Source organism: Acinetobacter calcoaceticus (assembly GCF_051947995.1).
Classification (GTDB): Bacteria; Pseudomonadota; Gammaproteobacteria; order Pseudomonadales; family Moraxellaceae; genus Acinetobacter.
In genome coordinates, this window is record NZ_JBLVVH010000002.1 from 537099 (window position 1) to 578950 (window position 41852).

General features: G+C 41.7%; 34 protein-coding genes and 1 pseudogene. 21 read left to right on the forward strand and 14 right to left on the reverse strand.

What is annotated here, in order from left to right; genetic code table 11:
• The 7 genes and pseudogenes from ACNQO6_RS05685 to rpoD form a co-directional block, all read right to left on the reverse strand.
• A pseudogene (locus ACNQO6_RS05685) lies at positions 1–250 on the reverse strand (PT dipeptide repeat lipoprotein); the annotation flags it as partial.
• Between the two features lie 268 nt (positions 251–518).
• Complete coding sequence (locus ACNQO6_RS05690) at positions 519–1916, reverse strand: APC family permease (protein WP_324621564.1); 1398 nt, start codon at positions 1914–1916, stop codon at positions 519–521.
• Positions 1917–2173: 257 nt separating this feature from the next.
• Positions 2174–3358 carry an iron-containing alcohol dehydrogenase gene (locus tag ACNQO6_RS05695; RefSeq protein WP_396514644.1) on the reverse strand — a complete coding sequence of 395 codons (1185 nt, stop codon included), beginning with the start codon at positions 3356–3358 and terminating at the stop codon, positions 2174–2176.
• A 1-nt stretch (position 3359) separates the two neighbouring features.
• The gene (locus ACNQO6_RS05700; RefSeq protein WP_343581769.1) at positions 3360–3893 is read right to left on the reverse strand and encodes a hypothetical protein; all 534 of its coding nucleotides are present in this window, start codon (positions 3891–3893) and stop codon (positions 3360–3362) included.
• Positions 3894–3973: 80 nt separating this feature from the next.
• On the reverse strand, positions 3974–4627 hold the full coding sequence (gene lipB / locus ACNQO6_RS05705; RefSeq protein ID WP_396514645.1) for a lipoyl(octanoyl) transferase LipB: 654 nt from the start codon (positions 4625–4627) through the stop codon (positions 3974–3976).
• Positions 4628–4776: 149 nt separating this feature from the next.
• The gene (locus ACNQO6_RS05710; RefSeq protein WP_004775193.1) at positions 4777–5064 is read right to left on the reverse strand and encodes a YbeD family protein; all 288 of its coding nucleotides are present in this window, start codon (positions 5062–5064) and stop codon (positions 4777–4779) included.
• 129 nt (positions 5065–5193) lie between these two features.
• Entirely contained in the window at positions 5194–7083 is a 1890-nt protein-coding gene (gene rpoD, locus ACNQO6_RS05715) for an RNA polymerase sigma factor RpoD (RefSeq protein ID WP_396514646.1), read from the reverse strand.
• A gap of 347 nt (positions 7084–7430) precedes the next feature.
• Between rpoD and ACNQO6_RS05720 the strand changes: the two genes are divergently transcribed.
• Positions 7431–7637, forward strand: a complete 207-nt coding sequence (locus ACNQO6_RS05720; protein WP_004775189.1) for a PA3496 family putative envelope integrity protein — start codon at positions 7431–7433, stop codon at positions 7635–7637.
• 76 nt (positions 7638–7713) lie between these two features.
• Entirely contained in the window at positions 7714–8238 is a 525-nt protein-coding gene (locus tag ACNQO6_RS05725; protein ID WP_005227080.1) for a YecA/YgfB family protein, read from the forward strand.
• Positions 8239–8380: 142 nt separating this feature from the next.
• Here the strand turns inward: ACNQO6_RS05725 and ACNQO6_RS05730 are convergent, their stop codons facing one another.
• Positions 8381–8986 carry a LysE family translocator gene (locus tag ACNQO6_RS05730; RefSeq protein ID WP_440208342.1) on the reverse strand — a complete coding sequence of 202 codons (606 nt, stop codon included), beginning with the start codon at positions 8984–8986 and terminating at the stop codon, positions 8381–8383.
• Between the two features lie 102 nt (positions 8987–9088).
• On the opposite strand from ACNQO6_RS05730, the gene ACNQO6_RS05735 reads away from it, so the two are divergent.
• Positions 9089–9991 carry a LysR family transcriptional regulator gene (locus tag ACNQO6_RS05735; RefSeq protein WP_440208343.1) on the forward strand — a complete coding sequence of 301 codons (903 nt, stop codon included), beginning with the start codon at positions 9089–9091 and terminating at the stop codon, positions 9989–9991.
• 1 nt (position 9992) lies between these two features.
• On the opposite strand, the gene ACNQO6_RS05740 is transcribed toward ACNQO6_RS05735, so the two are convergent.
• Both ACNQO6_RS05740 and trhO read right to left on the reverse strand, forming a co-directional pair.
• Positions 9993–10613, reverse strand: coding sequence for a DedA family protein (locus ACNQO6_RS05740; RefSeq protein WP_440208344.1), 621 nt, complete (start codon positions 10611–10613; stop codon positions 9993–9995).
• Between the two features lie 145 nt (positions 10614–10758).
• Complete coding sequence (gene trhO, locus ACNQO6_RS05745) at positions 10759–11691, reverse strand: oxygen-dependent tRNA uridine(34) hydroxylase TrhO (RefSeq protein ID WP_440208345.1); 933 nt, start codon at positions 11689–11691, stop codon at positions 10759–10761.
• A 109-nt stretch (positions 11692–11800) separates the two neighbouring features.
• On the opposite strand from trhO, the gene ACNQO6_RS05750 reads away from it, so the two are divergent.
• Entirely contained in the window at positions 11801–12316 is a 516-nt protein-coding gene (locus ACNQO6_RS05750) for a DUF1289 domain-containing protein (protein WP_440208346.1), read from the forward strand.
• A 256-nt stretch (positions 12317–12572) separates the two neighbouring features.
• On the opposite strand, the gene gltA is transcribed toward ACNQO6_RS05750, so the two are convergent.
• On the reverse strand, positions 12573–13847 hold the full coding sequence (gene gltA, locus ACNQO6_RS05755) for a citrate synthase (RefSeq protein WP_440208347.1): 1275 nt from the start codon (positions 13845–13847) through the stop codon (positions 12573–12575).
• An 899-nt stretch (positions 13848–14746) separates the two neighbouring features.
• Here gltA and sdhC point away from each other — a divergent pair.
• The 13 genes from sdhC (at position 14747) to ACNQO6_RS05820 (ending at position 32147) form a co-directional block, all read left to right on the forward strand.
• Positions 14747–15148, forward strand: a complete 402-nt coding sequence (sdhC, locus tag ACNQO6_RS05760) for a succinate dehydrogenase, cytochrome b556 subunit (protein ID WP_050441709.1) — start codon at positions 14747–14749, stop codon at positions 15146–15148.
• Entirely contained in the window at positions 15148–15513 is a 366-nt protein-coding gene (gene sdhD / locus ACNQO6_RS05765; protein ID WP_004775170.1) for a succinate dehydrogenase, hydrophobic membrane anchor protein, read from the forward strand. Before sdhC ends, sdhD begins: the two co-directional genes overlap by 1 nt.
• A gap of 12 nt (positions 15514–15525) precedes the next feature.
• On the forward strand, positions 15526–17421 hold the full coding sequence (gene sdhA, locus ACNQO6_RS05770) for a succinate dehydrogenase flavoprotein subunit (protein ID WP_440208348.1): 1896 nt from the start codon (positions 15526–15528) through the stop codon (positions 17419–17421).
• A gap of 14 nt (positions 17422–17435) precedes the next feature.
• Positions 17436–18146 (forward strand): succinate dehydrogenase iron-sulfur subunit, encoded by a 711-nt coding sequence (locus tag ACNQO6_RS05775; protein ID WP_004664446.1) that lies wholly within the window; start codon positions 17436–17438, stop codon positions 18144–18146.
• Positions 18147–18888: 742 nt separating this feature from the next.
• Positions 18889–21729, forward strand: a complete 2841-nt coding sequence (locus ACNQO6_RS05780; RefSeq protein WP_440208349.1) for a 2-oxoglutarate dehydrogenase E1 component — start codon at positions 18889–18891, stop codon at positions 21727–21729.
• Positions 21729–22919: a 2-oxoglutarate dehydrogenase complex dihydrolipoyllysine-residue succinyltransferase gene (gene odhB / locus ACNQO6_RS05785; protein WP_440208350.1), complete on the forward strand. Its 1191-nt coding sequence runs from the start codon at positions 21729–21731 to the stop codon at positions 22917–22919. The genes ACNQO6_RS05780 and odhB overlap by 1 nt, the downstream gene beginning before the upstream one ends.
• A gap of 131 nt (positions 22920–23050) precedes the next feature.
• Entirely contained in the window at positions 23051–24484 is a 1434-nt protein-coding gene (gene lpdA, locus ACNQO6_RS05790; protein WP_396514804.1) for a dihydrolipoyl dehydrogenase, read from the forward strand.
• A gap of 135 nt (positions 24485–24619) precedes the next feature.
• Positions 24620–25786: an ADP-forming succinate--CoA ligase subunit beta gene (sucC, locus tag ACNQO6_RS05795; protein WP_005227098.1), complete on the forward strand. Its 1167-nt coding sequence runs from the start codon at positions 24620–24622 to the stop codon at positions 25784–25786.
• Positions 25787–25798: 12 nt separating this feature from the next.
• Positions 25799–26689: a succinate--CoA ligase subunit alpha gene (sucD, locus tag ACNQO6_RS05800; RefSeq protein ID WP_003655479.1), complete on the forward strand. Its 891-nt coding sequence runs from the start codon at positions 25799–25801 to the stop codon at positions 26687–26689.
• Positions 26690–27214: 525 nt separating this feature from the next.
• Entirely contained in the window at positions 27215–27760 is a 546-nt protein-coding gene (locus tag ACNQO6_RS05805) for a fimbrial protein (RefSeq protein WP_005288485.1), read from the forward strand.
• A gap of 41 nt (positions 27761–27801) precedes the next feature.
• Positions 27802–28530 (forward strand): fimbrial biogenesis chaperone, encoded by a 729-nt coding sequence (locus ACNQO6_RS05810; protein ID WP_440208351.1) that lies wholly within the window; start codon positions 27802–27804, stop codon positions 28528–28530.
• Positions 28531–31086: a fimbria/pilus outer membrane usher protein gene (locus tag ACNQO6_RS05815; RefSeq protein WP_440208352.1), complete on the forward strand. Its 2556-nt coding sequence runs from the start codon at positions 28531–28533 to the stop codon at positions 31084–31086. It begins immediately after the preceding gene.
• Positions 31087–31088: 2 nt separating this feature from the next.
• Positions 31089–32147, forward strand: a complete 1059-nt coding sequence (locus ACNQO6_RS05820; protein WP_440208353.1) for a fimbrial protein — start codon at positions 31089–31091, stop codon at positions 32145–32147.
• 54 nt (positions 32148–32201) lie between these two features.
• Here ACNQO6_RS05820 and ACNQO6_RS05825 read toward each other — a convergent pair whose 3' ends face one another.
• The 3 genes from ACNQO6_RS05825 to trpS all read right to left on the reverse strand — a co-directional run bounded on the left by ACNQO6_RS05825 (position 32202) and on the right by trpS (position 36019).
• Positions 32202–33914: a flotillin family protein gene (locus ACNQO6_RS05825; protein WP_440208354.1), complete on the reverse strand. Its 1713-nt coding sequence runs from the start codon at positions 33912–33914 to the stop codon at positions 32202–32204.
• Between the two features lie 30 nt (positions 33915–33944).
• Entirely contained in the window at positions 33945–34589 is a 645-nt protein-coding gene (locus ACNQO6_RS05830) for a YqiJ family protein (protein WP_440208355.1), read from the reverse strand.
• Between the two features lie 416 nt (positions 34590–35005).
• Entirely contained in the window at positions 35006–36019 is a 1014-nt protein-coding gene (trpS, locus tag ACNQO6_RS05835; RefSeq protein WP_004775149.1) for a tryptophan--tRNA ligase, read from the reverse strand.
• 165 nt (positions 36020–36184) lie between these two features.
• On the opposite strand from trpS, the gene ACNQO6_RS05840 reads away from it, so the two are divergent.
• From ACNQO6_RS05840 to ACNQO6_RS05855, 4 genes are all read left to right on the forward strand, one after another.
• Positions 36185–37108 (forward strand): DUF808 domain-containing protein, encoded by a 924-nt coding sequence (locus ACNQO6_RS05840; protein ID WP_440208356.1) that lies wholly within the window; start codon positions 36185–36187, stop codon positions 37106–37108.
• A 37-nt stretch (positions 37109–37145) separates the two neighbouring features.
• The gene (gene ypfJ / locus ACNQO6_RS05845) at positions 37146–38036 is read left to right on the forward strand and encodes a KPN_02809 family neutral zinc metallopeptidase (protein ID WP_005227116.1); all 891 of its coding nucleotides are present in this window, start codon (positions 37146–37148) and stop codon (positions 38034–38036) included.
• A gap of 283 nt (positions 38037–38319) precedes the next feature.
• A complete protein-coding gene (locus ACNQO6_RS05850) occupies positions 38320–39819 on the forward strand; it encodes a cation:proton antiporter (RefSeq protein ID WP_440208357.1) in 1500 nt (499 codons plus the stop codon).
• A gap of 400 nt (positions 39820–40219) precedes the next feature.
• The coding region (locus tag ACNQO6_RS05855; RefSeq protein ID WP_440208358.1) for an Ig-like domain-containing protein at positions 40220–41852 on the forward strand (1633 nt) is incomplete at its 3' end.

The following is a 41852-nucleotide window of genomic DNA, read 5'->3' on the forward strand; positions in this document are numbered from 1 at the left end:
TAGGTGTAGGTGTAGGTGTAGGTGTAGGTGTAGGTGTAGGTGTAGGTGTAGGTGTAGGTGTTGGCGTTGGCGTTGGCGTCGGTGTTGGTGTTGGTGTTGGTGTTGGTGTCGGCGTCGGTGTTGGAGTAGGTGTTGGAGTAGGTGTTGGTTCAGACGAGTTTGAGCCTCCGCCGCTACCAGAGTCAAACCAACAGGCGCTGAGAGCGACTGAAAGAACTGCAATTCCACTGCCTTTGATGATATTTTTCATTGTTTTTGCTTCCCTTTCTTTGTGGCGTGTAAAAAAACATCTGCTTTTAATTTTTCACTGTTATTAAAATTTTTTTAATCATAATCCAGCTATTAAAGGGAAATAAACAAAAGGCCTAATTAGATGATTAAATAGGTTTTAAATGTAGAGAATGGAATGGGTAAAGGCAGCTGGGCAGGCTTAAATTGATGGTCAATAAATGTATAGGAATATAGAGATAATAAAAAAGACGCATTAAGCGCCTTTTTTATTTTTAACTTGATGAAGATTAATGTTTATCATCAAATTCATTATGCTGTGGGGCATTATATTTAAAGCCCTTGGTTTTATAACCCAAGTATAAAATACCAAACATGGCCCACCATAAACCGAACTTCAAGGCCGATTCTTCAATTTCAAGCCACATCGCAAAGATACTGATAAAGCCGAATAAAGGAATAACCACAAAGCTGATAATGTCTTTCAGTGTTTTAGTGCGACCATCTCGTAAGGCATAACGAGAAATCACAGACAGGTTTACAAAGGTAAATGCTGTCAATGCACCAAAGCTAATCATTGAAATCACAATATCCAGATCCATAAAGCCCGCAGTCAGTGCCACTAAACCGACAATGATAATGTTATACGACGGGGTAAAGGTTTTTGGACTGATATGACCGAAAATCTTCTTATTGATTACGCCGTCTCGGCCCATCACGTACATCAGACGAGAAACGCCTGCATGTGCAGAAATCCCGGAAGCCATGACCGTTACAATGGCAAAGGCTAATACATAAGACTGGAATAATGAACCGCCGACCAAAAGCAGAATCTCGGGTTGAGTTTCAGCAATATTGGTGAAATACGACTTAGGATCATTCGGGAAGTAAATCTGCATAAAGTAGGTGCTAATAATGAAAATAACACCTGCAAATAATGCCGTCAGGAAAATCGCTTTCGGTAATGTCTTTTCGGTATCTTTGGTTTCTTCTGCCAAAGAGCTGAGTGAGTCAAAACCTGTGAATGAGAAGCAGAGCAGGGTCGCACCTGTGATTAATGCACCCACTGACGTGAGTTCATTCCAGAACGGTTCCAGACTCCACAACTGATAGCGGGTTTCAGCCGTAATTGCACCATCTGCATTGATTCCCATCTGTAATTTGTCATAGACCAGATAGGTAAATGTACCAATCACAATCAACTGCACCAGTACAATCCAGCTATTGAAGTTGGCGACAAAACGGGCGCCACGCAGGTTGATCCCTGTCATGAATGCTGTAAGCACGACCACCCAGACCCAGTGGTTAACCGTTGGGAACAAGGCTTCCAGATAAATCACCGCCAAAATAATATTGACCATCGGCGAAAGTAAATAATCCAGCCAAGATGACCAACCCACCATGAAACCTACATTGGGATGAATTGATTTTTGTGCATAGGTATAAGCCGATCCTGATGAAGGGTATCGACGGATCATGTGACCATAACTGATTGACGTAAATAAGATTGCAATCAGGGCAACAATATAGGAGGTTGGAACATGGTGATGACTTTCTTCGGAAACCAGTCCGAAAGTGTCAAACAACGTCATGGGTTGGATGTAAGCTAAACCAATAATGATAATGTGCCAAAGACCGAGTGTCTTTTGCAGCTTAGCTACCGATGGAGTCCCAGAGATATTTGTCAACGGCGTTATCCTCATAATCGTTGATCAAGGATCAGCTATGGTTTAAGGATCATTTGAGACGAAATGATCCCCCCTACAGAAAAAACGAAGTGCGCCAATCTATCGTAAAACGCTATAAATTGGCAGTACTTTTACACTTTTTTTAGCAACTTTTTTGCCAAAAAGGTAAACAAAAAGATGAATAAAGATTCACTGAAATAAAATAAAGCCTCGCTGAGGAGGCTTTATTCAGATTAAAAAATATTTAACTCAATGAATTACCATGCTTTTTGTAAGATTGCACGAATATCTTGCAGGTTTGCTTCTTTAGGGTTGTAAATGATAGAACCATCATTCAGTGCCTTTTCAGCCACTTCATCCAGTTGCGCTTCAGTAATTTTACCTGTTTCACGCAAGGTACGTGGAAGCTTGGTTAAGCTAAATAAGCGGTCGCGCATTGCAAGCACAGTGGCAATGGCTTTGTCGGCGCGTAAATTCGCTGGTGTTTGCGCGTAAATATCGGCGCCTGCAAGTGGCAGTAACAGTTCACCAATCTTATCGCCATTAATTTCTTTGTTATATTCAAGCACATATGGCAAGAACAAGTTCATGCATAGGCCATGGGGCAGGTGTGCAACTGCACCCAGCGCATGACCAAGTGAATGGACTAAGCCCACCATTGAGTTAGAGAAAGCGATTCCGGCCATGGTAGATGCCTGGGCAAGCTCGAGACGACCTTGAGCATCGGCTGGATTATCTAAAACTTTGAACAGGTTTTCACTGATCTTTTTAATGCCGGCACTGGCATAGGCATCACTCAGGGGGTTGGCTGCCAGACAGGTATATGCTTCAACACAGTGCGTTAATGCATCCATACCCGTCATGGCAGTTAAATGTGGCGGCAAGGTTTGGGTCATGCGCGGATCGAGAATCGCTGCATGTGGCATCAGGTAGTAAGAGGCAAAAGCCAGTTTTACATTACGTTGCGTATCCGAAACTACCGCAACCATGGTTGCTTCTGAACCGGTACCTGAGGTGGTTGGAATCACGAAGAAAGGTTTCAGTGGTTTAGGCAGGTTGTGTGCACCTGAATATTGCAGCAGGTCATCCCCCCCTTCAGACACCAAGATATTGGTTGCTTTAGAGGTGTCGATGACTGAGCCACCCCCAATCGCAATGATCGCATCACATTTTTGCTTGCGATACAGTTCTGCTGCTAAGCGAACCACTTCCAGGCTTGAATCGGGTGGTACATCATCAAAAATTGCACCAATGACTGCATCTGTGGTGCTGAATGCTGCTTCGATCGGGCTGAGTAAACCATTGGCACGCACGCCTTTGTCGGTAATGATCATGGGGCGTTTTGCGCCTAAAGTCGCAAGTTCAAAAGGAATGTGCTCTAACGCAGCGTTACCAGCAATGACTTTTACAGGACAGAAAAACTCGTAATAAGGCTTAGCCATGTTATGCGCTCCGTTTCAGATATGATTTTGCGACTTTAAGATAGATATTTTTTGCACCTGTGAATTTTTCTTTTAATGTCAATTCAGCAGGGTAGCGTTTTACCGCCAGTGAAGCGATCAGTTTTGGTAGGATCAAGGCTTCCATTTTATTCAGGCAGCGCACCAGACGGATGGCGCTGGAGACATCACCATCAGCAATCATGCGATCATTAGCAAAGGCCTGTGCTGTACTTTCCTGAAATGAAAACACCAGAAAGGCATGGGTCAGATGCTTGAAGGTAATGGTCAAATCAGGCTTGCCTTTGTAATTTGACAACAGCTCTAATTGTTTTTCTTCAGTCACTCGTGCCACAAATGAAGGTCCATTTGGAAAAACATTCATTGAAAGGATAAAACCAACAGGAAACTTGGACACTTCCTCTTGAACTTCACGATCCACTTGGCTTGCCATTACGAGGCCACGACCCACAACGTCCATCATGAGTTTGACATAGGCAAATTGCAAAGTGGGCTTCACTGCTTTGGTTGAAATCACTTGCTCGTCCCTTGTTAAAATTATGCACTGCTAATTTAGAGTATTTACTCTAATTTATTTTAATTGGATTGAAAAGTAAATTATTCAGATATGACTACAAGGTCATTAAAGAAATCCGTATTTTTAAGATAAGTAATGAAGGCATCGCAGAGCTGCTCAAAGCTTGGGTAATCTTGCATTAAGTCTTGCAAGCGCACCATTTCTAGACCTGCGTAGCCGCATGGGTTAATGGTTTGAAAGCCGGTGAGGTCGCAATCAATATTCAGCGCAAGTCCATGATAGCTACGACCACGACGGATCTTAAAGCCCAGTGAACCGATCTTACGTCCATCGACATAGACCCCGGGTGCATCAGGTTTGGCATAAGCTTCAATATTGTATTGCTTGAGCAGATCGATCATGGCTTGCTCGGCAAAGCTGACCAAAGTACGGACATGCCATTTCAAGCGATTCAGGTCCAGAAGAAAATAGGCCACCAGTTGACCTTTGCCATGCCAGGTGACCTGACCGCCACGATCAGTATGAACGACCGGTAGATTGCTTTGCATCAGGATATGTTCTGCCTTACCTGCTTGTCCTTGGGTCAAGACATCCTGATGTTGTAATAACCACACTTCGTCAGGGGTGTTTTCATCACGATGGGTTGTGAAGTCTTTCATGGCTTCAAAACGTGTCGTGTAATCTTGTAGATCTTTGAAACAACGAATGATTAAGGTTGGTTTTACAGCACTCATTACAGCGGAATTTCCTTTGCAGCTTTTAATCGGGGAGCGGTCTAATTATGGAATGATTTTGAGCAGATAAATAGCCGTTTATGCATACTCAGGCTATGAATCTTAACGCAAAAAAAATCCAAAACACTGTCGCATTTTGGATTTCTGTATTAAAGCGCTGTCTTGATTAAAGGACAGGCTGCCAGGTCAGCATAGAGTGCATGAACCTGTTCCAGCTCTTCAAAGCGCAACTGAGCTGTTAAAGAGTGGTATTTACCTGTACGTGAAGGCTGAACTTTTACCGAGTTGCCATCAAATTCAGGGAAGTGCTTCTGCAAAATATCAACAACAGCCACTCGAAGTTCATCCCCGGCATTACCAATCAGTTTGATTGGATAGTCCATTGGGAAAACCCAAAGATGTTCTTGTAATTCACGAGAAGGAGTGCGGTCTAACATGAGCAACCTCTTAATTTGAAACGCCTGCATCAGTGCAGGCGCTTTTGATCTAATACATAGATGGGGATGAAGTGTTGAACTTCAAGTCCTGAGGAAGGGCCTTAACCCTCACTCAAGATGCCCCAAAGATTAGTCGTTTTCCAGGAATGAACGTAAGTGTTCAGAACGAGAAGGGTGGCGCAGCTTACGTAATGCTTTCGCCTCAATCTGACGGATACGTTCACGTGTTACGTCAAACTGTTTACCGACTTCTTCTAAAGTATGGTCGGTTGGCATATCGATACCAAAACGCATTTTCAATACTTTAGCTTCACGTTCAGTCAGGTTTTCAAGCACTTCACGGGTCGCTTCTTTTAAGCCTTCCGAGGTCGCAGCATCCACTGGAGAAGTGATGTTCGAGTCCTCAATGAAGTCACCAAGATGCGAATCTTCATCATCACCGATCGGTGTTTCCATCGAAATCGGTTCTTTCGCGATTTTAAGAACTTTACGAACCTTGACTTCGTCCATTTCCAGACGTTCACCTAACTCTTCTGGCGTTGGTTCACGACCCATTTCCTGAAGAAGCTGACGTGACACACGGTTGATCTTGTTGATTGTCTCAATCATGTGTACTGGAATACGAATGGTACGGGCCTGATCCGCAATCGAACGGGTAATCGCCTGACGAATCCACCAGGTTGCATAGGTCGAGAATTTATAACCACGACGGTATTCAAACTTGTCTACGGCTTTCATCAAACCGATGTTACCTTCCTGAATAAGATCGAGGAATTGTAAGCCACGGTTGGTGTATTTCTTCGCAATCGAAATCACCAGACGTAAGTTTGCTTCTACCATCTCTTTCTTGGCACGGCGTGCTTTGGCTTCGCCAACTGCCATACGCTTAGAAATCTCTTTAATATCTTTAACGTTTAGGCCAAGATCGTTCTCGATATCCGCAATCTTTTGCTGGAAGGCCAATACGTCTGGACGTACTTTTTCCAGATGGGCTTTGGTTTCGGCAGGTGCTTTGGCAATCTGTTCATCTAACCAGGCAGGATTTGATTCTTGCTCAGGGAAGGTGGTACGGAACTGGTTACGGTCCATACGACCACGACGCACTGCGTAACGCATGATTTCACGTTCATTTGAACGGATCTGTTCATGGGTACCACGAATCATTTCTGAAATGATTTCAAATAGACGTGGTGTAAATTTGAACATCATGAATACGGCAGCAAGTGCTTCAAGTGCAGCTTTGGCTTCTTCACTGTTACGACCGTGTTTTGCCACAACCGATTTTGTTTCGTTCCAGGCTGCTTCTAGTTCAGAGAAACGAACTTTAGCAACTTCCGGATCCGGACCTGAATCGCCTTCAGAATCGTCATCGCCTTCAGATTCTTCTTCTTCGTCATCATCATCAAGTTTGACATCTTTGGCTTTAGATGAAGAATCTTTTTCCTCATCTTCTTCTTCAAGCTCTGCTTCTTCCAGAACTTCCGGAATATCTTCGTCAGTTTCCGGGTCTAAATAACCAGAAAGAATATCGGCAAGACGGCGTTCGCCCGTTAAAAAATCATTATATTCTTGTAAAACAACTTCAACAGCATTTGGCCAGTAAGCAATCGAGTGTAAAACGTCACGAATACCTTCTTCGATACGTTTTGCAATGCTAATTTCGCCTTCACGTGTAAGAAGTTCAACTGTTCCCATTTCACGCATATACATACGTACTGGGTCAGTGGTACGACCAGGCTCACTTTCAACCGATGCTAATACGGCAGCAGCTTCTTCTTCGGCAACTTCGTCAGCAGCTTCGGTTGATTCACCAAACATGGTGTCATCAGTTTCTGGTGCACGTTCATGCACGGGAATACCAACGTCTTGAAGCATCTGAATGATGTCTTCAATCTGCTCACTTTCCGTAATTGAGTCTGGTAGATGATCGTTAACCTCAGCGTAAGTTAAATAACCTTGCTCTTTGCCTCGGCTAATCAGAGCCGCTACTTGCGAAGTAGGGGAATTCATATCGCTCATCTTTGCTTACTCTTTTGTTGAATCTGTGGCGGTGAAAAACCGTGCATGATAGCACAATTCACGGTGAATGTTTTGGATTTGATCCGTTTGCTCTAAATAAAAAATAGATTTGATTACACATTTGTTTATTGAATATGGGGTTAAGTCATAATTTTTCAAGCGTAATTCCTGTTTCAAGAACTTTTTTCATTGTTGATATCCTTGGATTATAAATACACAAAAAAACTGCCGAAAAAAAGTACAAAACGCGGTTTTATGGTAAAAAAAACAAATAAAACTTGACAAGGTGGGCCAAGACCGATAAATAGCGGCTAGACCCATTAACATTTTTTCATTAGAGGTACTTAGTGTCTTCTACAGATTTTGAACTAGATGATGATAACTACGGTGAAGATGATGTTGGTTTTGATGAGTCATCAGGTAAAATCAGCGCTAAAGAATCATTAGAAAAGCGCCGTTTGATTGATGACCTTTTAGCTCAACGTCGTTTAGAACGAGAATTAAAAGATTTTGACTATGATTTCGACGATGATGACCTTGACGACGAAGACTAAGCGAAATTGCTAAGACTTCACGCCCGAAAATGTTATGCTGTTGCCGATGTATTTTTAAAATTGGATTAAACAAAGAATGAGCACGTTAGATTTAGACTTATTGAGTAATTATCTTGACGGTGATCAAAACGAATACGGTCTAGATTTTGCAGCGACTCATGGCTTTTTGTGTGCAATTGCCGTTGGTCCACAATTTGATCGTTGGTTGGATGAACTTTTCGAAGGCAACCACAAGAAACTTCCTGCAGAAGTGCTTGAGCAGGTGAAGCTGTGGTTGGAATCGATCCGTCAGGATTTAGCCAATGAAAATGGAATCGAGTTTCCATTTGAAATCGAAGAAGCGGACGTCGAGTCAAGCTTGGGCGATTGGAGTGTGGGTTTTGTCGATGCAATGTTCCTGAATGAAGATGCATGGTTTGCGCCTGAGTTTGAAGAACAGTTGATCGATTTAACTTTACCAATCATGGTCTTTAGCGGGATCGATGAAGAAGATCCACAAATGGAATCTTTCCGTCGTAATGGCCAGTTGATGGATGAGTTGGCAGAAGAAATTCCTGAAAACTTAAATGAACTTTACTTGATGTATCATACGCCAGCGTAATGGTGCATCCAGAGCAGCTTAAAAAATCTGCTCTGGTAAAATAAATATGAAAACGTCCCGAGTGGACGTTTTTTTAATGATGGCTGTTATGATTAAAATCACATAACACTATTTTATGCCGCCATAATCATGATGTGTTTAATTAAAAAGTCGCGATAAATAAGCTGCATCCTAATCCGCTGAGTACAACGCCAATCAGACGATTAATAATAATCTGTTGAGACAGAATTTTATTTCTAATCCTGGGGGTGGCACAGAAAAGCGCGATCAGGCAGAACCATAATAAGTGACTTGCAGACATAAAAAGACCATAGCCAAGAAGCTTAGCATTGCTATTTTCACTGTTCATGAGTTGAGAATAAATACTCATGACGAATAATGTGGTTTTAGGATTCAGGCTGTTGGTGAAAAAGCCATGCTTAAATGCTTGCCAGCGAGTAAGATCAATATGGCTTTCTTTGAATATCACTGCTGCTTGGATAAATATTTTATAGCCAATATAAATCAGGTAGGTCGCTCCAATATATTGGATTACCTGAATTAAACCGGGAATGTGATGCTGTAAAAACTTTAATCCAATCACACTGTATGCGACATGTACCCAGACACCACAGGCTATGCCATAAGCTGTGCTGAGTCCTAAGGGGCGGCCATAGAGATAACTATTTCGGCTGACCAGGGCAAAATCTGCACCTGGACTCATGACGGCAAGTAAGGTGACCAGGCCAACCGCAATTATTTCATTCACTCATCTATTCCTGTGCACGTTGTTTTAACAATTTCTATATTTTTCATATTCTTGTTATATTTAAAAACGAAATTTATTCTGGTCCATACATGAGTTTTTGGAATGATTGCGCGCTTGTCTTTGAATTCGCTTAAATTTTTTTACTATGTCGCTCGTTATGAAAGTATGACGAGCGCCGCAGAACATTTATGTGTGACACAAGGTGCAGTCAGTAAGCAGCTTAAAAGCCTGGAAGAGATGCTTGGTTTTACCTTATTTATTCGTCAAGCACGAAAATTACGTTTAACCCAGCAAGGCGAGGTGCTGTTTGAATGCTGTCAGCATGTATTTCAACAGATAGATCAATGCTTGGTGCAGCTTAAGCAAACTGAAATAAAAAAGAATTTAGTATTGTCCTGTGAACCGACGATTGCTATGAAATGGCTGATTCCACGGTTGGCACAATTTAAACAGCTTTATCCGGACTTTGAAGTGAGTCTGCTCACGGCAGGAGGAGAGGTGGATTTTAGGACACAACACATTGATCTTGCCTTGAGGCGAGATGATTTTGATTGGGGGAATGCAATTTATAGTGAAAAGATTGCAGAAGAGCAGATGTTATCTGTGAAAGCAAAGCATTCACAGTCTGCGGAAAACCAGATCTTTATTTCCAAGTCGAGGCCTCGGTTGTGGCAGCAATTTAAGCAACATCAAGCCCAATTAAAGCATTTTAAACCCGCTCCTCTTGAGCACTTTTATTTGTGTATTGAAGCCTGTCTGGCAGGGTTGGGGGCAACTGTGGTGTCGGCTTATATGGTAGAACGGGAAATTAAATATCATCTGCTGGAACCGATGACATCTGGCTATGCTGATGGTTCGTCTTACTATCTGTTATCAGCACAACCTTTTGAAGAGGATGTCCGAAAGTTATTGTTGAGAGATTGGCTGAGAGATGAAATGCGCAACAGCCGGTTATGGTTGGCAGCCTTCAATCCCTTGGCTTTACATTCATCTGGTGGCGTTTGAATTAAGGTCTAGTTTTTTTGTTGAGATAAAACTTTTTAACTGCCCACCATGCAATATACACCACCACAATCAGCAAAATGATGCTGCTGATCCTTTGCATAATCAGACTCATCAATGCCTGATTCTGACTGAAGTGAAAACCCAAATAAGCCAGAAAACTGGTCCAGATCACGGTTCCCGCTGCACTGTAGAGCATGAATTTACTAAACGGCATTCGGCTCATGCCCGCAGGAATACTGATTAAAGACCGTACTGCCGGAATCATTCTGCCAAAGAATACAATGCGGTGACCATGCTTGTTGAACCACTCCAGTGCTTTATCTAAATCGGCAACCTGAATACGCAAGTACTTGCCGTATCGTTCTATGAGCCTGACCAGACGAGGTTGAGGAACTTTGCGTCCAATCCAGTACAGCAGCATCGCTGCGAGTATGGAACCTGCACTACCTGCCATAATGACACCGATGAGCGTCAGTTCACCTTTTGAGGCAGTATAGCCGGCTGAAGGCATAATAATTTCTGAAGGGATAGGTGGAAAAACATTGTCCAGAAACATTAAAAATGCGATACCTAAATATCCCAGTTTTTCCATGATGGAAAGCACCCATTGCTCCAGTCCCATAACGCCTTTATATAATTCATTTGATTGTTGTTTTTAGCATAGTTGTGCTGGGGCGATTGCTCAAGCAGTGAAACGTTACATCATTTTATCAAGCCCATAAAAAAGCCATAGTTGAACTATGGCTTGGAGAAATCTTTTTTGTCGTTTACAGACGCTTGCGTTTTGCAGCCGCAATTTGCGACTGGCGCATACGGAAGCCTGCTTTTTGCTTATCGCTGGTTTTATCAATACAGTAAACACAAGACACACCATGTTCATAACTTGGCAGTTCAGCTTCAACTTTGGTCAGTGGCCAGCCACAAGCGTGACACTTGATGTTTTCGCCTTCTTCAACGCCGTGGGTCACCGCAGTACGGCCGTCGAATACAAAGCATTCACCTTCCCACATACTTTCTTCAGCAGGCGTTTCTTCGAGGTATTTAAGAATACCGCCTTTCAGGTGGTAAACCTCATTAAAACCTTCTTGAAGCAGGAGAGAGGTCGATTTTTCACAACGGATACCACCGGTACAGAACATTGCAATTTTTTTGTCTTTGTGCTGTTCAAGGTTTTTCTTGACGTATTCCGGGAATTCACGGAATGTTTCTGTTTTCGGGTCAATCGCACCCTTGAATGTACCTGCTTTATATTCGTAATCATTACGGGTATCAATCAGAATCACGTCATCACGGCTAATCAGCTCGTTCCATTCTTTAGGATCAAGGTAGTGACCCACCAAATCACGTGGCTTTACTTCTACACCTAAAGTTACAATTTCTTTTTTGAGTTTAATTTTCATTTTACGGAATGGTTTTTCAGAGCTCTCAGACTCTTTATATTCCATTGCGTTAAAACCTTCGTCCAAAAGGAATTGATGGATTGTATCAATGGCAGCGCGGTCACCTGCAACCGTACCGTTAATTCCTTCAGAAGCGACAATCAGAGTTCCACATAAATTGATGCTATTTACCAAGTCTAAAAGACGTTGTTGCAGACCTGCTGCATCTGAAACTTCTTTAAATTGATATAGTGCCGCAACAACCCAATTATTGGTCGCTTGCTGTTCTACAGGTGCAAGCTGTTCTACAGTAGCGTTCATGGATAACTCCAAATGTATTAAGATAGGAAAATAAGGCGCATATCTTAGCGTGAAATCTGAAAATAAGCGAGAAAACCATAAAATAAATATGGTTTTATAGGAGTTGGTTTTGAGTAACGATCGTCGAATTCCATCATTGACCCCATGTGCAGGGCGCTGTTCAACGGTATTTGGTGATCTGGTCTGTCGTGGTTGTCGTCGCTTTAATCACGAGGTAATTCAGTGGAATACCTATACAGCCGAGCAGCGTTTGATGGTGTGGAAGCGTTTAGATGCGCAACTCGATCAGATTCTTGTGCCTTTGTTGCCACATGCAAATGTACAGCATGTTGAAGGCTTTATTCAAAACAAGCGGATTCGGGTCTTAGACAGCGCCACTACAGGTCGTAAGCTGTATCATGCTTTAAAGCTGTGCGAGAAGAATAAACATTTGGCCCATGAGAGTGGTCTTGGGATTCGTGATGCTCAGGTTAAACCGATCTGGGATGAGTTTGAGCGTCGGGTACTAGCCTTGGCAAAAGCGAGTTATGAGTTGGCATGGTTACGTGCCGATGGCATCAGTAATACTTTAATGCGTGCTTTAGAGCTGGAAGAAGACGAGATTGAACAGCGGAATTCACTTTGATGAGTTAATGGGGGAGATAGATCTCGTCAATATGTTGTGAAGCTCTCATGTTGGTTTAAAACGGGTTGGAATGTTTTAACACATCGAAGTTGTGGGCAAAAGATTTGGCTAAGCTCTACTGTTCTGCAAAAAGAGAGCTGACAAATTCCAGACCAGGAGCTCTACGCTATGGATCTGCTTTAAAGGTTATTTTGCTTAAGCAGAGTGAATAAAAAAAGGATGCATAAGCATCCTTTTTTATCAACGCTAATATGAATTAACGTTTGATGTCGCGTTGAGTCGAGCCTGTGTAAAGCTGACGTGGGCGACCGATTTTGTACGGACCGCTGTGCATTTCTAACCAGTGGCTGATCCAGCCTACTGTACGTGCAAGTGCGAAGATTACCGTAAACATTTCTGTTGGGATACCAATCGCTTTTAAGATGATACCTGAGTAGAAATCTACGTTCGGGTAAAGCTTACGCTCTACGAAGTACGGATCGCTAAGCGCAATACGCTCAAGTTCCATTGCAAGTTGCAATTGTGGATCGTTGATGCCTAAAGCTTCAAGAACTTCGTCACAAGTCTGTTTCATGACTTTAGCACGTGGGTCGAAGTTTTTGTAAACACGGTGACCGAAGCCCATGAGTTTAACTTCTTTACGCTTCACTTTTTCCATGAATTCAGCAACGTTTTCTACGCTACCAATTTCATCGAGCATCTTAAGTACAGCTTCGTTTGCACCACCGTGAGCAGGTCCCCAAAGTGCCGAGATACCAGCAGAGATACATGCATACGGATTCGCACCAGTAGAACCGGCAAGACGAACTGTAGAAGTAGACGCATTTTGTTCGTGGTCAGCATGAAGCGTGAAGATACGATCCATTGCACGTGCAAGAACAGGGTTCACCTTGTAGTCACGGTCAGCAGGCGTTGCAAACATCATGTGCAGGAAGTTTTCTGCATAACCAAGGTCATTACGTGGGTAAATGAATGGCTGACCTACAGTGTACTTGTAGCTCCATGCTGCAAGGGTAGGGATTTTTGCGATTAAGCGAATCGCGGTAATTTCACGGTGATTCACATCTTCGATGTCTAAACCGTTGTGATAGAACGCAGATAACGCACCAACAACACCAACCATTATCGCCATCGGATGGGCATCACGACGGAAACCATTGAAGAAACGGCTGACTTGATCGTGAACCATGGTGTGGTTACGTACTTTAGCGTCAAATTCTGTCTTTTGTTCAGCATTTGGAAGCTCGCCATTTAATAATAAGTAGCAAGTTTCTAAGTAGTCTGCTTGAGTCGCTAATTGATCAATCGGATAGCCACGGTGTAATAACACACCTTTGTCACCATCAATGAATGTGATCTTAGATTCGCAAGCCGCTGTCGCCATAAAACCAGGATCGAAAGTAAAATGACCTGATGCTAATACATCTTTAACGTCAATTACATCTGGGCCCAATGTGCCGCTGTAAATTGGTAATTCAATTTCTTTGCCATCAAGCTGTAATACGGCTTTTTTGCCAGTTGCTGCAGACATTCAATAGATCTCCTGTCCTGGTGAATGATTATCTGACTCGAAATACTAATCTTGTCATGTGCGAATCAGACGGTGTCAAAATTTGCTATAAGATTAGTGGCTACTAAAATTTTGTCAATTATACTTAGGGATAAAAAATGACGTTGCTACAGTCAATTAGTCATTCAGTATCGAAGAAAAAACTGAGTAAAATCACAGCACCGGTCGAGTATAATATGTCAAATCAAGTTTTAGGTGCATAAAAAAAATGAAGCATCAGTACAATTGTAAGTAAATTTATAGATTGGCTATATTTTGATGCTTATAAAATAAATACTTATCGTTTTTCAAAAGCCTGTGGTTCTCTAGGTTTTACCTTTACTGGTCATTAAAAAACGGTTAAAAACTTTACATGTAAACTAATAATTGATTCATTTTGGTGCAATTGATCGTCTAAAAAATGATTGATTGACTTTAGGTATTTAGGATCAGGAAATAGATTATTAATTGATTATATTTAATATATAAATGAGCAGTATTATTTTTGAAGTATGAGTAAAGTGTGATTATTTAGGCAAATAAAAACTTAAAAACGGATTATTTTGAGAAAATATAAGAAAAGAATTTATTAAATTAGAAAGTATCTATAAAAAATAGTATCTTATTTTTATCATTACAAAACAATTAGATAGTATTTTTTGCTTGGGCGCGGTGTTTTTTTGGTCGTTATTATGCATGTGAATGATTCTTATTTAAAGTTTTTTTCGACTAAAGCGAAAGCTGATTGTTTGTATTTTGATATTTCACGTTTTATAATTCGATGTCGTTTATAGGTTAGGCATGTGCTGTGCTTGCCTAACAATGCCAGCTTTCCTTTGAATTAATTCAAACAAACTCCGGATGGAGTTTCTACCTACAGGATGCCCGCTGTGAAAAGCAACAGACCTGTCAATTTGTCCATGGGTCAGGTGTTAGCGGTAAATTTACGCTCACCCGTGGCTATTGCATCAATTCTACACCGTCTATCAGGTGTAATCGTTTTCTTATTAGTCGCTGTTCTTTTATGGATTTTGGATAAATCTTTATCTTCACCAGAAGGATTTGACTACGTTAAAAATGTCGTTTTCGGAAATATCCTTGTACGTTTTGTCGTATGGGTATTTGTAGCTGGATTAATTTTCCACCTAATCGCAGGGATCAAGCATTTGCTTGCTGACCTCGGTTTTGCTGAAGAATTACAAAGCGGTCGTATCGCGGCTACAGTTTCATTGATCTTATCTGTGATCGGTATCGTCGCAGCCTTTGTATGGATTATGTTCTAATGAAAAGTGCTACAGGTTTAACAGGTTCAGGTTCGCGCGATTGGTATATCCAGCGTGTTAGTGCTGTGGTGTTGGCTGCATACACTATTGTTTTATTGGGCTGGATCCTTTGCAATAGCGGATTCGGTTATGAACAGTGGGCTGGCTTTATGCTGACTTTGCCAATGAAGATTTTTTCTTTATTAGCCGTATTATCGCTGGTTGCACACGCTTGGATTGGTATGTGGCAAGTCTTTACTGATTATGTAACGACTCGTCAAATGGGTCCTTCAGCTTCAGGTTTACGCCTTGTACTTACTTCTGCTGTCATTATTTCAGTGATCGTGTACGCAATCTGGGGTATCCAGATTTTCTGGGCAAATTGATAGGAAGAGATCATGGGCGCAATTAACCCTAAAGAAGATTATTCAAATATTCAAAACCTCACTTTCGATGCCGTTATCGTCGGTGGTGGTGGTTCTGGTATGCGCGCTGCTTACCAACTTGCTCAAGCGGGTTTAAAAGTTGCGGTATTAACCAAAGTATTCCCGACACGTTCGCATACAGTTGCTGCACAAGGCGGTATTGGTGCGTCGTTAGGTAACATGCAAGAAGATAACTGGCACTATCACTTCTATGACACGGTTAAAGGTTCTGACTGGTTAGGCGATCAGGACGCAATCGAGTTCATGACACGTGAAGCGCCAAAAGTTGTTTACGAGCTTGAACACTTGGGTATGCCGTTTGACCGTAACCAAGATGGTACGATCTATCAGCGTCCATTCGGTGGTCACTCTGCTAACTACGGTGAAAAAGCGGTTCCACGTGCGTGTGCTGCTGCTGACCGTACAGGTCATGCGTTATTGCATACCTTATACCAAAGCAACGTGAAAATGGGCACCCAGTTCTACGTTGAGTGGATTGCATTAGACTTGATCCGTAATGAAGCGGGTGATGTGCTTGGTGTAACTGCCATTGACCAGGAAACCGGTAACATTGCGGTATTCCAGGCTAAAGCAACCTTGTTTGCTACCGGTGGTGCGGGTCGTGTATATCGCGCATCTACAAACGCCTATATCAATACTGGTGACGGTCTTGGTATGGCTGCTCGTGCAGGTATTCCATTACAGGATATGGAATTCTGGCAATTCCACCCAACGGGTGTTGCAGGCGCAGGCGTATTGTTAACCGAAGGTTGTCGTGGTGAAGGTGCGATTCTTCGTAACAAAGACGGCGAACCGTTCATGGAACGCTATGCACCGACTTTAAAAGACTTGGCGCCACGTGACTTCGTATCACGCTCAATGGACCAGGAAATTAAAGAAGGTCGTGGTTGTGGTCCTAAAGCCGATTATATCTTGCTGGATATGACGCATTTAGGTGCTGAAACGATCATGAAACGTCTTCCATCTGTTTATGAGATTGGTAAGAAGTTCGCAAACGTTGACTGTACGAAAGAGCCGATTCCGGTTGTACCAACAATCCATTATCAAATGGGTGGTATTCCAACCAACATTCATGGTCAGGTGGTTGTGCCACATGGTGTGGAAGAGGGTGAATTCTCTGCGCACTACGATAAGGATACTAAAGAGTATTCTTATAAAGGTACACGTGACTATGTGAAACCTGTGAAAGGTTTCTATGCGATTGGTGAATGTTCTTGCGTATCAGTACATGGTGCGAACCGTTTAGGTACCAACTCATTGCTTGACCTTGTGGTATTTGGTAAAGCTGCGGGCGAACACATCATTGATTACGTGACCAAGCATCATGGCGATGACTATGCACCGCTTCCAACAGATGTATTGGTTAACACTTTAGAGCGTGTACGTAAGCTGGATGAATCAACGTCTGGTGAAAATGCTCAAGAAGTTGCTGATGCAATCCGTGACATCGTACAAGATCACGCAGGTGTATTCCGTACTCAAGCATTGCTTGACAAGGGTGTGAAAGAAATCCTTGCGATTGAACCACGCGTACGTAACATTCATTTAAAAGACAAGTCTCGCGTATTTAACACTGCACGTGTTGAAGCGTTAGAAGTTGAAAACTTGTATGAAGTTGCGAAGGCAACCTTAATCTCTGCTGCTGCACGTAAAGAATGTCGTGGTGCGCATACCGTGGTTGACTATGAGTTGGCACCGGATCACCCAACTTACTCTTACGGTCGCCGTGATGATGAGTGGATGAAGCATACTTTATGGTATTCATCAGACAACCGTCTTGAATATAAGCCAGTACGTTTCAGCCCGTTAACGGTTGAAGCAATTGAACCTAAACCACGTACATTCTAATCGGGAGAACCAAGATGAGTAGAGGCACTCGTACATTCGAAATCTACCGCTATGATCCTGATAAGGATAAAGCGCCGTACATGCAAACTTTTAAACTTGAGTTAACCGACAAGCACCGTATGTTGCTTGATGCGTTACTTGCGTTGAAAGTGCAGGATGAATCATTAACATTCCGTCGCTCTTGCCGTGAAGGTATTTGTGGTTCGGATGGTGTGAACATCAATGGTAAAAATGGTTTGGCGTGCTTGTGGAACTTGAACGACTTGCCAGAGAAGATTGTGATCCGTCCTTTACCTGGTTTGCCAGTTGTAAAAGACTTGGTTGTAGATATGAACCAGTTCTATGACCAGTATGACAAGATTCAGCCGTTCTTGATCAACAACCAGCCAGCACCAGCGAAAGAGCGTTTACAGTCGCAAGCAGAACGTGAACACTTAGATGGCCTATATGAATGTATTCTTTGTGCATGTTGTTCAACTTCATGCCCATCATTCTGGTGGAACCCTGATAAGTTCCTTGGACCATCTGCGTTGTTGAATGCGTACCGCTTTATCATTGACTCTCGTGATACGGCAACACAAGAGCGTTTGGCTCGTTTAGACGACCCGTTCTCTTTGTTCCGTTGTAAAGGGATCATGAACTGTGTGTCTGTATGTCCTAAGGGTTTGAACCCGACAAAGGCGATTGGTCACATTCGTAACATGTTGCTCGATCAAGCAGGCTAATCTGTTTGTTCCAGGCAAGAAAGGAGCCCCGTGAGGGGCTTCTTTTTTATTTTGCGTAAGCATCAAAATTGGTTGAAAAATGTTGGATTAGATAAAGTTGGGCTTGAATTTAAAAAAATTGACCTTAAATATTTATGGATTTTGTTGTTAATTAAAATCATCAAAATCGATATGGTAGATAGGTTGATTTATTTTTAATCAAACTGAGTGCGCTTTGTGCAATATTTGTAGAGAATGTTTATTTTTGATCGATTGGAGTGCAACTTTTATCAAAAGGGCGGTATATTAGAATATAATTTGATATGTGTATTTCGCTGCTTTATAGATGGTATGTGTCAAAAAAATCAATCCAAGCTTGAGAACATGTTAGGATTTCTGCCACAACTGGAATCAAAAAATAAGCAGATTCTTGAGCTTATCTTCAAACAAAGCCTTCAAGATTTGTACAGATTTCATTGAAAAAGTCAATTTAGAAAAGTTAAAAATTTAGTTAATTTTTCTAAAATGATTTGCAAAAAATTGCTCGATGTCATCGAGTATGAAGAATGAGTTATGTGCCTTGAATTGAAGGTGCATGGCTCATTTGTTACATCAAAGGGAATACTCCTGATGTGTAGTAATAATGTCTCAGGGTTGGATGATCTTGGGTAGTAGTGTCGTGTTACCAATTTGGCACTATGAATCATGGGTGTGCTTAAAAGGCAGCCTGTATTATTTTTTGCAATAGGAAATGGGTCCAAAAATGCAAGAAGTTGCTGACGCATTGCGTCTTGACACTGAACTTTCCGCTGATAGTGCAGCGTATATTGAAGAGCTATACGAACAGTACCTAACTTCTCCAACCTCAGTGTCAGAGGATTGGCGTGAATATTTCGATAAATACCCTAAAGGTGATCAACCACACGGCAGTGTGCGCGAGCAATTCCTCCTTCTGGGTCGTAATGCAAGCCGAGTTCAACCTGTTGTTCAAAGCACTGTAAGTACAGAACATGAGCGTCGTCAAATTGGTGTATTACAATTAATCGCTGCTTACCGCAACCGTGGTCATCAAAAAGCTAAACTCGATCCATTAGGTCTTGCGAAACGCGAAGACGTTCCTGACCTCGATTTATCTGCTCACGGTTTAACAAAATCTGATCTTGATACTGTATTCAATACAGGCAACCTTGCCATTGGCAAAGCAGAAGCAACATTGTCTGAAATGGTTGATGCCATGGAAGCAACTTACTGTAGTTCAATCGGTGCAGAATACATGCATATCGTTGACACTAAAGAAAAACGCTGGATTCAGCAGCGTTTGGAAAGTGTTCGCGGTAAATTCAATTATACCAGTGATCAGAAAAAAGGTTTCCTTGAGCGTTTAACTGCTGCTGAAGGCCTGGAAAAATATCTTGGTAATAAATTCGTTGGTGCAAAACGTTTTGGTGTGGAAGGCGGTGAGTCTTTTATTCCGATGATGAACGAAATCATTCAACGTGCAGGTAGCGTAGGTTGTAAAGAAGTTGTGATTGGTATGCCACACCGTGGTCGTCTCAACCTTCTTGTCAATATCATGGGTAAAAACCCGGCTGACCTGTTTGGTGAATTCGAAGGTAAGAGCCTGCATAAGAAAGGTTCGGGCGACGTTAAGTATCACCAAGGTTTCTCTTCAAACGTCATGACTCCAGGTGGCGAAGTTCACTTAGCATTGGCGTTTAACCCATCGCATTTAGAAATCGTTGGTCCGGTCGTTGAAGGTTCGGTTCGTGCGCGTCAAGTCCGTCGTAAAGACATTGGCGGTGATGACGTTCTGCCTGTAATCGTTCATGGTGATGCTGCATTTGCAGGTCAAGGCGTGAACCAGGAAACCTTCCAGATGTCACAAACCCGTGGTTATACCGTGGGTGGTACCGTTCATATCGTGATTAACAACCAAGTTGGTTTCACGACTTCTGATCCACGAGATACACGTTCTACCGAATACTGTACTGACGTTGCCAAAATGATTCAGGCACCGATTTTCCATGTGAATGGTGATGATCCTGAAGCGGTAATTTTTGCGACTCAAATTGCACATGACTTCCGTCACGAATTCCGTAAAGACGTTATCCTGGACTTGTTCTGCTACCGTCGTCGCGGTCACAACGAAGCAGATGAACCATCTGCAACACAACCATTGATGTATCAAGTCATCAGCAAGAAAGCAACGACACGTACGTTGTATGCTGATCAGCTGGTTCAAGAAAAAATTCTTGATCGTGCAAGTGCCGATGCAATGGTTGAAGGCTACCGTTCTGATTTGGAAGCAGGTAACCACGTTGCCAATGCACTGGTTCGTGAACCAAACAAAAAAATGTTTGTCGACTGGTCTCCATATCTGGGCCATGAATATACAGACATCTGGGACACAACATTCAGCATCGATCGTTTGAAAGAGCTTGGTCAGAAGATGAATACATTACCAGAAGGTTTTGTATTGCAACGCCAAGTTCAAAAAGTGATTGATGACCGTGCGAAAATGCAAACAGGTGAAATGCCACTGAACTGGGGTGCTGCTGAAACTTTAGCTTATGCATCTTTGCTTGACGATGGCTTCCTTGTGCGTATCACGGGTGAAGACGTGGGGCGTGGTACATTCTCACACCGTCATGCCAAATTACATAACCAGGTTGATGGTTCTGTTTATATTCCGCTTTGCCACATTAAAGAAAACCAACCGCGTACTGCGATTTATGATTCTTTATTGTCTGAAGAAGCTGTTCTTGCATTTGAATATGGCTACTCAACGACTTTGCCGAAAAGCCTGATCGTTTGGGAAGCGCAATTTGGTGACTTCGCAAACTGTGCGCAAGTTGTAATTGACCAGTTCATCGCTTCGGGTGAAACCAAGTGGGAGCGTGTTTGTGGTCTGACCATGTTGTTGCCACACGGTTACGAAGGTCAAGGTCCAGAGCATTCATCTGCACGTTTAGAGCGCTTCTTACAACTCTGTGCTGAAGACAACATGCAAGTGATGACCCCAACGACACCTGCGCAAATTTTCCATGCGTTACGTCGTCAGGCAGTTCGTCCGATTCGTAAGCCAATGATCGTAATGTCACCAAAATCGTTATTACGTCATAAACTTGCGACTTCAACACTGGATGAATTGGCAAACGGTACATTCCAAACTGTGATCGATGAAATTGATCAAATCAACAAGGCTGACGTAACTCGCCTAGTGCTTTGTGGTGGTAAGGTTTATTACGATTTACTCGAAAAACGTCGTGAGCTTGGTCTTAACCATGTTGCGATCGTTCGTATCGAACAATTGTATCCATATCCAGAGCAACGCTTGGCTGAAGTTATGGCTCAGTATCCAAACATTCAAGAACTTGTTTGGGCACAAGAAGAGCCGAAGAACCAAGGCGCTTGGTTATTCATCGTTCCTCGCTTGTATGAAGACGTTCTTAAATCTGGTAAACAAATCCGTATTAGCTATGCTGGTCGTGAAGCATCTGCCGCACCTGCTTGTGGCTCGCCATACTTGCATGCAAAACAACAAGCTCAGCTCATCAATGACGCACTTGCTATTGAAGTTGAACAATCAGGAGATTCTAAATAATGGCAACCGAAATTAAAGCACCGGTATTTCCAGAGTCAGTTGCTGACGGTACGATCGCAACTTGGCACAAGAAAGTAGGTGAACCTGTATCACGTGATGAAGTGATCTGTGACATTGAAACCGATAAAGTTGTTTTAGAAGTGGTTGCTCCAGCTGATGGTAGCCTTGTTGCAATCATCAAAGATGAAGGCGATACCGTTCTTTCTGACGAAGTGATTGCTCAATTCGAAGCTGGTGCTGTTTCTGCGGCTGCTCCTGAAGCTGCTGCACCAGCAGAAGCGGCGGCTGCTGCATCTGCACCTGCGGCTGCTGCATCAACTCAACCAGTTGATCAAAACCAAGCACCTGCAGTGCGTAAAGCATTATCTGAAACCGGTATCAATGCTGCTGACGTTCAAGGTACAGGCCGTGGTGGTCGCATCACTAAAGAAGATGTTGCGAACCATAAGCCAGGTACATCAGTTCAACCATTAAGCGTTGCTGTAGGCGAGCGTATCGAGAAACGTGTACCAATGACACGTTTACGTAAGCGTGTTGCTGAGCGTTTATTGGCAGCGACACAACAAACTGCAATGTTAACTACGTTCAACGAAGTGAACATGAAGCCAATCATGGAAATGCGTAAGCAATATAAAGATGCTTTCGAAAAACGTCATGGTGCTCGTTTAGGCTTTATGTCTTTCTTCGTTAAAGCGGCAACTGAAGCATTGAAACGCTACCCAGCTGTAAACGCATCTATTGATGGCGATGATATCGTTTATCACGGTTTCTATGACATCGGTGTAGCAGTTTCTTCTGACCGTGGTCTGGTTGTCCCTGTACTTCGTGATACTGACCGTATGAACTATGCAGAAGTTGAAAACGGTATCCGTGACTATGCATTTAAAGCACGTGACGGTAAGTTAGGTATCGAAGACATGACTGGCGGTACGTTCACAATCACCAACGGCGGTACTTTCGGTTCATTGCTTTCAACTCCTATTTTAAACCAGCCACAAACTGCAATCTTGGGTATGCATAAAATCCAAGAGCGTCCTATGGCGGTGAATGGTCAAGTTGAAATCTTGCCAATGATGTATTTAGCGCTTTCTTATGACCACCGTTTAATCGATGGTAAAGAAGCTGTAGGTTTCTTGGTAACAATCAAAGAATTGTTAGAAGAGCCAGCTAAACTCATTCTTGACCTATAATTTTTTATTTAAAAATCCCCCTAAGCCTCTCTTGAATTACAAGAGGGGCTTTCACAAGTCTGATCAGTTTCAAGGTTTGTGAAATTTCTTCTCAGATAAAGGAAGATAGGGGAGATTCATTGGAGATAAAGATGTCTCAACAGTTTGATCTTGTTGTCATTGGCGGTGGACCTGGTGGTTATGAAGCGGCGATTCGTGCAGCTCAACTTGGTTTCAAAGTCGCTTGTATCGAAAAACGTATTCACAACGGTAAGCCATCTTTAGGTGGTACCTGTTTAAACGTGGGTTGTATCCCTTCTAAAGCATTGCTTGACTCTTCTCACCGTTACGAAGCAACTGTTCACGAACTTGCTGAACACGGTATTACCACGGGTGAAGTTAAATTTGATTTAGACACTTTGTTGGCACGTAAAGACAAAGTTGTAGATCAATTGACTGGTGGTGTTGCTCAATTACTGAAAGGTAATGGTATCGAGTGGTTACAAGGTACGGGTAAATTACTTGCAGGTAAAAAAGTAGAATTCACACCGTTTGAAGGCGATGTACAGGTTTTAGAACCGAAGTACGTGATCCTTGCAACGGGTTCTGTACCTGTCAATATTCCAGTCGCTCCTGTTGATGAAGACTTGATTGTTGACTCTACTGGCGCATTAAAATTCCCTGAAGTTCCTAAGCGTCTTGGTGTGATCGGTGCGGGTGTGATCGGTCTAGAGCTTGGTTCGGTATGGCGTCGTCTCGGTTCAGAAGTTGTTGTGTTTGAAGCATTAGATGCTTTCTTGCCAATGGCAGACAAAGCTTTGTCGAAGGAATATCAAAAAATCTTGAAAAAACAAGGTTTAGATATCCGTATCGGTGCAAAAGTTTCTGGTACTGAAGTGAATGGTCGCGAAGTAACGGTTAAATATAACCAGGCTGGCGAAGACAAAGAACAAGTTTTTGACAAGTTAATCGTTTGTGTAGGCCGTAAAGCATATGCAGAAGGTTTATTGGCAGAAGATTCTGGCATTAAACTCACTGAACGTGGTTTGGTTGATGTCAATGATCAGTGCCAAACATCTGTTGAAGGTGTTTATGCGATTGGTGACTTGGTACGCGGTCCAATGCTTGCACATAAAGCAATGGAAGAAGGCGTAATGGCAGTTGAACGTATTCACGGTCATGCTGCTCAAGTAAACTACGACACCATCATCAGCGTGATTTACACGCATCCAGAAGCAGCTTGGGTCGGTTTAACTGAAGAACAAGCCGCTGAAAAAGGTCATGAAGTTAAAGCTGGTCAATTCCCGTTTGCGGTGAATGGTCGTGCATTAGCTGCCGGTGATACTGCTGGTTTTGTGAAATTCGTTGCTGATGCGAAAACAGATCGTCTTTTAGGTATGCACGTTGTGGGTCCTAATGCATCTGACATCGTACACCAAGGTATGATCGCGCTTGAATTCGTTTCTTCTGTTGAAGACTTGCAATTGATGACTTTCGGTCACCCAACTTTCTCTGAAGTTGTACATGAAGCAGCGCTTTCTGTTGACGGTCGTGCAATCCACGCGATTCAACGCAAGCGTAAATAAAACATAAAGTGTGGTTCGCCACACTTTTTTGAATGATGATGATTGCCTGCTTCAGGCAATCATTTATTCAATATGTAGCAGCCTGATTTTAAGAAGACCGGGCTGTATCACACAAACAACATAGTAGGTAACTAAATGAACTTACATGAGTATCAAGCTAAAGCATTATTGAAAGAATATGGCATGCCAGTACAAGAAGGTATCTTGGCAACAAATGCAGACGAAGCAGTTGCTGCATTTGAACAGCTTGGTGGTAAATTCGCGGTAATGAAAGCGCAAGTTCATGCTGGTGGTCGTGGTAAGGCTGGCGGCGTTAAAGTTGCAAAATCTAAAGAAGATGTCATCGAATTTGCTAACAACATCATTGGTACTCGTCTTGTAACGTATCAAACTGATGCAAATGGTCAACCAGTAAACAGCATCATCGTTGCTGAAGACGTTTACCCAGTTGAGCGTGAGCTTTACTTGGGCGCGGTTGTAGACCGTTCTAGCCGTCGTATTACTTTCATGGCTTCTACCGAAGGTGGTGTAGAAATCGAGAAAGTTGCGGAAGAAACGCCTGAAAAAATTATCAAAGTTGAAGTTGATCCTTTAGTTGGCTTACAACCATTCCAAGCACGTGAAGTTGCGTTTGCTTTAGGTTTGAAAGACAAGCAAGTGAGCCAATTTGTTAAAATTATGGGCGCTGCTTACCAAGCATTTGTAGAAAATGACTTTGCATTATTTGAAATTAACCCACTTTCAGTTCGTGAAAATGGCGATATTTTATGTGTAGATGCGAAAGTAGGTATCGACTCTAACGCGCTTTACCGTTTACCTAAAGTTGCTGCTTTACGTGACAAAACTCAAGAAAACGAGCGTGAATTAAAAGCATCTGAATTTGATCTTAACTATGTTGCTTTAGAAGGTAACATCGGTTGTATGGTGAACGGTGCTGGTCTTGCAATGGCAACAATGGACATCATTAAACTTTATGGTGGTCAGCCTGCAAACTTCCTTGACGTTGGTGGCGGTGCAACCAAAGAGCGTGTAATCGAAGCGTTCAAAATCATCCTTGCTGATACTTCTGTACAAGGTGTTTTAATCAACATCTTCGGTGGTATCGTACGTTGTGACATGATTGCTGAAGCAATTATTGCAGCGGTTCAAGAAGTAAACGTAACTGTTCCAGTTGTTGTTCGTTTAGAAGGTAACAACGCTGAGTTAGGTGCTAAATTACTTGATGAATCTGGTTTGAAATTAATTTCTGCGAACGGTTTATCTGATGCCGCAGAAAAAGTTGTAGCTGCAGTTAAAGCGTAAGGAGTATCAATCATGAGCGTATTAATTAATAAAGACACTAAAGTATTGGTACAAGGTTTTACTGGTAAAAACGGTACTTTCCACTCTGCACAAGCTTTAGACTACGGTACAAAAGTTGTTGGTGGTGTTACTCCAGGTAAAGGTGGTACAACTCACCTTGACCTACCAGTATTCAACACAATGAAAGAAGCGGTACGTGAAACAAATGCTGATGCATCTGTAATCTATGTACCAGCTCCATTCGTTTTAGACTCAATCGTTGAAGCGGTTGATTCAGGTGTTGGCCTGATCGTTGTGATCACTGAAGGTGTTCCAACCATCGACATGCTTAAAGCAAAACGCTACTTGGAAACTAACGGTAACGGTACTCGTTTAGTTGGTCCTAACTGCCCAGGCGTAATCACTCCGGGTGAATGTAAGATCGGTATTATGCCTGGTCACATCCACCAACCAGGTCGTATTGGTATCATCTCACGTTCAGGTACATTGACTTATGAAGCTGTTGCTCAAACAACTAAGCTTGGTTTAGGTCAGTCTACTTGTATCGGTATTGGTGGTGACCCAATCCCAGGTATGAACCAGATCGAAGCGCTTCAATTATTCCAAGACGATCCAGATACTGATGCAATCATCATGATCGGTGAGATCGGTGGTACAGCGGAAGAAGAAGCTGCTGAATTCATCAAATCTAACGTGACTAAACCTGTAGTCGGTTACATCGCTGGTGTAACTGCGCCTAAAGGTAAGCGTATGGGTCACGCTGGTGCGATTATTTCTGGTGGTCAAGGTACTGCTGAAGAGAAATTCGCTGCATTTGAACGTGCGGGAATGGCTTACACGCGTAGCCCAGCTGAGCTTGGTTCAACGATGTTGCAAGTTTTAAAAGAGAAAGGTTTAGCGTAATACGTTAGATTTTTAATCTTTAAAAAGCCCCAATGGAGACATTGGGGTTTTTTATTGCCTGAAAAATTTAGGTGGGCGCTATCAATATAAGTAGGTTTGTCGATAAAAACTGAGCCTCAATCAAAATTAAAATTCAGCATTCCAGCCTGAATATCTGCCTTAAACATTAACTGATTGTCTATTTTTTGTGCGTTTTGAAAAATTGAATGAGCTGCTTAAATTTCAATAACTTGTACCAAAGTGACAAAAATATTCACCTTTTGACCAAAAAGGAAAAGTATAAAAAAGATGAATTTTAATCTCTGGTATTTTTAAGTTGATGTTTTAAATCATGAAAAAAACAAAACTGGAATTGTTGTGTATTAAGCGGTAAAAGTGTGATCTGGTTTGCGCAATTTTATTGAAAATGTTGTCTTTATGTATATTATTGTTTCTGAATTGCATAGCTTTTTTACAAAGATTTTAAACAGTTTGGGGTGAAGCTAAGTAATGAAAAATCAATTAAATTTTTATGGATACTCTCAAATGAAAAAATTAAGTTTAGGGCTTGCTCTCCTGGCTGTATGTGCAACATCTACGACTTTTGCTGCTACTGGTGTCATCACTTTTACTGGTCAGCTGGTTGCTGGAACTTGTAGTGCTAACGTTGCTGGAAGTGGCAATGCATCTGCATCTGTAACTTTACCAACTGTAAATACGGCTGCTTTGGGTGCTGCGAATGCAACGGCGGGTACTACTGCATTTAAAATCAACTTATCGGGTGCTGGTTGTACAGCAAGCAGCTTAAATGCAACACCTTACTTTGAATCAGAAGTTGCTAAAGTCAATGCAGCAGGTCGTTTAATTAATACAGCTACAAGCGGGGCAACACTGGTAGATATCCAGTTGTTGACGAATAACCAGACTGTTATTGATGTAAATGCGCCAGCACCAGCTCAGTCGAGCAGTGTAGGTGTTTCTGCTGGTACAAATAGCAATGACTTCAATTACTTTGCTCGTTATTTCGCAACCGGTGCAACTACTGCTGGTGCAGTAACGTCATCAGTAAGCTACAGCATTATTTATAAATAATTGTAGTTTCATTTTGATTGGTTCAGGGGAAATATAAGAATATGCGTATCTCATCGATTGCCTTTCGCATTGCAATGCTCAGTTCAATCTCTACTGCAACATTTGCAGGAGTGACGATTACAGGGACGCGTATTATTTTTCCTTCCAACCAAAATACGGTCACGGTTCAATTGAACAATCCTGACGATCGTCCTGCATTAATTCAGACATGGTTAGACAATGGTGACCCGCATCAGATCCCAGAGGCGGATAAGATTCCGTTTATCTTAACGCCTCCTTTAGCCCAAATTGCTTCAAATAAAGGTCAAATGCTTCGCTTAATTGCGAAAGATACCTCAGCTTTGCCTCAGGATAGAGAAAGCTTATATTGGTTTAATATTTTGGATATGCCTGCATCTGAACAGGTTGAGACAGCAGAAAAAAATAAATTACAGGTGTCGATTCGTTCACGTATTAAACTATTTTATCGTCCTATCAATTTAAAAATCTCACAGGAAAAAGCATTTTCCAGTGTTAACTTTAAATATAATGAAACTAATAAAAGCGTGACGGTGAATAACCCATCTCCTTATTATTTAAATTTTTATAATGTCAGTTTGAATCCGGAAAAAGAGAATTTTGTTTATGCTGATCCTTTAATGGTTGCACCTTATTCTACGGAGAGTTTTAAACCAGAAATCCAATTTAAGCCTCAAAAAATTAGCTATTTACTGATTAATGATTATGGTGGAAATCAGGCTTATCAAGCCGTAATCAATGGCGAAGAATAAATGAATGCTGCATTCAGATATAGCTTCATTTTTTTATGCATGCAGGGCAGTTATGCAGCAGAAAATGAAAATATCAATCAGAAACTGCAAGCGAGAGATGGCTCAAATAACCTGATTTATACCTTTGATGCCCGTGCATTGTTTGGCGGACGCAATCAGGACATTGATTTAACTTCATTTCGGCAGGTCAATGGGGTTGCTGAGGGAGTATACTCACTCAATACCAGTATTAACAATCAACGTGGATTAGGCCAGCTAACGCTTAAATTCGAGCATTTGAATGCCGAGCTGACGGCGGTGCTATGTATTGATGAGCAATTGTTGAAACGACTGGATCTACGTCCAGAAATCTTGGTAAAACTACCTAAAAAACCATGTCTCACAATTAAAGAGCTCAATCCAGATGCCTACTATGATCTGGATATGTCGGCATTAAGTCTGGATATTTCTTTACCTTTAGCAATTATTAATCAACGGCCAGAAGGATATATTGCACCTGAACGATTTGATCAGGGGGTTACTGCTGCTTATATCGGTTACGATTTTAATCGTTACACCAGTAAATTGAACCAGCAAGAGCAAGTTAGCAGCAATTATCTGAATTTAACCGGTGGATTCAATTTCAGTCGTTTTAACTTTCGTCATGCTGGAAGTTTTGACTCAGATGGAGCGCAACTCGGTGGTTATCAATCTTATCTGAATGTTTTGTCTACAGATATTCCTGCTCTGAAAGCACGGCTAGAAATGGGTGACTTTAATACCCAGACTTATGCGATTGATTCGGCGCAAATACGAGGGTTACAGCTTGCTTCCGATATTAGTATGCTTCCGATGTCGCAACGCAGCTATGCACCTTTGATTCGTGGTTTGGCCAATACCAATGCTTTGGTTTCTGTGTTTCAGAATGGCCGAAAAATTTACGAACGTACAGTACCGGCTGGTGAGTTTGAGTTTAATGATCTCACAGCGGTCAATAACAATGGTGATTTAACTGTTCAGGTCACAGAAAATGGTGGGGAAAAACATAGCTTTATTGTGCCGATGCAAGGCAATATGAACCTTGTTCGAATGGGGCAATTAAATTACGACATTGCTTCTGGGCAATACAAAATCAACAATAAAACATCAGATGATTATATTGGTCAGCTCAGCGCTGAATATGGCTTGAGCAACTATTCCAGCTTATATCTTGGCAGCAATCTCAGTCATGTTTTTCAGAGTTATTTATTCGGTTTTGGACAAAATACAAGGCTAGGCGGACTAAGATTTGATGCGGAAAAATCAAATGCGACCTTAGCAAAAAATGACTATGCGGGTTGGCGGTATAAAGCTGCTTATCAATATAGCTATAGTCCGCTGAATACTTTTTTGAACGTTTCAGCACAATATCAAGATCGTGAATACATGACATTAAGTAATACCATGTCTTTACGAAATTTTAATGATTTGAATCAAGCTGAAATCGATAGTCTTTTCCTCACTTATTTATTAAAACAGCAATTTAATATTTCGCTTTATCAAAACTTTAAAGAGGGTTTTGGCTCTGTTTATTTAAATGCAACTCAAAATAAATACTGGAATACAGATAAAGACTATGTGCAATATAGTATTAACTATAGCAATCGCTGGAATAGATTGAGCTATTCTATTGGTTATAGTCAAAATAATAATCAGTTAAATGATTTTGGAAAAGAAAATAAGGTATATCTGAGCTTTTCTTTACCTTTAGAGTGGCGTAAAAAGCAGGCAAATCTATATTCGAATATTCAATATGCAGATAACGTCGGTCATCCAACCACAGCGAATGTAGGTCTCACGGGAACATTAGGGGAAAATAATCAATTCAATTATGGGTTAACCACGACTCAGAACTGGAACAATGGAAAAAATAATTCTGCTGTTTCAGCCAATATGAATTATAGCCTGCCTCAAATACAACTGGGTGCTGTGACGGGCTGGAGTGATGATCAGACCCAATATGGTTTCAGTGCGAAAGGTGCTATTGTCGCTCATCCTTATGGAATTACCGCAACCAATAATTTATCGGATACCTTTACCATTGTTCATGCAAAGGGTGCGCATGGCGCTGATGTTGTTAATGCATGGGGAAGTAAAATCGATTATTGGGGCAATGCGATTTATGCCAATGTTTCTCCTTATGAAGCCAATACCATCCGTTTAGATACCAAGCATTTGCCTCTGGATGTGAATTTAAGTGCAAATCAGGCTGAAGTGATTCCACGTCGTTATAGTTCAACCTTAATCAAATTTGACGTCGAGCAAAGCTCAAATATTTTATTAAATGTACAAGTTAAGGGTGAACATCAGCAAATCCCGATTGGTGTACAAGCGGTGAATCAGGCAGGACAAGTCGCAGGCATGTTTGGTCAGTCAAATCAGCTATTTATAGAAAAAGCACAATTATTAAAACAAGATCTATATGTGCAATGGGGAATGAGTGAATCTTACACTTGCCATATTGATGCACCAGAAAAACTGCTTCCGAAAAGTAAGCAACCGAATCGTATACAGATGATCGATGTGGAGTGTAAATAATCATGCTAAAAAAATATGGATTTACGCTCTTATTTACTGTTTTAGGCATGGCTCTGGGACAACATGCTTATGCTACGGATAATGGTGTGTGTACTTCGAACCCAACTCAGCCTTTGGCGACCAATACTAGTAGTATTACCAACTCAACTTCAAACTGGACACTTGTCACCAACTTTGCCACATCGATTGCGGCTTATTCTTTGGTGAATTGTTCAAACAAAATCACGGATAATTTCCCTGACCGAAAAACTACATCTTTCACTACAGTGGGAAGTAACGTCAACTTTGATCAAACGATCACTTATGCAGGTTCTACGTATTACAAAATCGTCAACAGCAGTAGTCCTTACTTTAATCAATATGCGTATGTGACTTTTCAAATACAGGATACCAAGTCTGGAAAGCCCGTTGTTGCTTTAGCCAAGACGGTGAGCTTGTATAACAATGCGACAGGGGAGTCTGCGACCCAAGGCGTCAATATTGTTAATTTGAAGTTTTATTTTACTTCTGGATTGACCGAAAGTACGCCAGCAGTGCAGCTTGATTTAGGCAAGGTCACTGTGGATATGACCGAAGGATCGAACCGTTATATCGATAGTCAATCTGGCTTTGTGCAATTAACAGTGAATCCAGAAAATACCAAAACCTGTAGCTTAAACAATCCGATTGTGACTTTACCTACGATTGCAACCAGCGCTTTAGCAACAGCAGGTACGGAAGCTGGCGGGAAAACGCCTTTTTCAATCACGGCGACTTGTAGCAATAGCTTAGCTAATACCCAGTTGTATTTTACGATGAGCGATAATGCCAATGTCGCGAATAGCACTAACGTATTGAGCAATAGCAATGCTGCAACCAGTAATGTCGGCATTCGAGTGTATGATGTATCTAATAATTCAGCGATTAACTACGGCACAGAATATTCATTTGGTCGGTTGGGCACAGGATCAAATCCAGCTTTAACTAAAAATTTCTATGCAAAATATTATAAGAAAGATAATGTTGCCGCCGTCGCGGGGAGTGTTAATGCGCAGGCGACCGTCATGGTGAACTACAAATAAAAGTGCAATAAAAAAGAGCCTTACAATGAAGGCTCTTTTTTATTTATATCGGACTTATTCTGCTTTTGGTTTATTTAGGTTTTGAGTCAAGCCATTGATATCACCACCTTGCAGACCGAGTTCATTCATCAGGCTATCAATTAAGGGCGCTTGTGAACGGTAGCGTAGGGCACTATTCACCACCTGATCAGACAATGACGTTGAACCGTTTTCTGTTCCTTCACCTGAAGTTGCAGAAGCACCTGCAAAGCCATTTAAACCATTGACTTGCAAGATCTTGATGTCATCAATATTTTCCATCGGTTTCACGCTTTCACGGATAATCTCAGGTAAATGCTTCAATAATGCCAGACGCACTTGCATTTCAACCTGTTCCGCAGAAAGGGTATTGGCTGCTTCATTGACTGCACGCGCACCTTCTGCATCGACTTGATATTGTTTTTCTAAAGCCTGCGCCAGCAACACTTTTGCATCTGCTTCACCTTTCGCTTTTAAGCGGATTTTTTCAGCGTCTGCTTCTGCTGCAATACGTACTGCTTCTGCTTCATCGGCAGCAGCTTTTTTACCTGCATCTGCCGCAACAGTAATGGCAATCGCTTCTTTTTCAGCAGTTTGTTTCGCTGCAACCAGTTCAACCGCTTTTTGACGTTCAGCACGCTGGGTTTCACGGACAGTGACAACTTCTTCCTCTGCTTTTACCGCCTCAGCACGGGCTTTGTCGGCCTGAGCCTTCGCTTCTGATTCGGCACGGGATTTTTCAGCAATGGCAATGGCACGATCCTGTTCAGCCAGCTCAATCGTTTTCTTCTGTTCAACCTGAGCTTTCTGGATTAATTGTGCTTTTTGAATATTCTCGTTTTCGACATCACGTGCAGAAGCAATTCGTTTAATTTCGACTTCACGTTCAGCCGCAATACGTGCTTCTTCAGCTTCACGTTTTTTACCCGCTTCCTGAGAGGCAATTTCAGCCAATTGTTCGGCTTTACGGATGGAAATTTCACGTTCCTGTTCCAGCTTGGCATATTCTTCTTCACGTGAAATGCCGAGACGGGCACGTTCAGCTTCAAGATTTTTGGCACGGATCGCCAAGTCAGCATCTTGCTCAATGTCGTTACGCTTTTTACGGCGGTCCTCAATGGTTTCAGTCAGCTTGGTTAAACCTTCTGCATCGAAGGCATTTTGCGGGTTAAAAAATTTAAAGCTGGTTTGATCGAGGCCTGTTAAAGACACCGTTTCAAGCTCCAAACCATTCTTGGATAAATCTTCCGAAACCACCTGCTGAACTTTTTGCACAAAGTCGACACGCTTCTCATGCAGTTCTTCCATTGCCATTTCAGCAGCCACCGCTCGCAGTGAATCGACAAATTTACCTTCAACCAGATCCTTTAGCTCTGGTGGAGACATGGTTTTACGGCCTAAGGTCTGGGCCGCGGTTGCAATGGATTCTGCAATCGGTTTAACACGCACATAGAATTCCGCCATGACATCGACACGCATACGGTCACGGGTAATCAAAGCCTGATCCGCAGCACGCTTTACTTCTAAGCGTAAAGTGTTCATGTTGACCGGAATAATTTCATGTAGAACAGGAAGCACGATTGCGCCTCCATTTAAAATGACTTTTTCACCACCAAAACCAGTACGGACAAAAGACACTTCTTTGCTTGATCGCGTATATAGACGTGCGATGACGATACCAATAAAAACCAGTGCCGCAAAAATAACACCTGTAATAATTAAAATTTCAGTCAATGCTGAACTCAACATTTAAACACCCTCATGTAATAAATATAAAAACTAAGAAACAATCGCCTGGAATCCAATTTTGGTTCTTTGCGTTAAAATAACGTCCTGGCCTTGGTAGAAAACCGTATCAAGTTCCGGCTCGACTAGGATGTAATGCGTCTGACCAAACTGGTCTTTAACCTTGGCTTGTGCCGGGGAGTTTGGTTTGGCTTCACCTAAGATAATGTGAGCGGTACGACCAATCAGGTCATCATGCTGAATGGCTGTGGTTTCATCTCTAGGAATAATCTTGGCAATCAGTGCTGCGCTATAACGTACCAGTGGCATGGCTAGGAACAGGCAGGCAGGTGCAATGATCCATGCAGAAAAATAATGTTCAGTGAACTGGAAAAAAACATCCTGAATAATCAGACCGGTTAATGCATACACGGTTAAGAAAATAATTAACCAGATCAGTAACGGAACTTTGCCCAGATAAAGCCATTCTAAAAGCTGGGTAAACAAATTTTCTGACTGTTCCAGTGAAACATCGGCATGGTCGATATCGGTCAGGCTATCAGGGAGAAACTGTTCCAGAAAGCTGGAACTGCCGCCCACTAAAAGTAGGATTAATTCGAGGACACCAATAAATAGACATAGCATTAAGGCAATGCTAAAAATAGTATTAGAAGGGTGTGTTAATAAATCCCAGATCATCAGAGTTTCTCTTATTTCTTTTAGAGATAATTAATAAATTTTTTATAAAAATAAAACAGTTATAAGAATAAATCTAATGCGACTGAATTTCAACCTAAATCGTTCAGATTATGACAGGCGAAAAAAAACGCAATGATTGGGGTTGTCATTGCGTTGAACAACGAATCTGTTTAAAACAGTTTCGGTTGAAAGGAGAAATGTCATGAGATTAGTGTTTGCTAATCTACAACGCAATCATATTTAAAATCCCGACCAAGTTCATAGGTATTCATGTTAATAACTGTTAATACATGTTAATAAGTGACAAAAAGTGTTAGTTTTATATTTTATCTATAAGTTCTAAAATTAAACTTAAATCAAATGCTTATATTAAAAAAAGCCCTGAAACGGGCTTTTTATATGAAAAATAACGTAAATTAGAATTTAAATAATCCTAAGCCATCTTTTACTTCATCTAAAGTCTGTTGAGTAATAATCCGGCATTTTTCAGTCCCTTGTTTAAGGACATCCATGATGTAATCCGGATCTTTTTCTAACTCGGCACGACGTTCACGAATCGGTGTAATCAGCTCTTTCAATACACCTTCCAGACGTTTTTTCACCGTACCATCGCCTAAACCCCCACGACGATAATGTGCTTTTAACTCTTCCACTTCTTCTTTATTCGGATCAAAAGCATCTAAATAAGTGAATACAATGTTACCTTCAACCTGACCTGGATCTTCAATACGTAAGTGATTCGGGTCGGTATACATGGCATTGACGGCTTTCTTGATGTCTTTGTCAGAAGCATTCAGCACAATGGTATTGCCTAATGATTTAGACATTTTTGCTTTACCGTCAAACCCTGGTAAACGTGCCATGTTTGACAAGAGGGCTTTACATTCTGGTAATAGGTCATGACCAATTTGGCGGTTCACACGACGTACCACTTCGTTGGTTTGTTCGATCATTGGAATCTGATCTTCGCCCACAGGCACAACAGTTGCTTTAAATGCAGTGATATCTGCCGCTTGCGCAATCGGGTAGCACAGGAAGCCCGCTGGAATATCACGCTCAAAACCACGCATCTGGATCTCAGATTTGATGGTCGGGTTACGCTCTAAACGTGCAACAGTCACGTAGTTGAGGTAAAGCATGGTCAATTCATTCAGTGCAGGTAAGCAAGATTGCACACAAATTGTGGTTTTGGTTGGGTCAATGCCGACTGCCAAATAATCTAGTGCAACCTGAAGAATGTTGTTGCGGACTTTATCTGGATTATCTGCATTGTCTGTCATTGCCTGAGCATCAGCCAATAATAGGTGTTGATGATGACTGTCTTGTAGACCTACACGAGATCGTAATGAACCGACAAAGTGTCCAAGATGAAGTTGTCCAGTTGGACGGTCGCCTGTCAAAATGATTGGACGTTGATCAATATTACTCATGATATGTTCCAAGATTCAGTTATTTCATAGATATAAGATTGATATTATTGTACGAGAAATAAATTTTTTTCGTCAGCGATAATTTTAACTTTTTCTGAAAAATAATATTGTGAATATACTGAGGGAATCTACAATAGCGACATAAATACAAATTAGGAAATAAAAATGGCGAGTGGTTTATTATTATTACTGGATGATATCGCGACGATTCTGGATGACGTTGCTGTAATGAGCAAAATGGCAGCCAAAAAAACTGCGGGTGTATTGGGCGATGACTTGGCGCTGAATGCACAACAGGTCAGTGGTGTGCGTGCAGATCGTGAGTTGCCTGTTGTCTGGAGTGTTGCCAAAGGGTCATTTGTTAATAAGTTAATTCTGGTGCCATTAGCCTTGCTCATCAGTGTGGTTGCGCCGTGGCTCATTAATCCCTTGTTGATGATTGGTGGTCTGTTTTTATGTTATGAAGGTGTCGAAAAGGTCGTTCATACCTTGAAGCATAAAAAAGCCAAAACCACAGAAGAGGCAAGTGAAGATTTACAGGAAGTCGAAGTTGATCTGGCGAAATTTGAGAAGGAAAAAGTAAAAGGTGCGATTCGTACCGACTTTATCTTATCGGCTGAAATTGTGGTGATTTCGTTAGGTACAGTTGCAACAGCAGCGTTTACGACTAAAGTGACAGTATTAAGTATTATTGCAATTGTCATGACGGTCGGGGTGTATGGTCTGGTTGCAATGATCGTTAAAATTGACGATTTAGGTTTATATTTAACCCAGCAGGCTTCTGAGTTTAAGAATAAAATAGGACGTGGTTTACTTGGTTTTGCTCCAATTTTGATGAAAACACTTTCAATTGTTGGAACAATTGCCATGTTTTTAGTCGGTGGCGGTATTATCTCGCATACCATTCCATTACTGCATCATTTTACAGAAGAAACAGTTGATCATTTAGAGCTGATTCCAAGTGTAGGTTCAATCATTGGTGCATTGACGCCAACATTAATCAATCTTGGAATTGGTCTGGTAGCTGGAGCAATTGTATTGCTTATTGTCGGCTTGATTCAGAAAGTTTGGCCGAAGGCATCAACTTAAACCCGAATCGTCATCATCAAAATTATGTGAGGTCGTTATGCGCTGGAAAGGTCGTCGAGTCAGTACCAATGTTGAAGACCGTCGTGGTGGTGGCGGAGCAAAAGCAGGTGGTATCAGTATATTAGGTCTGGTTGTGGCGTTTGTTGCCTGGAAATTCTTTGGCGTCGATCCGCAACAGGCATATCAGGCTACGCAAGCTGTGACAGCACAATCTTCTCAGCAAGGCAGTGCACCGCAAAGCTTAACGGCTGAGCAGAAAGAAGCGAGTGATTTTGTCGGTACGGTGCTGGCAGATACAGAAGATACCTGGACACCGATTTTCCAGCAATTGGGAATGACTTACAAGCCACCTCGTCTAGTACTCTTTAGTGGCGTGGTCAGATCAGGTTGCGGTACAGCACAGGCTGCAATGGGGCCATTCTATTGTCCAGCAGATCAAAAGGTCTATATTGATACTTCTTTCTTTAAAGATATGCGCCAGCAGATGGGCATTTCAGGTGAGCAGAACCAGACAGAGCTTTCCCGTCAGGATCAGGCAGGAGATTTTGCCCAAGCTTATGTGATAGCGCATGAAGTGGGACATCATATCCAGAATCTGTTAGGTATTTCAGATCAGGTACAGCAAGCCCGTGCTCAGGCGAGCCAAGCGCAGGGCAATCAACTTTCTGTGCGTCTGGAATTACAAGCTGACTGTTTTGCGGGTATCTGGGCGCATCAAAATCAGCAGCGTACTCAATTCCTTGAGCAAGGGGATATTGAAGAAGCGATGGATGCCGCTGAAAAAATTGGTGATGACTATCTGCAGCGCCGTGCCACAGGACAGGTGGTTCCCGACAGTTTTACCCATGGCACCAGTGAACAGCGGATGCAGTGGTTTCAGACCGGTTTAAAATCGGGTGATGTCAACCAATGTAATACTTTTAAGTGAGCAGCCTCGCTGCTTTTTTGTCCTTGATTTTTATACGGAAGATATACGAAGCCTAAGAAGATTTAACGTAAAATAACATGTCTATGCTGAATTGAGGATGACTGGTTTACGACTGCATCTAAATCATTTGTAAATAAAAACTAAATCATCAGTGAGTAAAACTGCAGCATAGACCTTCATTCTTTATTTAATCGCAAAAACAATGAGCTTTTAAATTGCAATAGCGATTTTAAAGTTTAAATAAATGATGTGTGTTGAAAATTGAAATAAATAAAGAGGTTGTATGGGTAATTATTTTCTTTTACAAGCATTAACGGTAATTTTTGCATTATCCATTGCCACGACCATTTTTAATAAACGAATACTTGGTTTTCCCCAAGCGATTGGTGTTCCGATTGTTTCAGCGATTTTTGTCTTTATTTTACAGTGGGGTGCAAGTCTATTAAATGGTAATCAGTTTATTACCATTAATATTCATAACATTGAAGCTGCTGTACGAAATATTGATTTCTATGATTTTTTAATTAATGGTGTGATTTGCTTTATTTTAACCTCTTCTGCACTTAAGTTTAAAATTTCGGATTTAAAAAACTATTGGAAACCTATTGGTATTTTAGCCACCATTGCATTAGTGCTATGTGCTGGATTCTATGCAGGTTTATTGTATTTATTTCAGTGGTTGGTTGGCTATCCAGTCCCGATTGGCGTTTTATTGTTATTAGGCGCAGCACTTGGGGCGACGGATCCAATTGGTGTCAAAGGGGTGCTTAGTTCAATTCGAGCGCCCCACCATCTCATGGTAAAGTTGGAAGGTGAGTCTTTATTTAACGATGCCATGTGTATTGCCTTATTTATGACTTTATTAAAAGTCCTGCAAGGGGAGCATTTTTCCTTATTGGCAACCGTTGAAACCTTGCTCTATGAAATCTTTGTCGCGGTGATTATTGGTTTTGGGTTCGGTTTTGCAATCTTGCGTTTACTACGTGGTAAACATGAGATGGAGTCGTTAATCTTAACCACAGCCTTGCTGGCCAGTGGTTCATATCTCGTTGCGCTATTTGCCCACGCCTCAGCGCCAATTGCCTGTGTGATCGGTGGACTGATTGTCGGGAATAAATGGCAAGAGATTCGTGAACAGCGTGAAATACGTGAGGTGAATCATTTCTGGCATACGGTTGAAGGAATTATTAACTCTTTCCTGTTTACATTAATTGGTCTGGAACTCTTTATTCTTGATCTTAGTGCTAACCTGATTATTGGCGGTATTATTGCCTTTATTATCCTGCATCTTTCCCGTTTTGCTGCCAACTTTGCCTCTTTTGCCTTATTTCCATCTTTCCGTAACAAAAGCTATAACGGCAGTTTAGCGATTCTCTCTTGGGGAGGGGTACGTGGCGGTATTTCACTTGCCTTAATCCTTGCCGTAGCAAACATCCCTGAACTTAGTCCATACAGTAGTATTTTGATTGGTTACACCTTTATTAGTGTATTGCTGTCCGGAGTGGTATGTGGTCTTGGTTTACCTGCGGTAATGAATGCGTTCTACTACAATCCAAATGAAGAAAAGGATGGATTAAAAGGGTTGTATCAACGCATGTGTAACAAGATGAACCGCCGTGGCTTTAAATATATTATTGGTGAGGATGCTTTAGGGCGAGAGACGATTACCATCTACAATCCCGAGATTTTATTGGATCAGAAAACAGATGACGGGGTAGCCACCATGCATCATCCAAGTAAACGAGAAGAAGTTAAACGTTTGGAAAATCCTGATAACTTTTAAACGCATATTTTTTTCATTTGTTAAAAAAGCCCTTTTATTATAAAAAGGCTTTTTTATTTTAATTTAAATAATATATTTAAAAAGTTTGTTTAATTTAATTAAAATACTTTTTAGGAACCTATTAATTAATTGTAAATTTATTTGTTTTAAAGCGTAATTTTTTTATTTTTTAAAGTAATTATTATTTTTTTTATTGTTTTAAAACATGGGTTTGTGTAAGTGTTATAAAATATTTCAATGTAAGTTTATTTTCTTTGTTTTGTGAGCTATTTAACATTTCTTCTGTTTGATTTAAAGTAGTGTCGTGAACTCTATCACTTGAAAAAATAATTTTAACTTCAGTAATAACGTCATTAGAAATTGATTTGAAATTAATAATATATAATTGAGGAATATAATCATGTCTGAAATACAAATTATTTCCAAGGAAAGTCATAAAACCCTTGCAAATACGACGGAAAAAACAGCGTCCTTACCATCTGAGGCCACAGTGGTTCTGGTAAAGATCCCTGTAAATGATATCTCAGCAGTAAAAAGAGATGGTTCTAATGCCGTTATTTTACTGAAAAATGGAGAAAAGATTGTTATTCAAAACTTCTTTAATGAAGGGGCAAATCTAGATAATAGTCTAGTTTTTCAGGGCGAAGATGGTCAACTGATTTGGGCACGTTTCAAAGATGCCGAAAATGATGCGGATGCAGATAGTGACGCGGATGCAGATGCCGATGCCGACACGGAAGGGGCTGTATACTTAGAGGAAACTCCGGCGGTTGTGCCAGAGGCTGTTCCAGAGGTGCCAGTTTCAGATGTTGTCTATCAACCGATCCAGTCTGTAGAACCTTTACTTTACCATGATGGTGGAATGAATCCATGGTTGTGGGCTGTGCCTTTAGTGGCTGGCGGTATTATTGCAGCAGCAAGTGGCGGTAGCGATGGTCATCATGGGCGCGATAATAATAATGGTAATAATCCGGACACCACACCTCCAGATACTGGCGCAGTTAAATTTAATGTAGATCCAGTCACTGCAGATAATGTCCTCAATGCAGCAGAATCAGCGTCGACCGTCAAGGTGACTGGTACTTTAACGGGTATCCCTGCCGATGCAGCAAGCACAGTAGTGACACTCGTCATTAATGGTAAGACTTATACGGCAACGGTAGATCCAGCAACTGGTAAATGGACTGCTGATGTGGCGGGTAGTGACTTACTGGCTGATAGTGACAAAACCATTGATGCAAAAGTGACTTTCACCGATGCAGCAGGCAATAGTAGCAACGTTACGGATACACAAACTTATAACGTAGATGTGACTGCACCAGCGGTACCAGAAATTGATCCAATTAATGGTAAGGATCCGATCACGGGGACAGCAGAGCCGGGTTCAACCGTGACTGTGACCTTCCCTGATGGCAGTACCGTTCAGGTTCCTACTGATCCAACCACAGGTGAATGGACCGTACCAAATCCGGGCGGCTTAAAAGATGGCGATACGATTAAAGTTATTGCGACTGACCCAGCGGGTAACCCATCTGCACCGGGCTCAGAAACCGTGGTTATTGATAGCACACCACCGGATACAGGTTCAGTTCAATTTAATGTAGATCCAGTGACCGCAGACAACGTTTTGAATGCGGCAGAATCCACTTCGACTGTGAAAATTACCGGTACTTTGACCGGTATTCCTACAGATGCAGCAAGCACAGTCGTGACACTCGTCATTAATGGTAAGACTTATACGGCAACTGTCGATACTGCAACAGGCAAGTGGACGGCAGATGTCGCAGGTAGTGACTTACTGGCCGATAGCGATAAGACCATTGATGCAAAAGTGACTTTCACTGATGCAGCCGGTAACAGCAGCAACGTAACCGATACCCAAGTCTATACAGTGGATACCACTGCACCAGACAATACTGGTGCAACCCTTGCGATTGATGCGGTAACTGCAGACAATGTGTTGAACGCAGCAGAGTCAACTTCGACTGTGAAGATTACCGGTACTTTAACCGGTATCCCTGCAGATGCAGCTA

Excerpts from the sequence above, each read along its gene's own strand:
- ACNQO6_RS05775 (WP_004664446.1), top strand. The coding sequence starts at position 17,436 with ATGAGTAGAGGCACTCGTACATTCGAAATCTACCGCTATGATCCTGAT.
- ACNQO6_RS05820 (WP_440208353.1), top strand. The coding sequence starts at position 31,089 with ATGCTAAAAAAATATGGATTTACGCTCTTATTTACTGTTTTAGGCATG.
- gltA (WP_440208347.1), bottom strand. The coding sequence starts at position 13,847 with ATGTCTGCAGCAACTGGCAAAAAAGCCGTATTACAGCTTGATGGCAAA.
- ACNQO6_RS05710 (WP_004775193.1), bottom strand. The coding sequence starts at position 5,064 with ATGTTAGACCGCACTCCTTCTCGTGAATTACAAGAACATCTTTGGGTT.
- ACNQO6_RS05830 (WP_440208355.1), bottom strand. The coding sequence starts at position 34,589 with ATGATCTGGGATTTATTAACACACCCTTCTAATACTATTTTTAGCATT.
- ACNQO6_RS05810 (WP_440208351.1), top strand. The coding sequence starts at position 27,802 with ATGCGTATCTCATCGATTGCCTTTCGCATTGCAATGCTCAGTTCAATC.
- ACNQO6_RS05735 (WP_440208343.1), top strand. The coding sequence starts at position 9,089 with ATGATTGCGCGCTTGTCTTTGAATTCGCTTAAATTTTTTTACTATGTC.
- sucC (WP_005227098.1), top strand. The coding sequence starts at position 24,620 with ATGAACTTACATGAGTATCAAGCTAAAGCATTATTGAAAGAATATGGC.
- sdhC (WP_050441709.1), top strand. The coding sequence starts at position 14,747 with ATGCCCGCTGTGAAAAGCAACAGACCTGTCAATTTGTCCATGGGTCAG.
- ACNQO6_RS05695 (WP_396514644.1), bottom strand. The coding sequence starts at position 3,358 with ATGGCTAAGCCTTATTACGAGTTTTTCTGTCCTGTAAAAGTCATTGCT.
- ACNQO6_RS05725 (WP_005227080.1), top strand. The coding sequence starts at position 7,714 with ATGAGCACGTTAGATTTAGACTTATTGAGTAATTATCTTGACGGTGAT.
- ACNQO6_RS05815 (WP_440208352.1), top strand. The coding sequence starts at position 28,531 with ATGAATGCTGCATTCAGATATAGCTTCATTTTTTTATGCATGCAGGGC.
- odhB (WP_440208350.1), top strand. The coding sequence starts at position 21,729 with ATGGCAACCGAAATTAAAGCACCGGTATTTCCAGAGTCAGTTGCTGAC.
- ACNQO6_RS05825 (WP_440208354.1), bottom strand. The coding sequence starts at position 33,914 with ATGTTGAGTTCAGCATTGACTGAAATTTTAATTATTACAGGTGTTATT.
- sdhA (WP_440208348.1), top strand. The coding sequence starts at position 15,526 with ATGGGCGCAATTAACCCTAAAGAAGATTATTCAAATATTCAAAACCTC.
- ypfJ (WP_005227116.1), top strand. The coding sequence starts at position 37,146 with ATGCGCTGGAAAGGTCGTCGAGTCAGTACCAATGTTGAAGACCGTCGT.
- trpS (WP_004775149.1), bottom strand. The coding sequence starts at position 36,019 with ATGAGTAATATTGATCAACGTCCAATCATTTTGACAGGCGACCGTCCA.
- ACNQO6_RS05780 (WP_440208349.1), top strand. The coding sequence starts at position 18,889 with ATGCAAGAAGTTGCTGACGCATTGCGTCTTGACACTGAACTTTCCGCT.
- ACNQO6_RS05740 (WP_440208344.1), bottom strand. The coding sequence starts at position 10,613 with ATGGGACTGGAGCAATGGGTGCTTTCCATCATGGAAAAACTGGGATAT.
- ACNQO6_RS05840 (WP_440208356.1), top strand. The coding sequence starts at position 36,185 with ATGGCGAGTGGTTTATTATTATTACTGGATGATATCGCGACGATTCTG.
- rpoD (WP_396514646.1), bottom strand. The coding sequence starts at position 7,083 with ATGAGCGATATGAATTCCCCTACTTCGCAAGTAGCGGCTCTGATTAGC.
- sdhD (WP_004775170.1), top strand. The coding sequence starts at position 15,148 with ATGAAAAGTGCTACAGGTTTAACAGGTTCAGGTTCGCGCGATTGGTAT.
- ACNQO6_RS05850 (WP_440208357.1), top strand. The coding sequence starts at position 38,320 with ATGGGTAATTATTTTCTTTTACAAGCATTAACGGTAATTTTTGCATTA.
- trhO (WP_440208345.1), bottom strand. The coding sequence starts at position 11,691 with ATGAACGCTACTGTAGAACAGCTTGCACCTGTAGAACAGCAAGCGACC.
- sucD (WP_003655479.1), top strand. The coding sequence starts at position 25,799 with ATGAGCGTATTAATTAATAAAGACACTAAAGTATTGGTACAAGGTTTT.
- ACNQO6_RS05805 (WP_005288485.1), top strand. The coding sequence starts at position 27,215 with ATGAAAAAATTAAGTTTAGGGCTTGCTCTCCTGGCTGTATGTGCAACA.
- lpdA (WP_396514804.1), top strand. The coding sequence starts at position 23,051 with ATGTCTCAACAGTTTGATCTTGTTGTCATTGGCGGTGGACCTGGTGGT.
- lipB (WP_396514645.1), bottom strand. The coding sequence starts at position 4,627 with ATGAGTGCTGTAAAACCAACCTTAATCATTCGTTGTTTCAAAGATCTA.